Source organism: Oceanobacillus sp. FSL W7-1293 (genome assembly GCF_037969815.1).
GTDB lineage: Bacteria > Bacillota > Bacilli > Bacillales > Amphibacillaceae > Oceanobacillus > Oceanobacillus oncorhynchi.
In genome coordinates this window covers 2,641,860-2,699,530 of record NZ_CP150212.1, presented here as the reverse complement: position 1 = coordinate 2,699,530, position 57,671 = coordinate 2,641,860, and the positions used below count along the sequence as shown (strand labels likewise).

Sequence of the window (57,671 nt, the reverse complement as noted above, 5' to 3'; positions counted from 1 at the left end):
CAGAACGATGGAGATACAACGTTTGATTGGACGAGCACTACGTTCAGTTGTTGACCTTTCCAAAATCGGGGAACGGACCATCTGGATTGACTGTGATGTTATTCAAGCGGATGGCGGAACTAGAACAGCTTCCATCACTGGTGCTTATGTCGCTATGGCAATTGCACTTCATCAGCTCGTTGAAAAGAGAGTCCTGAAGGAGCTTCCTTTAACTGATTTCTTAGCTGCAATTTCAGTTGGCGTATTGCATGAGGGACATGAGGTACTTGATTTGAATTATCAGGAAGACAGCACAGCGGATGTCGATATGAATATTGTAATGACTGGTAAAGGGGAATTTGTAGAACTACAGGGAACTGGAGAAGAAGCTACATTTAGTCCAAAGCAATTACAAGCGATGCTCGGCTTAGGTGAACAAGGTATTCATGAATTGATCAGCCAGCAGAAAGAAACGCTTGGCTCTATTGCAGATTTGGTTAACCAAGACTGATTTCATTGGGGGAGATACCATGAAGAAGATTATTATTGCAACAAAAAATAAAGGAAAAGTAAAAGAATTTAGAGATTTCTTTGCTCCTCATCACATTGAGGTTGTTTCCCTGCTTGATTTAGACGAGGACATTCCAGATATTGAAGAGACAGGGGAGAGCTTTGTAGAAAATGCAGCTATCAAAGCGGAGCAAATTTCTAATCGTTTCCAAAAGACGGTGCTGGCTGATGATTCAGGGCTGGTTATTGACAGTTTAGAAGGAAGACCTGGAGTGTATTCCGCCCGTTATGCCGGCGAGCCGACAGATGATCAAGCGAATATCGATAAGGTTCTGGAGGAAATGAAGGAAATTCCTGAAGAGGAACGCGGAGCTCGCTTTGTCTGTGTCTTAGCAATTGCTCAGCCTGGTCAGGAGCCGTTGTTTGTAACTGGGTATTGTGAAGGTCATATTCAAACGGAACAGAGTGGAGAAAATGGTTTCGGCTACGATCCTATTTTTGTACCGGAGGGCTATGAAAAAACAATGGCAGAGCTGGATCCGGCTGAAAAAAATCAAATCAGCCACCGGAAGATAGCGATGAATCAGTTGGAACAAAATATACATTTGCTCTAAGCAATGAAGAGGAGGAGTATAATGACAAGCGTACTGATTACAAGTGACAGTCACGGGTTGACGAAAGAACTGGAAGAAATGACGGAAAAGCATGCTGCAGATTTATACATCCATTGCGGTGATTCAGAGCTGGATTTTGATGCTGCAGAGTTGAGCGCTTTTTATAAAGTTGGAGGAAATTGTGATTTTGATTCGCTTTACCCAGAACAAGAAGTGTTAGATTTAAATGGTCTTCGTTTCTTTATAACGCATGGACATCTTCACCAAGTGAAAGGAAGCTTGACCAATCTATCCTATGCAGCAGAAGAGCATGCTGCGAATGTCGTATGCTTTGGTCATACCCATATTGCCGGTGCCCAAAAAATGGGGAACCAATTATTTATCAATCCAGGGAGTATTCGCATGCCTAGAAATCGTGTGGAAAAAACATACGCTGTTTTAAGCTGGGAGAAGACAGATGAAGTGCAGGTAGACTTCTACACTTTAAAAGATGGAAAAATAGAAGATATGAGCTATCGTACTTCTTTGTAAAACGAAACTTCACACAGTGAGAATGTTATGGACGATAATAAGATAAAAGCAGTTCATATTTTTCTGAAAAGAGAATGTGAACTGTTTTTATTGCTTTCACTAGAGAATTTTTAAGCTGTTTTTTCCTTGTGTACCTAGTGTTTTCGCCATTTTTATGAAACCGGGAAATAAAAATTAAAAATCTGTTGACAAAAACTTCTATCCCACATATAATATTACTTGTCCGTTAAAAACGGTGCACATCATTTCATACATAAAACACGGTAATTGCGGGTGTAGTTTAATGGTAAAACCTCAGCCTTCCAAGCTGATGACGAGGGTTCGATTCCCTTCACCCGCTCCAATTTGTCCCAGTAGCTCAGCAGGATAGAGCAACAGCCTTCTAAGCTGTGGGTCGCAGGTTCGAATCCTGCCTGGGACGTAAACAGATCAAACGCTCAAAACCTCGGTTAATAAGGTTTTGAGCGTTTTTGATTTCTAGAAAAAGATAATGGGCTCTATACTAAAAACTGGGCTTGCAGGGATGTGAATAAATTCAGTTAAGAAAGAAACTAGCTGACGTTATTTTTCGGGTGCAGCAGCTTACATCTATATCACGTACGATTTATGAGCATAGATTTTGATGAAGTGCCTAAAATGAATTTAACTATCTTTTGCAAATTAATGTAGACCCGCTGCTTTTTTAAGGGTAACATGATAAAGAGACAGCAAGATTAAACCTGCTGCAGATATAATCCGAAAAAAATAGTTTAAATAATGCAGGATAGGGTATAACAGATTTGAAGAAAAATTTTTGGGAATCCAGAATAGAGGTGAACAAATGAAAGACAGTGCCAAGGTGATATTATTTCCGAATACGAAAAAACAATTGGAAGAAGAAGGTTTGCATGCATTAAAGGAAAAAAGGTACAAAGAGGCATTAGATAAATTAAACAGTCTGATTGCATATCATGAAGGAAGTCATGAAATATATATTGGTAAATTAATGTGTTTGATGGAATTAGGTAATTATAAGGATGCAGAGCAGCTCAGTGAAGAACTGCTGGCTAGAAAAGATGCACATTATTATCATTACTTCCATATTTATTTAACCATTCTTTTTCAAACAAGCCAGTATCAGCATTTGATGGATTTGTTAGAAATAGAATTTGAGCATAATATGATTCCTGACATGCTTCAAGAGCCTTTTCAGCAGTTGTATGAAATGAGCGGCAATATGAAGATTGGAATCGATGAAGACAATGCCGTCAGTTTCATGAAAGAACTTAAGAAAGCTGTAAGGGATGATGATTATCTGAAGCAATGGAATATCATTGATAACCTCCGGCGGATACAGGCAAATCCGGAGGAAGAAAATATCAGACTGCTTGAAAACCCTCAAGTGCATCCTGTTATTAAAACTGCTTTATTAGAATGGTTCAAAGAAACAGGCGTAGAAAGATCTGTCTACATACATAAATTTGAGGCAATGATGGTTACTCAGCCGACGGAATTGATCCAGATATCTGAAGAGAAAAGCTACATATCTATAACGGAAGAATTAGAAAAAAGGGCAGAAGCCAATCCATCTCTATTAAATTTGATTGAGCAGCTTGTATATCGTTACTTTTATGTGACTTATCCATTTACACCGAAAGAGAGTGATATGTTTTCTTTTGCAGAAGCCGTCTATATTCTTGGAAATGACTATTTACAGCTGGATGTGCAGCTGGACGAATTGAATGAAACTGCCCAATCATGGATAGAGTCTATAAAAATTTGTAACTCGCTTTATTTAAGTATCATTGAAGAGTAGGTAGTAAAATGCTTGAAACACAAAAGATATGTGTTATAATGAGGTGGTTGTAAATCAGGAAAAATGATTGATCAAATGAATAATGAAATGCAATGATAGATTTGATTTTGGAGGGAATAATAATGACAACAAAATGGGAAAAACAAGAAGGTAATAAAGGAGTATTAACGTTTGAAGTATCTGTTGAAGACTTTGATCAAGCGTTAGACCAAGCGTTCAAAAAGGTATCGAAGGATGTTCAGATTCCTGGTTTCCGTAAAGGGAAAATTCCACGCAGTATTTTTGAAAAACGCTTTGGCGTAGAATCTCTATATCAAGACGCAGTAGATATTGTACTTCCTAGTGCTTATTCTAAAGCAGTTGATGAAGCTGAGATTTTCCCAATTGCACAGCCTTCTATTGACATTGATCAGATTGAAAAAGGACAACCGCTTGTTTTCACTGCGGAAGTAGAAGTGAAACCAGAGGTGAAACTTGGCGAATATAAAGGTCTAGAAGTGGAAGAAAAATCTGTAGAAGTAACTGATGAAGATGTAGAACAAGAAATCGAAAATCTTCGTGAACGCCAAGCAGAATTGGTTGTAAAAGAAGATAGCGAAATCGAAGACGGCGATACTGCTGTTATTGATTTTGAAGGATTCAAAGATGGCGTTGCTTTTGAAGGCGGTCAAGGTGAAAATCATTCACTGGAAATTGGTTCCGGACAATTTATCCCTGGCTTTGAAGAACAATTGATTGGTAAAAAAGCTGGTGATGAAACAGAGGTAGAAATCACTTTCCCTGAAGAATACCATGCGGAAGATTTAGCTGGTCAGGATGCGGTCTTTAAAGTGAAAATTCATGAAGTAAAAGCAAAAGAATTACCAGAACTGGATGATGAATTTGCAAAAGATGTTGATGAAGAAGTAGAAACACTTGATGAATTGAAAGCAAAAAAACGCGAAGAACTGGAAACAAACAAAAAACAACAAGCTGAAAATGAACAGCGTGAAGAATTACTTCAACAAGCTTCAGATAATATCGAGGTAGAGGTTCCAGAAGCAATGGTAGACACAGAAGTAAACCAGATGGTTCGCGAATTTGAACAACAGCTTCAAATGCAAGGCATGACATTAGAAATGTACAGCCAATTCTCAGGGCAAGATGAGAATGCTTTGAAAGAACAAATGCGTGAAGATGCTGAAAAACGTGTCAAAACCAACTTGACGTTAGAAGCAATTGCTGAAGCTGAAAATCTTGAAGCTACAGAAGAGGATATCGATGCAGAGCTTGAAAAAATGGGCTCTATGTACGGTGTTGAGAAAGAACAGCTTCTACAAATGCTTGGCGGTTCAACAGAAACATTAGAAAATGATTTAAAAATGCGTGCTGCAATTGAGTTCTTAGCTGAAAACAGCAAAACAAAATAATTTTTATGAACAAGTGAAAAAAGAGGATAAATAAGACAAGGTGCGCCGAGAGACGTGCCTTGTCTTTCCTGTTAATTAGGACAGTGTCGAATAAACGAAGATTTTGTCAAAAGCGGTATTTGTTCCAGGATATAAAGTATACTATACAGATGGAATTGCAAATAGTTGACATTTAAAAGAATTGATTCATACTGTATAGACACACTTATCATAGGATTATCTTTAGAAAATATAAAAAGTATATTGTTTTGTATTTCTATTTGTATCTGATATGATGAATTATAAAGCTGACTGCTAATCCGACAAGGCACATGTAGGAGTGAATGAAAATGGTGAATTTAGAAGCCGGGATGGGACAATCAAATTGCTCTTTTTGTGGGAAGAACGAAAAAGAAGTTCAGAAATTAGTAGCTGGCCCTGGCGTTTATATATGTAACGAATGTGTTAGGAAAGTCTCAGAGATTGTTGAGGAAGGCGGCGAAAAGTAATGTTTAAATTTAATGAAGAAAAAGGACAATTGAAATGTTCTTTTTGTGGCAAAGGCCAAGAACAAGTACGAAAGCTGGTAGCTGGTCCCGGTGTTTATATATGTGACGAATGTATTGAATTATGCACGGAAATCGTTGAAGAAGAGCTTGGCACCGAGGAAGGCATGGAAATGAATGAGATTCCAAAGCCAAAAGAAATTTGTGATACACTTGATGATTACGTGATTGGTCAAGATAAAGCCAAAAGAAATCTTTCTGTAGCAGTATATAACCACTACAAACGTGTTAATTCTGGCATGCATAACGGGGATGTAGAAATCTCTAAAAGTAATATTGCCATGATTGGACCTACAGGAAGCGGTAAAACACTCTTAGCTCAAACATTAGCAAGGATTATTAATGTACCATTTGCAATGGCTGATGCAACATCATTAACAGAAGCAGGATATGTAGGAGAGGATGTAGAAAATATTCTTCTCAAACTGATCCAAGCTGCAGATTATGATGTAGAAAAAGCAGAAAAAGGAATCATTTATATTGATGAGATTGACAAAGTGGCAAGAAAATCTGAAAATCCATCAATTACAAGAGATGTTTCTGGAGAAGGCGTACAGCAGGCACTTCTAAAAATCTTGGAAGGAACAGTAGCAAGCGTACCTCCTCAAGGCGGAAGAAAGCATCCGCATCAAGAATTTATTCAAATCGATACAACCAATATTTTATTTATTGTCGGCGGTGCATTTGACGGTATTGATCAAGTAATCAAGCGCCGTATTGGTAAAAAAGTAATTGGTTTTGGTGCGAATGAAGAGCAGGAAGAATTGGATACAGCCCAATTGCTGTCTAAAGTTCTTCCGGAAGATTTATTACGCTATGGTTTAATCCCAGAATTTATCGGACGTATTCCGGTAATCGGCAGTCTTACTCCGCTGGATGAAGATGCCCTGATTGAAATTTTGACTAAACCAAAGAATGCACTTGTTAAACAGTATCAAAAACTGTTTGAAATTGATAATGTCGAGCTTGAATTTGAACAGGATGCGCTTATCGAAATTGCTAAGAAAGCTATTGAACGGAAGACTGGTGCACGCGGACTTCGTTCTATCATAGAAGGAATCATTGTAGATGTTATGTTCGACCTTCCTTCTAGAGAAGACGTAGAAAAATGCATCATTACAAAGGACACTGTTATCCAGGAAGATGGAAGTCCAAAACTTGTTTTCCAGGATGGTACCGTTCAAGAAGGAAATGAGAAATTACCAAAGGAAAGTGCATAAGCATAAACGGGTGAGGAATGCAGATTCTGGTCAGAATCTGCATTCTTCCTCTTTTCTGCTGGTATAGGACATGCTTTCAGGAAAATCTTCTTTTATCACGATGCCCGATTGGTGAAACTCCTGCTGAATAAACGTTTTGTTTTATAAAATGATTATAATAATCATAGATACCTGTATACTTGTTTATAATAAAAGAAGGTATGATGGTGTTTACATTTTGTTGATTTTTTTTTACACTTAGAAAGAGCCTTACAGAGAAAATACATAAAAAATGAAAATAGGGGGTGAATGTATGACAGCAAACTATTTAAAAATGCCGCTGCTGCCTCTGCGGGGGTTGATTGTGTTTCCGTCGATGGTATTACACCTTGATGTAGGAAGGGATAAGTCTATTGCTTCTTTGGAACAAGCTATGTTAGCTGATCAATACATATTTTTAGCTTCACAGAAAAAAATGAATTCAGATGACCCGAGTTCTGCTGACATCTACAATATTGGAACCGTTGCAAAAATCAAACAGATTACGAAGCTGCCGAATGGAACACAACGAGTACTTGTAGAAGGGTTCTATCGGGCGGAGGTTATTCGTTATCTGGAAGAAGAAGAAAATTTTATTGTAGAGGCAGAAGAAAAAGAGGAGATTGTTGGAGACAGCTATGAAACTGAAGCTTTAATGCGTACGCTGCTTGAACAATTCCAACAGTACATAAAGGTTTCACGTAAATTAACGGATGAAACATTTGAAACCGTTGGCGATATTGATCATCCGGGCCGCTTAGCGGATATGATTACCTCACATCTTTCTTTAAAGCTGGATGATAAGCAGGAGATATTAGAATGCTTTGATGTCACGGAAAGAATACATAAGCTTCTGGATATTATTGCGGATGAGCGGAAGATTTTATCTATTGAAAAGAAAATCGGTCAAAAGATTAAAACTTCCATGGAAAAAACTCAAAAAGAATATTATTTAAGAGAGCAGTTAAAAGTGATACAAAAAGAATTGGGAGACCGTGACGGCAGAACTGGCGAATTGGAGCAGCTCAGAACAAAAATTGAACAGTCTGATATGCCTGAAAGAATTACCAACGTTGCGATGAAGGAATTGGGACGTTACGAAAAGGTCCCGCAGTCATCTGCTGAAAGCTCTGTCATCCGAAATTATATTGAGTGGCTTGTTTCGCTGCCATGGCAAACAAAAACAGAAGATAATATTCAAATGAAGAAAGCTGAAAAAGTGTTAAATGCAGATCACTATGGACTAGAAAAGGTGAAGGAACGCATTTTAGAATACTTAGCTGTTCAAAAGCTTACTAATACGATAAAGGGACCGATTTTATGTCTGGTCGGACCACCTGGAGTCGGGAAGACCTCTCTAGCGAAGTCAATTGCCAACGCAATTGACCGGAATTTTGTCCGTATTTCTTTAGGCGGTATTCGGGATGAAGCGGAAATTCGCGGTCATCGCCGAACTTATATCGGCGCCATGCCGGGAAGAATTATGCAAGGAATGCGGCGGGCCGAAACGGTTAATCCGGTATTTTTATTAGATGAAATTGAGAAAATGTCTAATGATTTTCGGGGCGATCCTTCTTCAGCTATGCTGGAGGTACTGGATCCAGAACAAAATCATAACTTTAGTGATCATTACATTGAAGAGACCTATGATTTATCTAATGTCTTGTTTATTGCTACCGCAAATAACATCAACAGTATTCCAGAGCCGTTATTGGACCGGATGGAATTAATCTCTATCCCGGGTTATACAGAGGTTGAAAAGCTGCATATCGCGAAACGTCACCTTATACCAAAACAAATTAAAGAAAATGGACTGACTAAAAGTAAAATACAAATTCGTGAGTCTTCCATCATGAAATTAATCCGAACATATACGAGGGAGGCCGGTGTCCGCGGTTTGGAAAGACAAATTGCGACGCTTTGCCGGAAAGCGGCTAAAGAGCTTGTCTCTGATGAAAGCAAGGACAGGATTATTATTACTGACCGCATTGTAGAAGAATATCTGGGCAAGCCGGCATACCGATATGGATTGATTGAAGAGGAAAATCAGGTTGGGGCGGCAACAGGCCTTGCATATACAACAGCTGGCGGAGATATTTTATCGATAGAGGTAACGCATTATCCGGGGAAAGGGAGCTTAAAGCTGACTGGTAAGCTTGGCGGCGTTATGCAGGAATCGGCGCAAGCGGCGTTCAGCTATGTGCGTTCCCGTACAGAACAGTTGAATATAGAACCCGATTTTTATGAAAAGTACGATATTCATATCCATGTTCCTGCCGGCGCAACACCTAAAGACGGTCCGTCAGCCGGAATTACCATTGCAACAGCCCTCGTATCTTCTTTGACAGGGCGTCCTATCAAAAGAGAAGTAGGAATGACCGGTGAAATTACACTTCGCGGGCGTGTCTTGCCTATTGGCGGATTAAAAGAAAAAGCATTAAGTGCACATCGCGCCGGATTGACAACGATTATTCTTCCGGAGGATAATGAAAAAGATATAGAAGACATTCCAGAAAGTGTCCGTGAGGGGCTTCAGTTTATCCCGGTGAAGCATTTAGATGAAGTCTTAGAAATCGCGTTGGTAAAGGAGGATGAACCTAATGAAAGTTAATCAAGCAGAAATTGTAATCAGTGCTGTCAGTGAGAAGCAATATCCGCAGGAGCAATATCCTGAGTTTGCGCTGGCTGGCCGTTCAAATGTCGGGAAATCTTCCTTAATCAACAAGCTGATTAACCGGAAAAACTTAGCAAGAACTTCTTCCAAGCCGGGAAAAACGCAAACGTTAAATTTCTATCTGATTAATGAATCCCTTTATTTTGTCGATGTTCCGGGTTATGGATACGCACAGGTATCTAAGAAGGAGCGGGCAAAATGGGGCGGCATGATGGAAGAGTATTTTAAAAATAGAGAACCGCTTCGGGCTGTTATTTTAATTACTGATTTACGTCATGAACCGACGACGGATGATGTTCAGATGTATGATTATTTGAAGTTTTTTGAGCTTCCGGTCATCGTGATCGGAACAAAGCTGGATAAAATCCCCAAAACAAAGAAGGACAAGCATATTAAACGATCTAAGAAGGTTTTAGAAATAGATCCAGATGATATTTTTATTCCATTTTCCGCAGAAACCGGCGAAGGCAAAGATGCGGTCTGGGGAGCGATAAAATCTTTCATCGCGGAGGAGCGTCCGTAAAACTTCCGCCTTAGTGACGTTTTGTTATAAGTGAAGATAAAATAAGGATACAGCCAGGAAATTTAATTCCTGACTGTATCCTTATTTGCGTTTGAGCATAAACATACCTAAGAGAATAAGCAGAACTGGCCAAAAACGTTCTAAGAGCGAAACAATCGGCTCAAGCCAGCTGGTGTATATAGAAAGCTGTTCCGAAAAAAGAAATAGCAAGCCTAACAAAATAGAGAAAAGGCCTAAGAAAAATCCTTTTTTTGTTTTGGTATAACGGATAATAAAGGCAAGTCCTATAATAATGAAATAAACAGACCAATCATCTATCCAAAAAGAATAATGCTTTACCCCGTGAAGATGAATGCCGATTCCAAAAAGTAAGGTACCTATAAATAAATTTTGGTACGTTTTTGTTGTATAGCTATGAATAATAATGCCAATTCCAATTACAATCAGGAAAGATTGCCATGAATATAGGTCAACAAAAAATGGAATTCGGAGCTCCCGCAGTAAAAGAAAAATACCGATTCCAATACATAGATAAGCCAGCAGTGAATGCTTTCTTTTCATCGAAATTCCTCCCAAATGTCTCTGTTTTAATACTGTAGATGATTATACTGGATGTAACAGACAGTCTCTTAAAAAGCAAGTACATCCTTTAAAAAAGTGAGTTCCTTGCTATAATGGGTCAGTTATGTTACATTACAGTCGGAATAAGTTGTTGCAGCGGTCGTTTTTATTTAGCTGGAATGAATCATTTTATCATACATATCCTTATGTTACGTACAAATTGTTTCAGATTCTGTTCACATTTTAGCACGAAAAGCATTTCATGACATGTTATAATGATTATTAGATAATAATCATAAAAAGTTTTGAATCATTTAATCATAATGGGGGTAGTACGGTGCATATTTTAAAGGTTGGGTTTAATTACAAAACAACCCCTGTAGAAATTAGGGAAAAGTTTACGTTTAATGAAGAAAAATTGTCAGAAGCAATGATTGCATTGAAGGAACAGAAGAGTATTCTGGAAGATGTGATTGTTTCAACATGTAATCGGACGGAAGTATACGCAGTTGTTGATCAGCTTCATACTGGCAGATACTATATTAAACAATTTTTAGCAGATTGGTTTGGAGAAGAGAAAGAAACCTTTTCGACATACTTGCAGATTACGGAGGACGATGGTGCAATGGAGCATCTGTTTCGCGTGACAACCGGACTCGATTCCATGGTTCTTGGCGAAACACAGATTCTTGGCCAGCTGAAACAAGCTTTTTCAAAAGGACAACTGGCAAATACAACAGGTACCATTTTTAATGAACTGTTCAAACAAGCTATTACATTCGGGAAACGGATGCATAAAGAGACAGGGATCGGTGAACATGCTGTCTCCATCAGCTATGCAGCTGTGGAATTAGCAAAAGAAAAGTTTGGAGATTTGAGTAATAAGCATGTAGCTATTTTAGGCGCCGGCAAAATGGGCGAATTGGCAGCGAAAAACATTCAAGGCGCTGGAGTAAAGGATATCACTGTCATTAACCGCACACAGGAGAAAGCAAAAATGATGGCAGAGAAATTTGAAGCTAAGGTTGCTGGGATGGATGAACTATCCGCTGTATTAGAAGAAGCGGATATTTTGATCAGCTCTACCGGTTCAGAATCTGTTGTCTTATCGAAAGAAGATATTGAAAAGGTGCAGAGTAAACGGCAGGATAAAGAATTATTCTTAGTAGATATTGCGGTTCCCCGGGATATCGATCCGGAAATTGCTGAAGTAAATCAGGTTGCTTTATTTGATATCGATCACCTGCAGCATATTGTAGATGAGCATCTGGAGTCACGAAAAGCAGCAGCAGAACAAATTGAAATATCCTTAGAGGAAGAAATTGTTCAATTCAAGGAATGGATGAAAACATTAGGAGTTATTCCGGTTATATCTGCTTTGAGACAAAAAGCGTTATCTATTCAAACGGAAACAATGAAAAGTATTGAACGGAAAATTCCAAGTCTGACGGATCGTGAGAAAAAAGTGCTTAATAAGCACACGAAAAGTATTATCAATCAGTTACTGAAAGAGCCGATTACGCAGGCGAAAGAATTGGCCGGCGCAGAGCAGGCAGATGAGGCATTGCAATTATTTATTGATATTTTTGGAATTGAGAATGAGGTAAGAGAAGAATTTGCGAAACAGTTGAAAAAGAATGATGCATTCACTAAATTTACGCAAGAGGAAGCCTCCTCATTCAAGGTTATTGAACGAGTAACCACTGCCTAAGCAGGATGGATTCACCCTGTTTACATCATTCACATCCAACCAGAAGGTCATTTCATTTACTTTCTGGTTGCTTTTTATTGTAGAAGAGGTTGTTCAAAAGTCACCAAATGATAAGCGGCGAACTCTGTAGTTGACGTGTGTTTTACGATGGGACTGGGACAGCGGTTACCAATGTTGTCAGGTTAATGAATTTTCTTAAATTCCATACAAATAACAATAAAACTATCTAGCGTAGTGTTTTTCCGTAGCGGTAGCACAAACCTGACAACATTGAGACCTGCGATTACTCGGTCTATTAAAACCGTTGCTGCGATTACTCGCCCCATCGAAAACCTTTGTGGACAACACAGAAGTCACCACATCCTGTGGAAGCCCGTTCGTAAAACACACGTCGCCTTGTTCTTCTTGCTTCTAGATTTGGCAACTTTTGAACACGTATTAGAATAAACCCGGAAAAGTCGAGGAGGAGACATCATGCGAAAAATAATTGTTGGTTCGAGAAAAAGTAATTTAGCAATGACACAAACGAAATGGGTTATTGATCAGCTGAAAAAAGCTGGTGTAGAAAATGAATTTGAGATAAAAAAGATTGTTACAAAAGGAGATCAAATCCTTGATGTAACTTTATCAAAAGTTGGCGGAAAAGGTCTTTTTGTAAAAGAAATTGAAAAAGCAATGTTTGACAAGGAGATTGACTTTGCTGTTCACAGCATGAAGGATATGCCTTCTTCTCTTCCTGAAGGACTGGAGATTTCCTCTATTCCGGACAGAGAAGACCATCGCGATGCCTATATTGCGAAAAATAATATTAAATTAGCAGACCTTAAAGAAGGCTCGATTGTCGGCACAAGCAGCTTACGCAGAGGGGCACAAATTCTTGCTGCCAGACCGGATTTAGAGATTAAATGGATTCGAGGTAATGTGGAAACACGAATTCGAAAACTAAATGAAGAAGACTACGATGCAATTATTTTGGCTGTATCCGGATTAAAGCGAGTCGGTTTAAGTGAGGATCTGATTACAGAATACCTGGATCCGGAAATCTGTGTACCTGCTGTAGGACAGGGTTCTCTTGCAATTGAAAGCCGTGCAGAGGATACAGAATTAAAAGAAATCGTCCGAAAGATTCATAATGAATATACCGCCAAAACGGTACTGGCGGAACGTACTTTTCTGCATTTATTGGAGGGAGGCTGTCAAGTTCCTATTGGCGGCTATGCTTATTTAGATGGCGAAGAAATTGTATTAACTGCTTTAGTAGGTACGCCCGATGGACAAACGATTTTGAAGGAAGTTGTCCGCGGTAACGACTCTGTACAAGTTGGTAAGCAGGCAGCAGAAATATTAATGAATCAGGGAGCTAAAGATATCGTTGACCGTGTCAAAGAGGAGATGGAATAATCATGGGTAAGCCGCTTCACGGGGAGCGCATATTGATTACGAGAGAAGAGACAAAAGCTGCTGAAATGGCGGGGAAAGTCACAAAGCTGGGTGGAAGTCCGGTCATCGTCCCAATGATTAAAATAAATTTTCTAAAACAGTTTGAAGATACTTCTGTACTGGAACGTCTCTCGGATTTCAGCTGGGTATTTATAACAAGTGCCAACGGGGTGGAGGGTTTTTTTCAGCTGCTCCGTAAACAGCAGATAAAACTGCCACAAGAATTGAAGATAGGAATCGTCGGGAAGAAAACAGAAGAAGTATTGCATCGATATGGTTATACTGCTTCTTTTGTTCCAGAAACCTTTGATGCCCAGGCTATGGCAGAAGCGTTTATTTCTTTTTACACATTGAATAAGCCAGTGCTGCTGATACGGGGAAATTTATCAAGGCCGACGCTTCCAGAAAAACTGAAAGAAGCACAGATTGCTTATGAGACTTTGGAAGTATATGAGACAACGTATTGTATGGAATCCAAACAAAAGTTGAATCAAGTGCTTTCCGCCGTGGATTATATCACGTTTACAAGTCCATCAACAGCAGAAGCGTTTGTGCAATTGGCAGAATATATACCAAAAAATGCAACATATATTTGTATCGGTAATACGACGGAAGAAAAGGCGAGGGAATTAGGAATTTCTGATGTATATACGTCAACGCCTTATACCGCAGATGCGATGTTGAATTTAATTTCAACGATTGCAAATGAAAGGAAGATAAATCATGAGTGAATTTACATTTGACAGACATCGGCGTTTGCGTTCATCTGTTTCGATGCGCGCACTCGTTCAAGAAACACACCTAAGGGCAACGGATTTTATTTATCCGATATTTGTTATTGAAGGAGAAGACATCCGAAATGAGGTTTCTTCCATGCCGGGAGTTTTCCAGGTTTCTTTTGATCATTTATTGAAGGAAGTGGAGGAAGCATATCAATTAGGAATTCGTTCACTTATTTTGTTTGGTGTGGTAGAAGAAAAGGACGAAATCGGCTCTGAGGCTTTTCATGATCATGGAATTATTCAGGAAGCCACAAGAATCGTGAAACAAGCGTATCCAGAAATGCTTGTAGTCGCAGATACCTGTTTATGCGAATACACGTCGCATGGACATTGTGGCGTAATTGAAAATGGAGATGTAGCCAATGATGCTTCTCTGGAGCTGTTAGCTAAAACAGCTGTATCTCAGGCAAAGGCAGGTGCCGATATTATTGCTCCTTCCAATATGATGGACGGATTCGTAACCGTCATCCGCCATGCTTTGGATGAAGCCGGTTTTCATCATATTCCGATTATGTCCTATGCGGTGAAATATGCTTCCGCTTATTACGGACCTTTCCGTGATGCAGCAGACAGTACACCTCAATTTGGAGACAGGAAAACATATCAGATGAACCCTGCTAACCGTTTAGAGGCAATCCGTGAAGCGAAATCGGATATTAAAGAAGGCGCTGATTTCTTAATTGTAAAACCAAGCCTGTCTTATATGGATATTATGCGTGAGGTGAAAGACAATTTTGACGTGCCCGTCGTTGCGTATAACGTGAGCGGGGAGTATTCCATGATTAAAGCAGCTGCTTTAAATGGCTGGATTGATGAGAAAAAATTAGTGACAGAAACCCTGCTATCAATGAAACGTGCAGGCGCAGACTTAATTATTACCTATTTTGCAAAAGATGTGGCAAAATGGTTGCAAGAAGATAAATAAGGGAGGAAGAGCATGGTAAACACAAGGTCAGTAGATGCTTATAAAGAAGCGGTTGATTTAATGCCCGGCGGAGTGAATTCTCCGGTACGTGCATTTAAATCAGTGGGATTGGATCCGATTTTTATGGAAGAAGGAAAAGGCTCTAAAATTACCGATATTGATGGCAACACGTATATTGACTACGTATTAAGCTGGGGTCCGTTGATTTTAGGACATGCTGATGAGCGTGTAACGGAAAGCTTAAAGGAAGTTGTTGAAAAAGGGACAAGCTTTGGAGCGCCTTCATTGTTAGAAAATCAGCTTGCAAAGCTTGTTATCGATCGTGTCCCATCCATTGAAATGGTGCGAATGGTCAATTCCGGAACAGAAGCAACGATGAGTGCAATTCGTCTGGCGCGCGGCTACACCAACCGGGATTTGATTATTAAATTTGAAGGAAGCTATCACGGTCACGGGGACTCCCTGCTGATTAAGGCAGGTTCCGGTGTCGCAACACTTGGTCTTCCAGACAGCCCTGGAGTACCAGAGAATATCGCGAAGAATACAATCACTGTTCCTTATAATGATGTCGATAGTCTGAAGCTTGCTTTTGAGCATTATGGTGACAAAATTGCAGCGGTGATTATGGAGCCTGTATGTGGAAATATGGGAGTCGTTCCTCCAAAAGAAGGTTTCTTACAAGCTGTTCGCGACATTACGGAGCAAAATGGCTCACTTCTTATCTTTGATGAGGTAATGTCTGGTTTCCGTGTCGGCTACTACAGCGCGCAGGGACATTTTGATGTTACTCCGGATTTGACTTGTCTTGGTAAAGTTATTGGCGGCGGTCTGCCTGTCGGCGCGTACGGCGGAAAACGTGAAATTATTGAGCAGATTGCACCGACTGGTCCGATTTATCAAGCCGGTACATTATCCGGTAACCCCTTAGCTATGACAGCGGGCTATGAATCGTTAGCGTCCTTGTCAGAAGCGTCCTATGAAGAAATTAATAAAAAAGTGGACCGTCTTACAGAAGGATTCCGCCAGGCGGCAGATAAATATGATATACCGCTTCATATTAATCGTGCCGGTTCAATGGTCGGTGTATTCTTCACAGATCAGGAAGTTGTCGATTTTGAAACGGCGCAATCCTCTAATTTAGACTACTTTGCGCAATATTACCGTGCGATGATTGAAGAAGGCGTATTTTTGCCGCCATCTCAATTTGAAGGATTATTCTTATCTACTGCACATACAGATGAGGATATTGAAAAGACAATTGCAGCAGTGCATACTGCTTTTTCTAAGATTGAAAAGTAATTATAAAAAGATTAGTAAAAGAGAAATCCAAGTGGGTTTCTCTTTTTTTAGGAATAAGAGGGAAGTCGACTCCTGCGGGAAAAGCAACAGGTAGACCTGAGCAGGAAGTAGTTTTCTTACCGTGCGGCTAAGCCGTTGCCCGCGGAAAGCGACTTCCCGGGACTGCGATTACTCGCTCCATCGAAAACCGTCGTAGCGGACATCTGCTCGGCAAGAATACCAGTATTTTAAAGACCAAGTGATTTTCTTGGTTTTTCTTACTGACAGGATATTACTTTCACAAAATTTCAGGCGGGGTGATCATACAATGATGCTGTTTCAAAATAATAAGCTAACCGTTCGTAAATTAGCAAAAGAGGATAATTATTTACTGGCAAAGTGGCTTTCTGATCCGGCAGTTCTTCAATTTTACGATGGGAGAGATAATCCATTTGATTTAGAAAAAGTGAATGAAAAATTTTATCCGCTTCAAGACAATGTAGTCCGATGTATCATAGCTTTTGATAGTTTGAAAATCGGTTACATTCAATATTATCTATTAAATATAAATACGAGAAAAAAATACGGTTATTTAAATGATAAAGATGTTATTTATGGAATGGACCAATTTATAGGAGAAACGCAATACTGGGATAGAGGTATTGGCAGCCTCCTGATCAAGTCAATGGTTGCTTATTTAATTAACAAGAAACGCATAAATAAAGTCGTCATGGATCCTCAAGCCTGGAATAAAAGAGCGATTCGCTGTTACGAGAAAAGTGGTTTTAAGAAAATAAAATTACTTCCTTGCCATGAACTGCATGAGGGGGAATATCGGGATTGCTGGTTAATGGAATACCGGGAAACAGAGTGATTTTTTGAAGGGCATTTAACATAAACGATACCCCGGCTTTTCTTGTTTGCTTTAAACCAATCTTCCTCCTTAGCATATTCCGCGGTTTCTTATCATATAAATGATAACGAATGATTCGCATCTGGACTGTTTGCGAGAGGAGGAATACATTTGTCAGTAGATTCTAATTCATTTATTTTTGAACTGGAAGAATCACTGTTTTTTGAAAAAGGACAGGAAGTAGAAGAACTCAGGGGAATTTCCATTGAACCAGAAATAACAATCGAATCATTAGATAACTATATTTCTATCCATGGCAATCTTGAGCTGCAGGGAGAATATCAAAAAGTAAATGGTGAAGAAGAAGGAGAAGAGATTTTTGACTTTGATCAAATTCAAGCTAAGCGTTATGTCGAAAGTATTAGAGAGGTAAATGGACTGTATGTATTCACCCATAAATTTCCTGTAGATATATCTGTGCCGCCTCATCGGGTGAATAAAATAGAAGATGTCACGGTGCAAATTGAATCCTTTGATTATGATTTATTAGGTGCAGATAGTTTAAAAATTACTGCTGCGGTTGAGATTCAAGGGATTTTACAGGATGAAGCATATCGTCCGTCAGAAGAAAATTGGGAAACAGCAGAAGCGGATCAAGAACAGGTAGGAGACACATTTTCCTTTGAAATAGAACTTCCGGAAGAAGCATTGACCCGCAATGAACAAACGATCTTGGAAGATCAGAAAAAATTAGAAGAACTGCTAGCGTCGGAAGAAGAAATAAAACCGGAAGTTGAGCCGATATTAGAAGAAAGCCCTTCGGAAGAAGCATTAATTCGTAATGAGCAAACGATATCGAAAGATCAGAAAAAAATGGAAGAACTATTAACATTGCAAGAAAGCCATTCAGAAGAGGAGCCAGAAGATGACCCGGATCGATGGAAAGTAAAGTCACAGCCTCTTTCTGAATATTTTGAGTCTCTTTCGAAAGGAAAGGCTTCAGAGGATGATTCAGAAGAAGAAGAGCAGATGGAAGAGGTATTAGAAGCTGAGGAAGATATGGAGATGACAGAGGAGAAACCAGGCTGGGATGTCGCTGATGAATCCGAGGTGATTGATTATATAGAAGATACCTTCTATCCAGATACACCCAGGGAGGAAGAAATACTGGTGGCTGAAGAAACGAAAAAAGAGGAGGAACGAACAGAAAGCGAATCGTTACTATCTCAGATTTTCCGTGAAGCAGACGAGGATCATTATGCCAAAATGCGTCTGTGCATTGTTCAGGAGAATGACACAATCGATACCATAGCAGAACGGTTTGCAATCAGCCCGCTGCAATTAATCAAGCATAACCAATTAGAAGAAGAATTGGAAGTAAATGAAGGACAGCTGCTTTATATTCCATCTAAACAATAAATAAAGACTCTGCACAAATAATGAATGAGATTATTTGTGCCGGAGTTTTACATAATCTATGTTTTTAATTATTTTATACAGGTTAATATTCAGATGTAATGCAGATTTGATATACACGAGCAATTCCGAGTTTACAAATAAGGGGTGACATGTAGTGAATATATGGAAGAAGGTCCTGGAAGCATATCATATCTATCCCGTCAGTATCGAAAAACAGACAGAGCGTGTTGTAAAAGTATTTGACGGTATGCAGGAATATGCTTTGAAGCGCAGTTTTTTAACAGAACAGACGATGGAGAATTGGCAGCATGTCTACCGTATTGCTCGTGAAAAAAATGTGACAGAGATTTTACCTGTGTATTTAACCCGGGACAATGCATTTTTTCATAAGGAGGAAAACTTTTACTATTATTTAACACCTTGGATTGACTCTCCGGAGGTCACAGATTCCGCGTATAACATTGAGCGAACAATGCAGACACTTGCACAGATTCATAAAAAGACAAGGCAGACCAGCCGTATTAAATCCGATCGTCTTAAAGAATCATTTCAAGGATTTTCGAGCTTTTGCAAGCAATCCTTAGATCAGCTCCATGTTCGTGTCACCGATTATGAAAGCCGAAAATATATGTCACCGTTTGAACTGCTTTATTGCACGCATTATAAGGGTGTTTGCCATGCTGTAGGGCTGCTGCAAGATAAACTGTATCAAATCTATGGAGAGGAAGAAACGGAGATTTTATGGTCTTCCAGCTTATGTCATCAACGAGTCGATGATACGCATTCAAAGGGAGGCTATTTAATTAATTGGGAATCAGGTGGTTTTGAACATCCGGCACGTGATTTATCCCATTATTTCCGAGGATTGACAGGCGCTTATAACCAGCCTGAAGAAACGATACAGCAAGCATTTACCGTCTATCAAAAAACAAATCATCTGACTGTAAAGGAAATGCATCTTGTTTCTGTCTATTTACTAAATCCATCATTCTATTTAAGTGTACTCAAGAATTATACAGACCGCCGCACAAAGAAATCGATGGTTAATCAGGTCAAAGAGCTGCAGCAGCAATTCCGCCGTTTAGAATTTGGGATGAATTGGGTGGAGTTTATACAAGAAACATATGAGTCCAAGGAAGAACAGCCAGACTAAATCCATTGCAGATAAAAAGCTACCACTAGACCAATTAGGAGTCCAAGTAATAAAATATCAAGTGTTGTTGGTATTAAAAGCGTCCGGATAAGCTGGAAAATCATAATTGGTGTACACACGGTTTCCGCAACAAAAATACATTTTCTAGCCCATGGCGGGAGCCGGTAACGATAGAAACGAGACATCTTTTTTCACCTCCTGTTTGTTTGATAAAGATAAACTTCAGAAATTTGATATATTATGTTATGTATAAATGCTCGAAAGGTGTGTCAATAATATAGATACACTTTTTTTTAATGAACCGGGAACAAGCCTATTTATCGGTAAATATATGAAAATCTAGTTGACGTTCTCAGAAGGAAACGATAAAATAAATGTTACGAAGAAAACATACGAACACGTGGAAGAGAAGTAGTAAAGAAAAAACGCTCTTAGAGAGGGAAATCCTGTGCTGAAAATTTCCTGGGAAGGTTGTTCTTGAAGTCGTCTCTGATGTAGAATCTTTGAAAAATGGAGTAGGAGATTCCGGTTGTCAGCCGATATTCATGACCATAAGTGTGCTTCAATCAGGCTGCAACAGCTTTTATTGATCAGCAAACAAAGGTGGTACCACGGAAATATACCTTTTCGTCCTTTATTTATAAGGATGAAAAGGTTTTTTTAGTTGAACGAATAAAGGAGGTTTTTTAACATGTCAGATAAACAAAATCAGCTTCCTCCTAAATATAATCCACAGGAAGTGGAAGCAGGAAGATATCAGTTTTGGTTAGATGGGAAGTTTTTTGAAGCAAAGGATGATCCGGAAAAAGAGCCGTATTCCATTGTGATTCCGCCGCCAAATGTAACAGGGCGATTGCATTTAGGGCATGCATGGGATACAACGATGCAGGATACCATCACACGTATGAAGCGTATGCAGGGCTATGATGTATTGTGGCTTCCTGGAATGGACCATGCGGGGATTGCTACCCAGGCAAAGGTAGAAGCAAAATTAAAAGAATTGGGAACAAACCGTTATGAGCTTGGACGGAAAAAGTTCCTAGAAAAATCCTGGGAGTGGAAAGAGGAATATGCAAGCTTTATTCGCTCGCAGTGGGAGAAGCTTGGACTTGGTTTAGACTATTCCCGGGAGCGTTTCACGTTAGACGAAGGTTTGTCTGAAGCTGTTCGGGAGGTATTTGTCCGTCTTTACGAAAAAGGATTGATTTACCGCGGAGAATATATTATTAACTGGGATCCCTCCACTAAAACAGCCCTTTCAGATATTGAGGTAATTTATGAAGAGATTCCAGGGAAGTTTTATCATATGCGCTATCCGATAAAGGATAGTGAGGAAACAATCGAGATTGCGACGACCCGACCGGAAACCATGCTCGGGGATACGGCCGTTGCGGTGCATCCAAAAGATGAACGCTATCAGCATTTAATCGGCAAGACGGTTATCCTGCCGATTGTAGGAAGAGAAATGCAAATAGTGGCGGATGATTATGTAGATATGGAGCTTGGTTCCGGAGCAGTAAAAATTACACCTGCTCATGATCCAAATGACTTTGAAATCGGGAACCGTCATGATCTAGAGCGTGTCCTTGTGATGAACGAAGATGGCACCATGAATGAAAATGCAGGAAAGTATCAGGGATTAGACCGTTTTGAATGCCGGAAGCAGCTGGTTAAGGACCTGCAAGAGCAGGGCGTGCTATTTGAAATCGAAGAACGTCCACATCAGGTTGGACATTCGGAGAGAAGCGGTGCAGTGGTTGAGCCTTACTTATCTACACAATGGTTTGTAAAAATGGAGCCATTGGCAGAATCAGCTTTGAAGATGCAGGATTCGGACGCGGAAAAAGTCAACTTTGTACCAGAGCGATTTGAAAAAACATATTTCAACTGGATGGATAATATCCGTGACTGGTGTATTTCCAGACAATTATGGTGGGGACACCGGATTCCGGCTTGGTACCATAAAGAAACAGGTGAAATTTATGTAGGCAAAGAAGCGCCAGAGGATGCTGAAAACTGGGAGCAGGATGAGGATGTATTGGATACATGGTTCTCCTCTGCCTTATGGCCGTTCTCTACCATGGGCTGGCCTAATGAAGAATCTGCTGATTTGAAACGTTATTTCCCTACCAATGTTTTGGTAACAGGCTATGATATTATTTTCTTCTGGGTATCCCGGATGATTTTCCAATCAAAGGAATTTATGAATGAACGTCCATTTGAGGATACATTGCTGCATGGTTTAATTCGTGATGCAGAAGGAAGAAAAATGAGTAAATCCCTGGGGAACGGGGTAGACCCGATGGATGTCATTGATAAATACGGTGCCGATTCACTGCGCTATTTCTTAATGACGGGTTCTACACCTGGTCAGGACCTGCGTTTCCATTGGGAGCGAATTGAGTCTACCTGGAATTTTGCCAATAAAGTATGGAATGCCTCCCGCTTTTCTCTTATGAATATGGAAGGGTTCCAGTATGAGGATATTGATTTAACAGGGGACTTAACGGTTGCAGACAGATGGATTTTATCTCGATTGAATGAAACAATTGACCATGTAACGAGAAATGCGGATAAATATGAATTTGGTGAAGCAGGAAGATATCTCTATAACTTTATTTGGGATGAATTCTGTGATTGGTATATTGAAATGGCAAAACTGACGTTATATGGCGAGGATGAAGCTAAGAAAAACACAACCCGTTCTGTTTTGGCTCATGTTTTAGACCAGACGATGCGCATGCTGCATCCGTTTATGCCGTTTATCACAGAGGAGATCTGGCAACAGCTTCCGCATGAAGGAGCATCTATTACAGTCAGCGAATGGCCAAAAGTAAATCTGGCATTTGATGATAAAAAAGCAGTTTCTGAAATGCAGCGCTTAGTCGCTATTATCAAATCTGTACGTAACAGCCGGGCTGAGGTAGATACACCGATGTCTAAGCAAATTGAGATGCTTATCTCCGCAGAAAATGAAGTACTTGTGCAGGAATTAGAAAAAAATCGGGAATATTTAGAGCGTTTCTGTAACCCGAGCTCTCTGCAAATTGCAGAAGATATTGCAGCTCCGGACAAGGCGATGACCTCTGTTGTGACAGGTGCAGAAATCTTTCTTCCTTTAGAAGGCCTGATTGACTTTGATAAAGAAATCGCACGTTTGGAAAACGAACTTGCTAAATGGAACAAAGAAGTAGAAAGAGTGCAGAAAAAGCTCTCTAACCAAGGCTTTATCAGCAAAGCACCAGAAGCATTAGTAGAAGAAGAAAAACAGAAAGAAAAAGATTATCTGGATAAACAGGCGAAAGTAAAAGCCCGTTTAGCAGAATTAAAACAATAATGAAAAATGCTATGAGACAAATTCTCATAGCATTTTTTCTTTTATATACGTTACATATTCTTCTAATATATTGATATCGCTGAGCTTGCTCAGCGTACGCGAACCGACGGCATCTTCAATTTCATTAAATATAAATTCTCCATTTTCCGTGAACATAAAATCAATACCGGCAAGCCCAAAATCATAAGCATTTATAATTGTTTGAACGATATTTTTTTCTGTTTCATTTAACGTATACAGAGATGCTGTTCCGCCAAGAGAGTAATTTGCGCGAAAATCATTTGAATTCTCACGCAAAACAGCTGCTATAATCCTTGTACCAATCACGAACACGCGTAAATCCTTGCCCGGCTGAATATGCTGGGAAGACTGTAACACATAATCTTCCGTTAAGCTTTGACGATATGCTTCCCATTCTTTTTGGCTATGAAGCATCGCAACCTGCTTTCCTCCTTTTCCATTAGCTGTTTTGGCAACAAAAGGAAAATCAAACGGCAAGGAGGGTGGATCCATTTTTCCGGGAAAAAAATAGGTTTCCGGAACAGGAATACCTAGTTGCTGGATAGCGAGATAGCCATATGCTTTATGATTAAATGTTTCTGAGATTATAGAGTGATTAAATACGGTAATTCCCATTAACTCTAATTGTTTATTGAGAAGAGGCTCCATTGTCCGGACGACTGCGAAATCTGCACAGATTTCTTCTCCATTTGCATAGATAACCTGTTTATTTTGGTCTATGCCAATCGATAGATCTTCCCTGACCAATAACGTGAGATGGATGGACTGCTTTTTAGCTTCATCTATAAACCAGTCGATATAGCTTTTATTTCTTATTGAATCTGCTTTCGTATATATGAGCCATCCATTCATCGGGAAAGCTCCTTTTTTATATAAGTTATCATATAATCAGCGGCGTTAACGCCCGTACACTCATATAGATTGCGGATATGTGCGTTCGCATTTATTTCACAAATCAGCAGTTCACTGTCTCGGCCAAATAATAAATCGACGCCGGCAAAATCAGCTCCAATAGCTTTTGCTGCTGCTACAGCCAGCTTTTCTGTATTCTCATTAAGGGGAAAGGGCAGCATTTTGCCTCCATTAGTTACGTTTGCCCGAAAATCTACGTCGTTTTGCCGTTCCACAGCAGTTATCGCTTTGTCACCAACTACCTGAACGCGGATATCCCGGCCTCTGCTTTCCTCTATATAACGCTGAAATACGAAGGGGCGCTCGCCAATATTCGAGATAATATTTGTTAAGCCCTGTTGGTTGTCGATTAAATGAACCTGTTCACCAAAGGAGCCATATGCTTCTTTCACAATCAGCGGAAAACCAAAATGATCGATTATTTCCTGGATATAGTCGGACGGCAGATCACCTGCATGATATTTTTTAGGAGCAATAATCGTTTCCGGAATAGGAAGCTGATTTCTCATGAGCATTTGATAAGTGTAGATTTTATCGTCGCTGATTTCGATAGCATGTGAACTATTAAAGACACGAACCCCCAGCTGCTCCAGCTGTCTTGCCAGATAAATATCCTTGTCGATAAAAAAAGCAAAATCAGGCAGTTTATTATGGTTTGGTATAGGTGACACCGTTCCATTTTTCGGGCATAATAAAGTTAAAACCGCATCGTTTTTTAAACAAATGGTTTTCATTTTTTGTTTTGCAGCGGCTTCTTCAATCATAGTTGCATAATCGAGAAATTTATCCGTTGCGATACTTCCATTAATAATAATCCAGCCAGTATAATTCAAAATCGTACATCCTTTCTGCTAGAGGGTAAAAATTTAGCTATTGGTCAATTTTCCCTGATAACCTTAGGGAAGTCACTGAGGAGATGAAGCGGCCACCTCCCTGTATACAAAAAGTTTTAGCTGTATGTAATATAGCAGGGAAAAGCACGGACGCTTATGCTGTGATAATTAGTATACGATGAAATAGACAAAGGAGGAAAGAAAGATGCGTACGAACATCCATGATTTTTTTGAAAAACGTCAGCAGCTTGGCGTACAGCCGGGGCTAGACCGGATAGAAGCATTATTAGAAGCTTTAGATCATCCGGAGAAGAAGTTTACTTCGGTCCACATTGCCGGTACAAACGGAAAAGGATCCACAGGAGCTTTTTTGCAGGCTGCTTTAAGAGCAAATCGTTATCGGATTGGAACCTTTACATCACCAAGTTTAAATGGTTTGACCGGATTTATTCTCTACAATGGGGAATTTATTTCAGAAGATGTATTCGCCGAACTATTTGAAGAAATAAATCCAATCATTGAACAAATGGATCAAGAAGGCAAGCCGCCAAGCCATTTTGAAATTATGACAGCAATGGCATTTTTATATTTCTCCAGAAATGTTGATATAGCTATTATTGAAGCTGGTATGGGCGGAAGAGACGATACTACCAATGTGATACAACCAGTTTTATCCATTATTACCACGGTTTCCAAGGACCATACTGCTTTTTTGGGAGATACACTTGTGGAAATCGCAGCGCATAAAGCTGGAATTATAAAACCTCATACTCCGATTATAACAGGGGTAGAAGGAGAGGCGCTCACTCCAATTGTTAATGAAGCAAATAAAAATAGAGCAGTATTATATCGTTTTGGGATGGACTTTACGATGGAAAATATTCAGATTGATGAATTTGAATGGAAAAACCTTGGCTCGCGTTATCGAGTAAAGCTTCGGACAATTGGGTTACATCAGCATCATAATGCTTCCGTAGCGATACAGGCGTTAAAAGTGTTAAAAAATCGATTCGGTCATCTGGATATGCACACGTCCATCGAAGCAATTCAAAAAGTGACCATCGCCGGCAGAATGGAAAAGATTCATGATAATCCGTTTATTCTAGTAGATGGTGCTCATAACGAAGCAGGAGTAAGAGCTTTTATTAAAACTGTGAGAGCTATTTATCCAAGAAGAAAAGTACATGTACTGTTTGCAGCTTTTAAAGATAAAGATATAGAAGAAATGCAACGTCTGCTGGCAGATGTCTTTCCAAACTTATATATAACATCGTTTGACCATCCCCGGGCAGCTGCCTTAACCGATTATCCGCTGCAAGATAAGGGAGAACAGGTCGAGGACTGGCAGGCATGGATGAAAGAAAAAATAAAAACGTCAATGGCACCGATCCTGATAACAGGTTCCTTTCATTTTGTTGATTATATCCGTTCTTTTGTGAAGACACTTGAAGCGTCTGAATAGGGAGGGGTTATCAAGAAAATTGTAGAACGATTATAATAGATAGCGTCATGATTCGCCTTACTTTTTACAAGGGCTGTGCTAGAGTAAAACAAAACTGGCACTGGAGGGCTGGATGAATGACAAAACATAAACTGCATAGAATAAAAGATACGAAAGGTACTTGGACATACAAAGTCCACACATCCTCCAAAGAAGATAGTGCAGAAAGAGCATCGGCAGCAACGCTGGAGAACGAACCGGAAGAAACAGACATCACCACGCTGACAGCTGTCAAAAGCACGAATAAGGGGAAATTAAAAAGAAATTCGGTATGGAAAACAATCCTGATTAGTGGAGGTAGTGCTGTGCTTGTCGGCACCTTGATTGGTTTTTTTATTTTCCGGATGTTTCTGCAGGTTGATACACCGACAAGTGCTGAAAATCCATCCCAAACAACCCCAGCGGTAACGCCGGCAGAAAAGGAAGAAGCCAGTCCAGATGTTATTGCTGTTACACTCGCTTCGTTAGAAACCTATATCCTTCAAGCAGGTGTTTTTTCAGAACAAGAAAATGCTGACCCATTAATCGCCAGCTTGACGAATTTAAATATTCCATCTGTATTTTTTGACAGGGATGGAGAGTTTTATCTAATGGCAGGAGTTGCATCATCAGAGGATGCTGCACAGGCTCTTGCTGCATCCCTTTCCGATAATCAGGCAGAGCTTTATGTGAAGGCATGGGGAACGCAGACAAAGGAAATAGAAATGACCGAAGCAGAAAGTGAATGGATCACAGCGTTTCAAACTTTTTTTGAGGAGCAGCTCCAGCAGACAGAGTCCAATCAGCCGATTGCTGAGGAAGAGATAGCTGCTCTAGTGGACAAGGCTCCTGCAGAGACTGTGGCGATTGATGAATTATTAAGCAGCTTAACCGAAATGCAAGGAGAGCCTTCTTCTTATCAATTGTTGACCTGGATGAAAATCTATGACGAATTATAGGGAGCAGATGTTGAAAAACCATTAGAAAGCTGGCATATCAATCCAGCTTTCTAATGGTTTTTCTTAATGAACTGGTAATTTTATATAAAATTTATTTTTACAATAGTAATAAGTTAACAAAACAGCCGTTTCTTATTGGAAAACAGCAATTATAGTGAGATAAATTATATTGGAAACGGATATTTGCCAGGTTGTCGGAAAAGAACGGTATCGCTATGATGTAAAGTGAAACTTTCTTCAGCGGTTTTTTTACCTCTGCCGAAGAAGGGAAAAGGCTAAGTTCGCGACGTCATCGGACGGAGACTGCGATAAATAAACGAAAGGCGGGATACCCGTGGGAAAACCAATTTTTATACGAGATTTGCCGACAGAAGACAGACCGAGAGAGCGCTTGCTAAAATATGGGGCAGATAAATTGAGCAACCAGGAAATACTTTCTATTTTAATCGGCAGCGGTTCTAAAAATGAACCGGTTCAATTACTTGCAGACCGTATTTTGATGCATTTTGAAGGGATAAAGCTGCTGCGAGATGCCACTGTGGAAGAATTGACAGCGATTAAAGGGATTGGAACGGCAAAAAGTTTAAATATACTGGCTGCCATTGAGCTTGGAAAGCGAATCAGCAGCTATAAGCCGGTAGATGCCTATGTAATCCGCTCTCCAGAAGACGGCGCGAATTACGTTATGGAAGAGATGCGTAATTTATCGCAGGAGCATTTTGTAGCGCTTTTTCTAAATACTAAAAATCAAATCATTCACCGGCAGACTATCTTTATCGGTTCGTTAAATGCTTCTATCGTCCACCCCCGTGAGCTGTTCCGAGAAGCTGTAAAACGGTCAGCTGCCTCCATACTAGTTTGCCATAATCACCCCTCCGGAGATCCAACCCCCTCACAGGAAGATATTCTTGTTACAAAGCGTCTTGTCGAATCTGGAGATATCATCGGAATAAAGGTTATTGATCATTTAGTTATTGGGAATGAGTGTTTTGTTTCATTAAAACAAAAAGGATACTTATAAATACTATCTATTTTAGCGTTTTTTTCGTATAATTATATTTGGAATTAATTTTCAGCGCCATTTTTCGGAAAATATAAAAGTGGCGCTTCTTAGAATTGTAGAAAGTGTCACTTCATTCTGCGGGGCGTTTTTTTAATCCCTGCAAAAGAAGCTTTATTGCGAAAGGAATACATTCTATAGTGCTGATATAAAACGAAATTGCCTTCCGGGGCAGTTTTACGGTTGGTTATCCATAATAGAGGAACAGCTAAAAATTAATACGTGATGTAAGGACGGAAAGGATGAAATTTATGGGGATATTTAATTTTTCACAGGATTTAGGAATTGATTTAGGAACAGCAAATACATTGGTTTATGTAAAAGGTAAAGGAGTTATTGTCCGGGAGCCTTCTGTTGTAGCTAAAAATTTGGAGACTGGCGCCGTCGAGGCCGTTGGAAGTGATGCAAGAATGATGATCGGACGTACACCCGGAAATATTTCCGTTGTCCGACCGATGAAGGACGGGGTAATTGCAGATTACGATACCACTTCCATCATGATGAATTACTATATGAAAAAAGCAATGAAGAAACGTTCTCTTTTTGCCAAGAAGCCTAATGTGATGATCTGTGTTCCATCTGGGATTACCATGGTGGAGGAAAGGGCAGTTATTGATGCTACCAAGCAGGCCGGTGCGAAAGAAGCCTATCCGATCGCAGAGCCGTTTGCTGCGGCAATTGGAGCAGGCTTGCCAGTCTGGGAGCCGACAGGAAGTATGATTGTTGATATTGGCGGAGGAACAACGGAAATTGCTGTTATTTCTTTGGGAGGAATTGTAACGAGCAGCTCCATTCGAATTGCAGGAGATGATATGGATGAAGCGATTATCTCTTACATAAGAAAAAAATATAACCTAATGATTGGAGAAAGATCTGCTGAATCGATTAAAATGGATATAGCAGCAGCGAAAAAAGGCATTGTTGGAGAAGAACGGGATATTAGAGGGCGTGATTTGTTGACGGGATTGCCAAAAACAATTACAGTTACATCGGAAGAAATTTCTGGAGCTTTGGATGATAATATTGATGCAATTGTCAATGCTGTCAAAACAACATTGGAAAAAACGCCGCCAGAATTATCTGCTGATATCATGGATAGAGGAATCGTCTTATCTGGAGGCGGTGCTCTGTTAGAAAATCTGGATAAAGTCATTAGTGATGAAACGAAAATTCCTGTATTTGTTACAGATGAACCATTGGAAAGCGTGGCAATTGGAACTGGAAAATCACTTGATTACATCGAACAATTCCGTTCAGCTCCGAGTGTGTCTTCACGCGCGTTAAATTAATAAGTAGGTGTTTGTATGAATTTTTTTCGAAGCAAGAAATTATTTATAATCCTTATTGGATTTATTGTACTAGTGGTGTTAATAGGATATTCTCTAAACAATCGAGGACATTTAAACGTTGGCGAAAAGATTGTCAGTGATGCTGTAGGGTGGGTGCAAAATGTAGCACAGGCCCCAGTAACGTTTGTCACTGATATTGCTTCCAATATCAGTGATTTCAAGACAACATATGAAGAAAATCAAGTATTAAGGGAGCAGCTGTCTCAACAAAAAAGTGTAGCGTATGATTTGCAAAATCTGGAAGAAGAAAATGAAGAACTGCGTTCCATAATTGATATGACGGAAACAGCACGGGATTATGAACCAATCTATGCAACAGTGATTGCCCGTTCGCCGGAGCAATGGGTGAATCAGGTAACCATTAATCGCGGAGAGAATGATGGGGTACAGGAAAATATGGTTGTGCGTACAGCTGAAGGAATGATTGGAAAAGTGCTTCATACATCAGGGGGCACGGCCACTGTACAATTACTGACAGGTTTTGACGAGTTTAACCGTGTTTCTGCAACTGTATTAAGAGAAGATGACAGTGATATTTTTGGAATGATAGAAGGATTCGACGAAGAGTCAGAGATGCTTTTATTCCGGATTATTGAAGAATCGGATACAGATATTGAGGAAGGAGATACCGTGTATTCCTCAGAACTTGGCGGAGAGTTTCCGGCAGGTATAACCATTGGTGAAGTAAGTGAAGTGGTTGCTGACCAATATGGATTAACCAGAATCGCAATGGTTGAACCGGCAGCGGATTTATTTGATATTCGTAATGTCATTGTTGTGAATCGTTCTATTGATCAGCCGGAAGAGGATGAAGCAGAAGGGGATGACGAGTCTTGACTAGACGTGTGATATTCCCTTTGATTCTATTCATCGTCATGGTACTCAGCGGCGTGGCTTTAGAGCTTTTACCTCACCAGTTATTAATGGGTACATATATGATTGTGCCGCACTGGCTGTTTATTATGCTCATTTACATTGCCATATTCTACGACCGTAATGATACTTATTATGCTGTTTTATATGCACTTATTTTTGGATTGCTTTTTGATATTGTGTATACAGGTATTTTGGGTGTTTATATGTTTTCTTATGCACTGGTAATTTACATTGTCCGCGGTTTAAAGAAAATGCTGCAAGGTAACTTTTATGTGCTGTTAATCCTTTCTGCTTTTGGAATAGCTCTGGCTGATGTAAGTGTCTATACGGTTTTCACTGTGATTGGGTTAGCAGATATGCCGATAGAAGTATACTTATTGAATCGATTAGTGCCTACCATTCTTTTGAATCTTTTATTCCTGGTATTAATCTACCCGCTAATAATAAAACCAATGCGGAAATGGGGAAGAGAATTAACCTGATCTGACCGTTTGAAATAAATCTGTTCAAACGTATATTTATGAAAGAGCGGCGGACTCTGCTCAGTCAGTAATCTGCGTTTATGCTGACTGTAGAAAAAAGAGGTGAATAAATCGTGCAAGAAACCAAACCGACCATCACGATCAAAGGGACAAGAGATGGTTTGATTTTATTTATAGATGAAAATTCTTCTTTTGAAGAAATTGTCCAAGATTTAATCAAAAAGCTTGATGAAAGCAGCCCGAAAAAAGAGGAGCCTGTAGTTTCTGTAAAAGTAAAATTAGGACACCGTTATTTAACCGAGGAACAGCGCAATCAATTAAAGGAAATTATTGAAGAGAAGAATCGTTTCCAGATTGAAGCAATGGAATCCGAAGTTATACCGATCAAAGATGCAAAAACTTGGCTGGATCAGAGTAAATTAAAAGTAGTTAACCAGATTGTCCGATCTGGACAAGTTCTTGAAACAGAAGGCGATTTGCTGCTGATTGGTGATGTGAACCCTGGAGGCAGAGTAAGAGCCAGAGGAAACATCTATATCATGGGGAACTTATTAGGAATTGCACATGCTGGCACAGAAGGGGACCAAGAGGCTTTTATAGCTGCTTCTTATATGAAACCGGCACAGCTTCGAATTGCAGAATATATCAGTCGGGCACCTGATTATGAAGCAGATGGAGTATACATGGAATGCGGAATCATTGATCCGGATCAGAACAAGATTGTAATTGATTCTATCAAAATACTTTCTAAACAGAGAAAGGTGATTAGCGCATTTGAGAGGAGAATGAATAATGGGTGAAGCGATTGTAATTACATCCGGGAAAGGTGGAGTTGGTAAAACAACGACAACTGCAAATATTGGGACATCTTTAGCTTTAATGGACAAAAAAGTTTGTTTAATTGATACAGATATCGGCCTTCGTAATCTCGATGTAATTATGGGGCTGGAAAATCGGATTATTTATGATATTGTTGACGTTATTCAAGGACGCTGCAAGCTGCAGCAGGCTTTAATCAAAGATAAGCGTTTTGATTACCTTTCTTTACTTCCTGCCGCACAGACAAGCGATAAGTCCTCTGTCACCACAGAGGGAATGAAAGAGATCGTGACAGAATTAAAGCAAGAATACGATTATATCATTATTGATTGTCCGGCAGGGATTGAACAAGGTTTTCAAAACGCCATTGCCGGAGCGGACAGAGCGATTGTAGTCACAACACCTGAAAATTCCAGTGTACGCGATGCGGATCGGATTATCGGATTGATTGAAAAAGAGGATATGATTGAACCGCCGAGACTCGTCATTAATCGGATCCGTAATCATATGATGCAGAATGGCGATATGCTCGATGTGGACGATATTGTTCAACTGTTAGCAATTGATCTAATCGGGATTGTAGCGGATAGTGAAGAAATGATTAAAGCTTCTAATAAAGGAGAACCCATTGCGCTGCATCCAAATTTTAAATCCTCTATCAGCTATCGTAACATAGCCAGAAGGATTTTAGGCGAAACCGTTCCGCTGCAGTCGCTTGAGGAAGAAAAGAGTTTTATGCAAAAGGTAAAAGCATTCTTTAAAATATAATAATCTTATAAATAAGACATCCGCTGCGGCAATACCGTGGCGGATGTCTTATTTATTCAGTAGCCAGTAAAAGCCTCCCCAATCGTTTTTCGATAAGGCCTCTCATTAAAATAGAAATCCAAGCATTCATTATCCTCTACAGAAATACGTTCTCTATCAGGATATTCGATATAAATAGTATGTTTTTTTTCACGATGAAACCGGGCTAATACATCTAAAAAGCTATCTTGAGGAGATGCATAAATCGGTTGGATAGCACGTACAAAATGTCCGCTCTCATATCTCTTTAAAAGAAAACGGATAAACACATAAAAGCGATATTTCCATTCTTTTCGATTTTCATGTATTAAAAAGAGCCAAATAAGAAAACTGCTCAGTGTAAATGGAAAGAAAAGAAGCTGAGCGATAATAATCAGGGCGCAAATTACTAAAGAGCTGATGATAGTTACATAATATGCCTTTTTAAAGGTTAAGAAAGTAGTTAAAGCTAAGAAAACAAGTTTTCCGCCATCCAGCGGCCAAACAGGCAGCAAGTTAAATAAGAGAATGATTGTATTATAATAAAGAATTAATCCGTAGTAATAGTCTGGTATCATTCCAAAGGAAAATGCGCTATAAAGGAAGCCGTATATGAAAACTTGTACCATCGGACCTGCCAGTATAACGATTACTTCTTCACGGACGGGGCGAGTCCCGTGTTCATCTGTCTTCATGACGCCGCCGAAAGCCCAGAGAATGATAGCGGAAATTCGCCATTTAAAAGAAGAAGCAGCAACATAGTGCCCTAATTCGTGAAGAAAAACAATGCTGAATATAATAGCAAGTTCAGTAAAAGAACCTGTTAAAAAGGAAATTACAAAGAATATCCAAAGAATCGGATGTAGATGAATAAGCTGTACGGAATTTTTAAGGCTGTTGATCAACCAGAATCACCTGCTCAGGATCAATATATTGGTTTTCTTGCTCAATTGCGAAAAAAACAGATGAACTTTCGCTTTCCATTTCCATTCCTGAGGTTCCCAGAACTTGCCCATTGGCAATATGCTGATATAAATGAACCTCGATGGAATCTAAAAAGCCATATTGTGTCGTGGTTCCATCTGCATGCTGAATTTTGACCGTTTTTTCTGTGGAACGGTCGTTGCCGGCAAACACAACGATACCTTCTTGGACAGCTGCTACATTTTCTTCTCCCTCCGGTTCAATATAGATGCCTTGCCCATTTTCATGGAAATGCTCTGAAATGATGCCGTTGACTGGAAGATATCCTGCATCGTTGGTTACTTCTTCTGTAACTGTACTCGGCCTGAATGACAGGGGAGCACCAAATGCATCAGAATACCATGCATTTACTTTTGCAAAAGGAAATTGATTCGTTAAAGTGGAAGTAAGCCACTCTTTGGGCTGTTGCATAAATGGCCTGTCTATTTCTGTAACGAACGCGGTCCCCAGAAACAGTGAAACGGACAAAAGAGCCTTCACAGCAATGCTGGTAATACGGGAATTGTTCTCAGGACTTGCTGAATTTGTATGGCTGGCGGATATAGAAGGATAAAAACCATGAGACTCTTCCATTTCCGGTAACGCGTTACTTTGCAGATAATCTTCTTGCTGGCTCCGGTTTGTTCGGTTTAATCCTTTTGCTTTTTGACGCATTTCAATGGCTTTGCGAATTCTTTTTAAGTTTTTATCCATACATCTCACATTCCTTTATAGCGTGGTGTGATTCATTATATGTTGAACAAGCTGTATATATGAGTAAATGGCAGAAAGATAAATGACAGACTGTGAAGGCAGGAGATGATTGATATTTATCCCTTTATCAATGGATATATCGCAGTGTATAAAGGTAAGGTTCTTGCAGAAAGAAGCATTATTTTATATAATATGAAAGACATTCCGTCTAAAGGAACGAATATAAAGGTATTTTTTAAAAAAGGTTGACAATGAAACCTGTAAAATGATAAGATTTATCTGTTATGCAAAGTAGCACCCGTGCTACAACCGCGCAGAACAGGTTTTAAAACTGCTGTCGGCAGTACCTGAATGGCGAGTCTGAGTTTAAAGAGGAGGTGCATATAAATGTACGCAATTATTGAAACTGGTGGTAAGCAAGTTAAAGTAACTGAGGGACAAGAAATTTATGTAGAGAAAGTTACTGGTGAAGTGAATGACACGGTAACTTTTGAGAAAGTCCTATTCGTCGGCGGAGACGATGTGAAGGTTGGTGCTCCATATGTGGATGGCGCATCTGTAACAGCTAAGGTTGAAAAACATGGCCGTCAAAAGAAAATTGACGTTGTGAAGTTCAAGCCTAAAAAAAACTATCATCGTAAACAAGGTCATCGTCAACCATATACGAAACTTGTAATCGATAAAATCAGCTTATAAGGTTCTGTTGTTCATAATGATTCAGGTAACGTTTTTTCAATCTGACAATCGGGTTACAGCATTTAAACTTACTGGACATGCAGAGAGCGGTCCTTATGGGTATGATCTTGTCTGTGCAGGAGTTTCAGCTGTAACATTTGGTGCTGTGAATGCAATTATGAAGCTATGTGAGACAGACCTCGATATTGATCAGGGAGCTGACGGCGGTTATCTTGCTGTAAAGCTTCCAACGAATATAAGCTCTGAAAAACTTGAAAAAATACAGTGGCTGGTAAAAGGGATGATTGTCTCTTTAGAAACCATTGAAGAAAGTTATGAGGAGCATATTGAACTGAAATTTTCATAAGGAGGTGCATTTTCATGTTACGTCTTGATTTACAATTTTTCGCATCTAAAAAAGGTGTAGGTAGCTCAAAAAACGGTCGTGATTCAGAATCAAAACGACTTGGATCTAAACGTGCTGATGGACAGTTTGTAACTGGCGGTTCTATCCTTTATCGTCAACGCGGCACAAAAATTTATCCAGGTGAGAATGTTGGCCGCGGCGGGGATGACACGCTTTTTGCTAAAATCGATGGTGTTGTGAGATTCGAACGCTTCGGTAGAAATCGTAAAAAAGTTAGTGTTTATCCTGTAGCTAAAGAAGCATAATGCTCGGATAACAGTATAGTTAAGAAACGAACAAGACAGGCTGTCGAGATAATCTCTCGACAGCCTTCTTTGATTTCTAAAGTATAGCCGGATTCTGCTGTTTACGACTTTTGATTTCCTCTGATTTCTGCTATACTCAATTTTAATGAGGTGAAGGAATGGACGAAAAGGAGACAGTTGGTTTAATCCAGAAGTATCGACATGATCTAATGAACCGATTACAAATTGTTTCCGGTTATTTGAGTATGGGAAAAGCAGATAAAGCAAAAAAGAATTTAGATGATGTAATCAAGTTTTATGAAGAGGAACGAAAACTGATGCGGTTGAATGCAGATGCATTTATGATCTGGGTATTGCGATTTCAGGATAACTACCCTTCTTTTGCATTAACCTATCGTATAGATTTGCTGGAATCAATGGAAAAATCCATTGACGGGCAGAAGCTTCTCTCTGCTTGTGAAGCATTATTAGCTGTTTTATCAGAGGCTGCAGAAGCGTTCCAGATGCACGAACTCTTTCTCCATATGAAAGAAAAAGAAACTCATTGGGAAATCGGGATGAACATAAATGATGTCGTACTTGAGAAAATAAATGTGAATGGCGTAGAAAAACAATATGGGATTTCTATGACAAATGAAAAAGAACAAACAAGCTTTAATTGGAAAATAGCAAAGGAAGAAAGAGGTGAATAGCCATGTTTGTCGATCAGGTAAGTGTCTATGTGAAAGCCGGAGACGGTGGTAATGGACTTGTTGCATACCGCAGGGAGAAATATGTTCCCAAAGGCGGTCCTGCAGGTGGAGACGGCGGTAATGGAGCGGATATCGTCTTTAAGGTAGATGAAGGTTTAAATACGTTAATGGACTTTCGTTACAATCGTCATTTTAAAGGTAAACGCGGTGAAAACGGAATGAGTAAAACCCAGCACGGTAAAAATGCTGCTGCTTATGTGATTCCAGTACCACCCGGAACGACTGTAATCGATGAAGATACAGAAGAAGTAATAGCCGATTTAACAACTCACGAGCAAGAGGCTGTTATCGCAAAAGCGGGGCGCGGAGGAAGAGGTAACACAAGGTTTGCCAGTCCGCGTAATCCAGCTCCCGATATGGCAGAAAACGGTGAACCGGGGCAGGAGCGTAATATTAAAGTAGAGCTGAAGCTGATTGCTGATGTGGGGCTGGTCGGTTTTCCAAGTGTCGGCAAGTCAACATTATTGTCTGTCGTCAGTGCGGCTAAGCCAAAGGTTGCTGCTTATCATTTTACAACGATTGCTCCTAACCTGGGTGTTGTGGACACAGGAGACCAGCGCAGCTTTGTGATGGCCGATTTACCCGGTTTAATAGAGGGCGCCTCCCAAGGTGTCGGATTAGGCCATCAATTCCTGCGCCATGTGGAACGTACAAGAGTTATTGTACATGTGATTGATATGGCGGGGACAGAAGGTCGCGACCCTTATGAAGACTATATTAAGATTAATGAAGAGCTTGCGGCGTATGATAAGAAGCTTTTAACAAGACCGCAAATCATCGCTGCCAATAAAATGGACATGCCGGGTTCAGAAGAGAATTTAGCAGGGTTCAAAGAAAACCTCGGAGAAGAAGTTCCGATATATAAAATTTCAGCTGTTACAAAGGATGGCCTGAGGGATTTATTATTTGCAGTGGCAGATAAGCTGGAAGAGATTCCAAAATATGAGCCAGAGATAGAACAGGCGGACGAAACGGTTGTTTATCGTTATCAGAAGGAAGAGGATCCTTTCCATATCACAAGAGATCCGGATGGTGCATACGTACTCTATGGACATCGAATCGAAACATTATTTAAAATGACTGATTTCCAACATGATGAAGCTGTTCAGCGTTTTTCCCGCCAATTAAGAGGAATGGGTGTAGATAAAGCGCTTCGTGAGCGCGGAGCACAAGACGGTGATACGGTTCGGTTGTTAGATTATGAATTTGATTTTATTGAATAGATTTTAATTTTCAGTTCCAAGCTCCAAAAACGAAGAGATAACACATGAGCCCCGGCGGAAAAACTTAGCAGCCGGCAAGCCTGCAGGTGGAGACAGACCAAAGTTCAAAGTTGAACCGCACCAAATGAATTGGGGGCTCAAATCTCGACGTTGTTTAACAGGTGCTTTGCATTTTTCTATTTAGGAGGAAATGAAGTTGACGAGTATTGGTTATTTAGGTCCCAAAGGAACATTTACAAAATTAGCAGTAGATGCAACGTTTAACGGAGAACATAAAGAAGCTTTCAAAACAATCCCTGAATGTATCGATGCCGTAGATAAAGGAGAAATCGATATTGGAGTTGTTCCGTTAGAAAACGCCATTGAAGGAACTGTACAATTGACGGTGGATTATTTGATCCATCAAGTGCGGATACCCGTAGCGGGAGAAATCGTTGTCCCGATTCAACAGCATTTATTGGTACGCAGTGATATAGTTCAAAAAGAATCCGATATAGAAGAGGTACATTCGCACAGTCATGCTATCGCTCAGTGCCATCAATATTTGCATCAGAATTTACATAATGCCAAAATTGCTTTTACCTCCTCAACGGGGAAAGCGGCTGAAATCGTAAGTGATTCTGATCAGCCCATTGCAGCTATCGGAAATCGTGCAGCGGCATCAGAGTATGGCTTGGAAATAATGAAAGAAAACATTCATGATTATCCAAATAACCATACCCGATTCCTGATCCTTTCCCACCAGCCGGAGAAAGTTAAAATCAAAAGCGAAGCCAAGGGTGATAAAACAACGCTTTTAATTACGCTGCCAAGTGACCAGGCAGGAGCACTGCATCAAATTCTTTCTGCCTTTGCTTGGCGTAAATTGAACTTATCTAAGATTGAGTCCAGACCTACGAAAACAGGATTAGGCAATTATTTCTTTATTATTGATGTGGATCAAGCTTATGACGATGTGCTGCTTCCAGGGGTCAAAGCTGAGCTGGAAGCACTAGGATGCCAGGTTACGATCCTGGGGTCATATTCCGTTTACGATATCTTATAAGATAAAGATATGATACTATTTGCAGTTTACAAGCGAGGATAGCAGTAATATAATGATACAAATAAAAATGCGTTATATTCTACAAGCAGCGTAATTGCGAAAGAACGAAAAAAGTGCTGAGGCATTATGCCCAGCACTTTTTTCGTTCTTATATCCCTTTTGTATCGTCTTTTTGTTTTTCCCTGTACGTTTCTAATTTTTTTTCATATTCCTCAGGCGAAGTTTCCAGATATGTTTTCACCCGCTGTTTGTTCGGTGTTATCGTTAACCCTAGGAATTTTCTTTCTTCATTAGCAATTTTGAAGAAGGATATAACCAGCAATATGACTACAATACTAAATGGCAATGCAGCTGTTATCGCAGCTGATTGCAATGCGTCGAGACCAGTTTCTCCTCCCGCTAATAAAAGGATAAATGCGATAGCTGATAGGGAGACTCCCCAAACAACCTTCACTCTGCCAGCAGGAGTTAAAGAACCAAATGACGTTTGCATCCCTAAAACGAAAGTTGCTGAGTCAGCTGAAGTTATAAAGAATATAGCTACAAGCAGAACTGCAACGATAGATAAAATGGTGCCAAGCGGCATTTCATTGAAAATCCCGAACAATTGGGTCTCCGGAGGCATATCAAAAATATGCGGCGCACTTTGGCCAATAGAAATACCTGTAACACCAAATACACTGAACCATAAAATCCCTATTACTGTAGGTACAAGCAGTACGGCTAAAATAAACTCGCGGACTGTACGCCCTTTAGAAACACGTGCGATAAAGATTCCTACAAACGGGCTCCAGCTCATCCACCAGCCCCAGTAATAAATCGTCCACTGAGACATCCATTCACTTTTCTGTTCATTAAGCGGCGCAACGTCTAAAGCGTTGAATAAAAAGTTTTGTAAGTACGCACCGGTTCCGCTCGTCATCATATTTAAGATTAGAATGGTTGGCCCTACAATCATTATGATAAGAAATAGAATCCCGGCTAATACCATATTTACATTACTTAAATATTGGATTCCTTTACTTAAACCGCTCCACGCGCTGATTAAGAACAGTACTGTTACCACAGCTATAATAATTGCTTGTACAAATATGTTATTAGGTACGCCGAATAAGTAGTTTAAACCGCCATTGATCTGCAAAGCACCTACACCAAGTGAGACGGCAACACCGATTACGGTTGCAAAAACAGCAAGAACGTCCACCACAGTGCCCAAAGGCCCGTCGACACGATCGTGGAATATTGGGCGTAATGCTTTGGATAAGAGTCCAACTTCTCCTCTTCTAAATTGAGAATATGCGAGTGCCAGTGCTACGACGCCGTATATCGCCCATGCATGGAAACCATAGTGTAAGAAAGTAGAGCGCATCGATTCAAGCATCGCTTCGTTCGTCTCTGGATCCGCTGTTGGCGGAGCAAGATAATGCGAAACAGGCTCCGACGCACCGTAGAACACTAATCCAATTCCCATTCCGGCACTAAATAACATAGCAAGCCAAGAAACGGTATTGAATTCTGGTTTATCTTTTGGTTTTCCTAACTTTAATGTTCCAATTGGACTGAAAATCAGAAAAATACAAAAGAAAACAAGGATGGTTGTAAGAATCATGTAGTACCAGCCAAAGTATTCTGTAATCCAACCTGATAAATTACCTGCAATGTTTCCAAATCCTTCTGGAAATACTGCTCCAAGTATTACTAAAATGCCAATGACAATAGAGGCATAAAGAAAAACATTAGACATTTTTCTTTTTGATGAGATTTTACTCATAATTTGCTCCTTCCCGTATTTAAAACAATCCTAAATACAAATTTGAATATTGTATTTATTAGACTTTCATATCCTAACAAGGAACCGCAATAAAATCAACTGCTGACCGGATGAAAACAACGGGAAACCCTTCCTGTACTGCAGTAAGAACAATTTTTCAATTTTATTAAGCTTCTTGTATTAAAATACACTCTTATATCTATATACCTCTATAAAAAAAAAAGAAAACATTTTAAATCAAAAAGAACATCCTTTATAATAATCAGCCAGTTATTTGAATATTGAAAAGCAAAGTGATTTATATGACATTGCTGCTTTTGAATGTTCTGTTTAAAAGGATAACCTGTCAAAAATTATAATGAGCTAAGAAAAAATGCTGAGACATTACCTTCTCAACACTTTTTCATATCATGCAATAGATGTTCAAATGCATTTGGAAGTTCTTACCCAAAAGGTCCTTATCTTGATGCGTCATTTTTTACATTTACTTATATTCCTTTTGTATCGTCTTTTTGATTTTCCCGGTATGTTTCTAATTTCTTGTCGTATTCCTCTGGCGAAGTTTCCAGATACGTCTGCATTCTTTTTCTGTTAGGTGTTATGGATAAACCTAAAAATTTCCTTTCCTCATTAGCAATTTTAAAGAAGGATATAACCAGCAATATAACAACGATGCTGAATGGTAAGGCGGCAGTTATTGCGGCCGACTGCAACGCATCGAGGCCGTTTTCTCCGCCGGCTAAAAGAAGGATATATCCAATGGCTGACAAGGAAGCTCCCCAAATAATTTTAATCTTTCTATCCGGAGTTAAAGAGCCAAACGATGTTTGCATCCCTAAAACGAATGTTGCTGAATCTGCAGACGTTATAAAGAATATGGTTACGAGCAGAATTGCAACAATGGATAAAATGGTGCTCAGCGGCATTTCATTGAAAACTGCAAATAATTGCGTTTCCGGGCCCATATCAAAGATTTGCGGTGCACTTTGTGCAATCGAAATACTTGTAACGCCAAATACGCTGAACCATAAAATACTGATGATTGTAGGGACAAGCATTACAGCCAAAACAAATTCACGAATCGACCGTCCTCTGGAAACACGTGCAATGAAGATACCGACAAACGGGCTCCAGCTCATCCACCATCCCCAATAATAAAGCGTCCAGTCAGCCATCCAATCACTCTTTTGCTGATTTAACGGCGCAACATCTAAAGAGTTATATAGAAGATTTTGCAAATAGGAGCCTGCTCCGCTTGTCATCATATTTAAGATTAAAATGGTCGGTCCAACAATTAATATGGTAAGAAATAATATGCCGGCCAGCACCATGTTTGCATTACTCAAATATTGAAGCCCTTTATTTATTCCGCTCCAGGCACTGATTAGAAAAAGCACTGTCACAATAGCTATAATGATTCCCTGGACGAGGGAGTTATTAGGTATATCGAAAAGGTAGTTTAACCCGCCATTGATTTGCAAAGCCCCGACACCAAGTGATACGGCGACACCAACCACAGTTGCAAAAACGGCCAATACATCTACGACAGTGCCTAATGGCCCGTCGACACGATCATGGAATAATGGGCGTAATGCTTTGGATAGAAGTCCGACTTCTCCTTTTCTAAATTGTGAATATGCAAGAGAGAGTGCAACCACCCCGTATATAGCCCAGGCATGAAATCCATAATGTAAAAATGTTGAGCGAACCGATTCAAGCATGGCAGCGTTGGTCTGTGGATCCGCTGTAGGCGGGGCAATATAATGTGAGATTGGCTCAGATGCACCATAGAACACTAATCCAATTCCCATTCCGGCACTAAATAACATTGCCAGCCAGGAGATAGTACGAAATTCTGGTTTATCTTTTGGCTTTCCTAATTTTAAAGTTCCAATAGGACTGAAAATAAGAAATAAACAAAAGAAAACAAGGACAGCAGTTAGAATCATGTAATACCAGCCGAAGTAGCTCGTAATCCAGGATGATAAGTTACCGGAAATTTGTCCAAATTGATCTGGAAATACTGCTCCAAGTATCACTAAAATGCCGACAATAATAGAGGCATAAATAAAAACACCAGATATTTTCCTTTTTTTAGAGGATTTGCTCATAATTTTCTCCTTCCCGTATTTAAAATGTACATACAATGATTTTTATTATATTTTTGGACTTCCGTAACCTAAAACAGACATAACGAATAGGGCTAGCCATAGACTAAACCCCGGCATCCGCTATAACATTTATGAACGTTATGAGAGCAGGGAAATCCAGCAGAAAAATGGCGATTCTCTTTTTTATTCAGCGTGGGTTCAGGCTTTCGGAAAGAGTACTGTTTTTTCAAGCTTATCGTCCGGTAGTATATTTACCCATCGTTTCTCCACCTTAAATTTTGATGAAGAAATTCAATTAGGTTTAAAAGCAGGGGACACCTGACGCAAGAAATTATATTTAAATTACGCTTTCCCTGATTAGTATGTACAAATTAGATTTAAACATTTATGGATGCCGACACTATTTTGACAGGTCACCTTTTTGAGGGACTGGAAAGAAAACCATGGTTTTTCTTAATCCGAACGAAACGAAATACTGAAAGTTTGAAAATTAATAAGCATGTAATCCTCCCTGTGCAACTTTTTTCTTTTTCATGCATATGCTGATATAGAGCATTAGCCCATTTCAATGATGAAAGGGAAAGGAGTTCGTAATTTTGAAAATACACATTGTGCAGCTTGGAGATACGTTGTGGAAATTGGCAGAGAAGTATAATGCTTCTTTTGAAGAATTAAAAAAGGTAAATTCACATTTGGCAGACCCGGAAAAATTGATGCCTGGAATGAAAATAAAAATACCCGGATCAAAAAAAGCAGTACAAAAAAGTACAACTAAAAACGAACAGATGACACCAAAATCCAAGGCAGATAAGACTTCTAAGAAGGAACAAATGACGCCGGTTGCTAATAACGAAGAGACAAAAACATCCAAGAAAGAACAAAAAAAACCAGTGCAAAAAGAAGAGCAGAAAAAAGCAGAACATCCTTACAAGCAAAAAACTCCGACACCAATTGCTGTATTAAAAGAGGATGATCAAAAAGAAAAGAAAAAAGAACAATTTGAAGCAGTGATGCCCAAAATGCCTCAAATGCCACAGGCGCCTGCTATGCCTATTTTAGAAAAGGAAATGAAAACAGAAAAGAAACCATACAAAATGCCAGAGCCGCCGAAGCCAAAAGAACATAAGCAAGAAAAAACCGCACCTGCCAAAGAACAACAGCCAGCCAGTATGGCAGAACCGCAAACACAACAGACTGAACAGCAGCAACCTGCATTTGATTTTGAGACATATCAGCAGCCAGCAGCAATGCCGTGTGAACCAATGCCCTTTATTCCGCAGATGATGCCAGTATTTTATATGCCTTGTCCGCCGATGCACCCGCCGGTACATCCGTATCACCCGTATCCTGTTCATCCGGGAATGCAGCAAGGATTTCCTATGATGCCGCCGACGGGAGACTGCGGCTGTGGAGGGCAGCAACCACTACCGCCGATGCAAGGCAGCTTTGCCCCGATTCCGGCCGGTTTTAATGAATCGCAGTTTGAAGCAGCTCCTCAGCAGTTTCAAGGAATGATGCCTTATCAGCAGCCGTCCGTAAATGAAGCAAGTCAGCAGCCACCGATGCCTGAATCTTATCAGTCAGTAACGAACCGTACATTGCATTCTAATCAACAGACCGATAATGATAAGCCGTTGTCACCTAATAAAGCCAATCATCTGCCAACATCAGCATCATTTATGGAGAATCCGGGGCAGAGTTCAATTTTTACTGAAAATCGACATTATTTCCAGCCTCATCAGACACCGTTATCTAATTCACATGGAAATACATTCTATCCAAAGCCGCCATTCTATCCGGAACAGCCTGATGATAAACATGATTCCAGCTCATAAAAGTTATTATAAAAAAGGGGTAAAAAATCCTTCCTTATCCATACTACAGTATGAGGGAGGATTTTATTATGTTTAAAATACAATATATGTTTTATGCAGTGTTCATCGCTATATTATTAACAGGCTGTGCAGATACTACTACTACAGAAAGAGATGCAGGTAAAGATGAACAAGCGAATGAGGACCAATTCGTTCAGCCAATTCATTATGAGGGTACCAGGAATCAGAAAGTGTCAGAAAAGGATGCTGAAAAACAAACGGATGCTCCGTCATTAGACACTTTTGACAGAGATGAATCTGCTGCATTTCAAAAAATGATCAGTGAGAACGTTGACGTAGAAGACGTCCAAGTTGTAACAGCGAATGACCGTATCGTTGTTGCTGTTCAAATGAAAAAAGGTACAAATCAGCGTGATTTTGAAGAAATAAGCGAGGAAATCGAACAAATTCTGGATACAGATAAGCAGCTATTTATTTATAATAATGTAGCAAAATGGGAGCGGGTCAAAGATTTTTATGCACGGGATGAAGCGAATCAAATGGGAGAAGATATGGAACGTGTGTTTGAAAATCTGTTCGAGTAGCTAAGGAAAAAAGACGGTTTTCCTTTTCTGATGGGACTTTTTTTGATATAGTAAAAAAAGAGTTTCGAGAGAGGAGTATGTCTAATGGCTGGACATTCCAAATGGAAAAATATACAGAAGAGAAAAAATGCACAGGATGCAAAAAAAGGTAAAATTTTTATGAGGCATGCGAAAGATATCTATCTTGCTGCGAAAAGCGGCGGCGGAGATATGGATACCAATGCTGCTTTAAGAACAGCTGTTGATAAAGCGAAGGCTGACAATATGCCTAATGATAATATAGAGAGAAATATAAAAAAAGCAACAGGTACGCTGGATGGCGCCACTTATGAGGAAATCACCTATGAAGGTTATGGTCCAGGCGGTGTTGCGGTTATTGTAAATGTCTTAACAGATAATAAAAACCGTACTGCAGCAGAAATCAGACATGCTTTTAAAAAGAATGGCGGAAATCTCGGGGAAAATGGAAGTGTATCTTTTATGTTTGATCGTAAAGGCTACATTGTCGTTGAAAATGAAGACGGCTCTATTGATGAAGATACGATGACTTTAGATGCACTGGAAGCGGGCGCAGAGGATGTCAGCGTAGAGGATGGAGCTTATGAGATCTTCACAAGCCCGGAGGATTACCAGGGAGTTGTCTCTTATTTAGAAGAGCAGTCTTACAAGTTAGCTGATGCAGAAGTCACTTTCATCCCGCAAAATTATAATTCTTTATCTCCGGAAGATGAAGATAAGATGATGAAGTTAGTGGATGCACTGGAAGAAAGTGAAGATGTCCAGGATGTTCATCATAATCTGGAGACGAATGAATAAACTTCTATTTATCATAAATAGAAGTTTATTCATTGATTCAGTGTAAAGGGGAAGTTCAAAAAGTCCAATAAAAATCACACGGCGGGATAAGGAACTTCTACTAAAAATGCCCACGTCGTGCTAGTGTCGGCGTTGCAACAACTCTTTCTGATGGGGTGAGTAATCGTAACCCCAGGACGTTTGCGGCTTTAGCCGACTTGGTCCTATTTATGGGTTTTTTTGAACATGTACTTAAAATAAAGGGAGCTCAATATGATTGCATATATAAAAGGAAAGCTTATGACGATAAAAGATAATGCTGTTATTGTGGATGTACATGGGATTGGGTATGAGCTGATTTGTCCCAATCCTTATGTTTTTGAACCGGAAATGAATCAGCAAGTCCAAATACATACGCATCATCATGTCAGAGAGGATGCACAAATCCTATTCGGCTTTCGGAATACGGATGAGAAATATTTATTCACGAAGCTTATTTCTGTGTCAGGCATTGGTCCTAAAGGAGCTTTGGCAATTTTAGCCGGTGTGAATATTCAAGGGTTTATTGCAGCAGTGGAAAATGAAGATGAAAAATTTTTAACAACCTTTCCCGGGGTCGGAAAAAAAACAGCCCGCCAGATTATTTTAGACTTAAAAGGGAAGCTGGTTCATGATTTTGCAATAGAGAATAATGCGGAGCAGACTTCTGGGGAAACAGCAGGATCCGGGGAGCGCGAAATTGTTTCTGAAGCACTGGACGCGCTAAAATCATTAGGCTTTACCACAAGTGAATTGAAAAAAATTACGCCGCAGTTGAAATCAGATACGTCACTTGCAAATACAGACGAGGTTATTCGCAAAGCATTTAGTCTGCTGGCAAAATAATAGAAAGGAGGGTTCCTCTTGGATGAACGTATGATTGACGGGAACTTGCATGATGAGGATGTATCGATAGAGCAAAGTTTAAGGCCGTTGCAATTAGAGGATTACATTGGTCAGCCCAAGGTAAAGGAAAATTTAAGTATATTTATCCAAGCTGCTAAGATGCGCGAAGAACCGCTTGATCATGTATTGCTGTTCGGTCCGCCGGGATTAGGTAAAACAACACTGGCTTCTATTATTGCTAATGAGATGGGTGTACAATTCAGATCTACTTCCGGTCCGGCAATAGAGAGAGCAGGAGATTTAGCGGCGATTCTTTCTTCATTGGAGCCTGGAGATGTATTATTTATTGATGAAGTGCATCGTCTTCCAAGGTCTGTGGAAGAAGTGCTCTATCCGGCTATGGAAGACTTTTTTATTGATATTGTAATCGGCAGCGGACCAAGTGCGCGCAGTGTCCGGATTGATTTGCCGCCTTTTACACTGGTGGGGGCAACAACACGGTCGGGGCTCTTGAGTGCGCCGCTGCGTGACCGCTTTGGCGTACTCAGCCGCCTGGAATATTATGATGTAGCAGATTTGCGTCAAATTGTCATGCGTACAGCCGATATATTCCATATGACGATTTCAGAGGATGCTGCTGTAGAGATAGCCCGCAGATCTAGAGGAACGCCGCGTATCGCAAACCGATTATTGAAAAGAGTGCGCGATATTTCCCAGGTAAAAGGGGAAACAGAGATTAGCTTTGAAACAACCAGACAAGCGTTAAAAATGCTGCAGGTCGATGACGCTGGTTTGGATCATATCGATCATAAGCTGTTGAAAGAAATTATAGAAGGATTTAACGGCGGACCAGTCGGCTTAGATACTATTGCAGCAACGATTGGTGAAGAATCGCAGACGATTGAAGAAGTATATGAACCTTTTCTGCTGCAATTAGGTTTTATCCAGCGCACACCCAGAGGCAGGAAAGTGACACCCAAAGCCTATGAACATTTTGGAATACCAATGATAAATGGGGAAGAGTAATGGGAAAGCTTTTTATTATTGCAGGGGTTGTACTGATTGTCATTGGCTTGCTTTGGACCTTTATTGGGAGACTTCCGGGTGATTTTACGTTCCAAAAAGGAAATATGACCTTTCATTTTCCGTTAATGACTTCTATTCTTGTTAGTGTCATATTAACGCTGATTTTATTTATCATCAGCAGATTTAGATAAAGTTTTAATGATAAGAGGAAAGTAAGGGATGGACATGAATATAGAAGATTTTGATTTTGATCTGCCTGAGGAGTTGATTGCGCAGATGCCATTAAAGGATCGGACTGCGTCCAGGCTTTGTGTCTTGGATAAACAGACAGGTCAAATACAGCATCAGCATTTTTCAGATATAATAAACTACCTTCATGCTGGCGATTGCCTTGTTTTAAATGATACGAAGGTGCTGCCTGCCCGCCTGTATGGTGTAAAGGAGGATACCGGTGCGAAGCTGGAGGTCCTTTTACTGCATCAGGAAGAAGGCGACAGCTGGGAAGTATTAGTAAAGCCAGCGAAGAAAGTAAAAAAAGGGACAGTCATTGATTTTGGAGACGGGCTGTTAAAAACTGTTTGCACAGGTACAAAAGAACATGGCGGACGTACAGTCGAATTTTCTTACCAGGGTATTTTTTATGAAATATTAGATGAGCTTGGTGAAATGCCTTTACCGCCGTATATTAAGGAACAGCTTTCTGAAAAGGACCGTTATCAGACGGTTTATGCAAAAGAAAAAGGATCTGCCGCTGCGCCGACTGCCGGTCTTCATTTTACCGATGCGTTATTACAGCAGATAAAGGAGAAAGGTGTCCAGATTATTTTTATTACGCTTCATGTTGGTTTAGGTACGTTTCGTCCGGTAAGTGTAGACTCTGTAGAAGAGCACACGATGCATAGTGAATTTTACCGCATGTCAAGGGAAGCGGCTGAAGCTTTGAATAATGCCAAAGCAGAGGGCAGAAGAATTATTTCAGTAGGAACCACCTCCACCCGGACGCTGGAGACAATTGCCCGGGATAATCACGGTTCCTTTACAGAAACAAGCGGCTGGACTGATATTTTTATCTATCCGCCATATCAATATCAGGCAATTGATGGATTAATTACAAATTTTCATCTTCCTAAATCAACACTTATCATGCTTGTAAGTGCTCTGGCCGGGAAAGATGAAGTACTTCATGCATATCATGAGGCTGTGAAAGAACGTTATCGTTTCTTCAGTTTTGGAGATGCGATGCTAATTATCTAGCCTAACGAGGTATAAATACGTTATGATATGTTTAGGCTGAAGAAAAGGGAAGATAAATGATGATACCGATAACGTATGAATTAATTAAAACAGATAAACAGACAGGAGCGAGGCTTGGACGTGTCCATACGCCACATGGCTCGTTTGATACACCAACCTTTATGCCGGTAGGTACGCTGGCAACAGTAAAAACAATGAGCCCGGAAGAGTTACATTCGATGCAGGCAAATATTATCTTATCGAATACCTATCATTTGTGGCTGCGCCCCGGAGAGGATATTATTGAAGAGGCTGGCGGCCTGCATAAGTTTATGAACTGGGATAAAGCCATTTTGACAGATTCAGGCGGCTTCCAGGTGTTCAGCTTAAGCGATATGCGTCAAATTGAGGAGAAAGGCGTTCACTTCCGAAATCATTTAAATGGAGAGAAGCTGTTTCTTTCACCTGAAAAAGCAATGCATATTCAAAATGCATTAGGATCAGATATTATGATGGCATTTGATGAATGTCCTCCGTACCCGGCGACCTATGATTATATGAAGTCATCTGTTGAACGGACCTCCCGGTGGGCAGAGCGCTGTCTGGAGGCGCATAAGCGTCCGGAGACCCAGGGTCTTTTTGGTATCGTTCAGGGCGGAGAATATGAAGAATTACGAAAACAAAGCGCTCAAGATTTAATTTCTCTTGATTTTCCCGGCTATGCGATTGGCGGATTATCCGTTGGAGAGCCAAAAGATGTGATGAATCATGTCTTGGAATTCACTACACCCCTATTGCCGGCGAATAAGCCAAGATATTTAATGGGAGTCGGTTCCCCGGATGCACTGATTGATGGTGCGATTCGCGGCGTAGATATGTTTGACTGTGTTCTGCCGACCCGGATTGCCAGAAATGGAACCTGTATGACTTCAAACGGCCGATTAGTAGTTCGGAATGCAAAATATGCGCGTGATTTTTCACCGATAGATGAGCATTGCGACTGTCACGTTTGTAAGAATTATACAAGAGCTTACATCCGACATTTAATAAAATGTAACGAAACATTCGGATTCCGACTTACGACTTATCATAACCTGCATTTTCTGTTAAACTTAATGGAGCAAGTCCGAACTGCTATAAAAGATGATCGACTTGGCGATTTCAAAGAGGAATTCTTTGAACAATATGGATTGAATCAAGAGAATCCAAAGAACTTTTAGGAAGGAGTTGGAACATATGGAAATGGTTACACCTATTTTATGGATCGTACTTATGTTTGCTATTTTTTATTTCTTACTTATTCGTCCGCAGCAAAAGCGTCAGAAGCAAGTAAGAGAAATGCAAGATAGCCTGCAAAAAGGTAATGAAATCATAACAATCGGCGGATTACATGCGAAAATCCATGCGATTGATGAAGGCACCATTGTGTTAATTACTGAAGAAGGTACAAAATTAACATATGACCGTTCAGCAATCAGAGAAGTAAAACAAGACGCATAATCCATGAAAAAAGCTAATGAGTAACATTCATTAGCTTTTTTTTATGGATTACTATCGTTTACAAATCAATTTTCTTCTGCCGGGCTTGAAAAATTAACTCCGATAATTCCGCCTAATATGGCTGCAATCAGATAAAACCCGTGATACATCGCTTGTGTCAATGTAAAACCCTGCTGGTAGCCGAGAAATTGCACCAGAAAAACAAATCCGGTAAATCCTAAACCAATCATCACCCCTAAAAGCCAGCCCTTTGCTTTTCCTTTTAAACCAGTAATTATTCCGCAGGTGAACAAAATAACCAGACCAATGACAAAGGTTGCCCATGATAAAGTTGATTCTGTCATGTCCACGAATTTTAATAACAAGCCCAATGCAAAGCTCGTGAGAAAAAGTAAAACGAATAATATAATCCAACCGTAGAGTAAGGATGTCCATTGAATTTTTACCATTGATTCATCTCCTCTGAGTTTGTCCCTTAATTAAATTTATGCCCGGACATTTTATTTAGAAGAAATATTTATAGGGAAATGACAGATAAATTCTCTAAATTTATTTCTTTTTAGAGAAAAACGGCAGCTGTCTTAATTCTTCTTTTCGAATAAATCGTAATAGAATCAGCAATATCATATAAATTAAAGCAATAATGATGAGCAGCAGGGTAAACGAGATTAAAGTTGTATCGGCTGCATAGAATTGGTTTTTTATATAGAATGTCAGCAGGAAAGTAGTTCCGCATAAAATAATCATGCGGATAATCTCCTTCCAGGCTGGAAAATAATTGATTTCCTTTTTTAATACCATAATATGAAGAAAAGTAACGAGAACAACATTCGCACAGATAGCGATTGCTGCTCCTTTGATTCCTAAATTGGAACTGGTTGCCAGCAGTATCATCGCTCCAAATTTTAAAATGACCCCAATCAATGAGTTCCACATTGCCGGGCGGGCTAAATCAAGTGCTTGCAGTGCTGCCTGCAATGGGGCTTGAATATATAAAAATAAGAAAAAAGGTGCCATAATAATCAACAACGGGGCAGCGGAATCCGAACGATACATAAGGTTTAACAGATCAGCAGCGAATAAAGTCATTACAATGGTAGCTAATGCCCCTGAAGCAAAGGAAATTCGGATGGATTGGTGAATACGGCTATGAATCAGTTCCTTTTGGTTCTTGGCTGCAGCTTCCGAAATAGAAGGAACAAGTGCTATTGACAGGGAGCTTGTTATAAAAGTCGGTAAAAATAATAAAGGCATGGTATAACCCATTAATTCTCCGTATTGTTTCGTTGCAACAGCTGTAGTTATTCCAGCCAGTGCAAGAGATTGGACAATAATGATTGGGTCGAGAAAATTAGAAATCGAACCAATCATTCTGTTCCCCAGGGTAGGCATGGAAATAGATAATAGTTCTTTCGCGGTTTCTTTTCCGGATAAAACTGTTTCTGTAAAGTGTTTGCGTATTTTCAGTTTTCTTTTTTGACGAAATTTTCGAATCATGTATAAGAGAGAAGCGAATTCACCAATAATAATACTGAACATAGCGCCTGCCGCTGCATATTCCACGCCGTAAGGTAAAAGGATATATATGAATATACCAACGAAGGCAATCCGTACAACTTGTTCAAGCACTTGTGCGATACTTTGCGGCTTCATATTCTGTTTTCCCTGGAAATATCCCCTTAATACTGCGGAGACAGCAGCTATAGGGATAATCGGACTAATCACCACTAAAGGAAGCAGTACACGTTTGTCCGTGAATAAGGTATCCGATAATATAGGTGCTGCAAGAATCAATATGACAGTAAACAGGATACTTGCACTTAAGGTTATCGCAAGGGAGACGGCAACGATTTGTTTTATTTTTTTCAAATCATTTTGAGCATCTGCTTCGGCTACACGCTTGGAAATAGCCACAGGAAGACCAAATTGCGTCAGCGTCATCACCAGAAATAAGGTAGGCAAAGCCATCATATAAAGACCGACACCTTCTTCACCCATAAAGCGTGCGACGACCATTCGGTTAATGAAACCCATAAAACGGGTCAGCATCCCGGCGATAATTAGAATCAATGCTCCTTGGATAAAGGATTGTTTTGTCATTTGTGTTGCCCCGCCTTCTCAAAAAAATAAATTTGATATACAATGATATATATGCTGTATAATGGACAAACCATGACAGTTGAATAAAAAAGTCGTACAATAAGAGAGTACTTCATGGAGATTAACGAGGATGCTTAAGAAGAAATGGTGGGATGAAATGGACAGCCGACATGTAGACGCATGGAAAGAAATGATTTATCCGGCACTGAAAAGCAAACAAGAAGAATTAGAAATGCTAGGTTATGAACAAGCGACTCCGGAAGGCGTGTGGAAGTGTCTTTGTGTAAAAATCTGGAACGGCGAACCGGAAAAAAAGTTACATGAAATCGTTCAAGATATTTTTCATTTGAAATCATCGATTTATTTAAGCTATTTAACGATTCAATCCTATGAAAATGATGATTTAGCCGCTTCAATCGAAGCACTTATAGGCAATTCACCAGATACGGGGAAATAATACTCGTTTGAACACGTATTAAATGGTTGATATATGAAGGAGGAAGTGCAAACGATGAAAAAAAGAGGCAGAATCGTTGCCTTTTTTCTTGTCATCGCAATTTTGGCAGGAGTAATTGGAACAACGTTTAGTAATCTGGCAAGCAATGTGAACCTTGGCTTGGATCTGCAGGGAGGCTTTGAGGTTTTATATGAAGTAGAGCCTGTTGAAGATGGCCAGGAGATTTCAAATAGTTTACTGGAAGGGACGGTCCAGACGCTGAATGACCGGGTGAACCGTCTGGGAATAAGTGAAGCGGTTATCGATATAGAAGGAGATGACCGGATTCGGGTACAGCTTGCAGGTGTTGAGAATCAAGCTGAAGCAAGAGAATTACTGTCAACATCCGCGCAATTGTCTTTCAGGGATGTTGATGATGAAGAATACCTTGATGGATCTGATATTGTAGAAGGAAGCGCCAGTCAGGATTATAATCCGAATACCAATGCGCCGATTGTTACCTTGCAATTACAGGATGCAGCTAAGTTCGGTGAAGTAACCGAAGAAATTAGCCAAATGACAGATAACCGTTTAGTTATCTGGATGGATTACCAGGAAGGCGAGGATTCTTTTGAGGAAGAAGTTACGAAAGAAGACCCTAAATTTGTCTCTGCGCCGGCAGTAAGTCAGGCGATTCATTCTAATGATGTTATGATTGAAGGCGATTTTACGGTGGAATCTGCGCAGCAAATGGCAGATATCATTAATTCTGGTTCACTGGATGTACATATGAATGAAATTTTCTCTACATCTGTAGGTGCACAATTTGGTGAACAGGCGTTAAATGAAACAATTATCGCGGGTCTGATCGGGATTGCTTTAATCGTTCTTTATCTCTGTGTAGTTTATCGCTTCAGCGGGATTATTGCTTCCATTAATTTGGCTGTATATGTATTCTTAGTCGTCTTGATTTTTGAATTGCTGAATGGCGTATTGACATTGCCAGGGATAGCAGCCTTAATTCTGGGAGTAGGAATGGCCGTCGATGCGAATGTTATTACGTTTGAACGTATTAAAGAAGAATTGCGCGTCGGCAAATCGGTGAAAGCAGCCTTTCAATCTGGAAATAAAAATTCCTTTATAACGATCTTAGATGCAAACTTAACTACCTTAATTGCAGCTGGCGTGTTATTTATATTTGGGACAAGTTCTGTGAAAGGTTTTGCGACGATGTTGATTATCAGTATATTAATCAGCTTTATCACTGCGGTATTTGGCACAAGAGCTCTCCTTTCATTATGGGTCCAAAGCGGCTTTTTAAGAAAAAGAAAAGCTTGGCTCGGTGTGAATAAGAATCAAATCAAGGATATTGCAGAAGGAGAAGAACTGAAGCCGACTATTTTTGGAAAGCAGGTTAATTTTACAAATCATCGCAAGAAATTCTTTACTGTTACGTTACTGTTAATTGTTATTGGGGCTGTGCTCATTGGCCTCTTTAGAATCAATCCGGGTGTTGACTTTACAAGCGGTACGCGAATAGAAGTTGTAGCCGATCAGAGCTTAACGGAAGAAGAAATAGAATCAGAATTTGCAACGCTTGGTTATGAAATAAGCTCTGTCAATTTATCTGGTGAAAATAATGAAATTGGGGTTGTTCGTTTTGACACGGTCCTTGATGAAGGAGAAGTGGATAATGTACAGCAGCATTTCTTAGATATTTACGATCATGAGCCTGGCGTGAGTGTGGTATCGCCAATTGTCGGGCAAGAGCTTGTAAAAAATGCGATTTATGCTGTAGCCATCGCATCATTATTTATTGTTGCCTACATTGCGATTCGTTTTGAATTCTTCTTTGGCGTTACAGCAGTAATTGCTCTCTTGCATGATGTTTTCTTTATGTTAGTGGCTTTCAGTGTAACGCAAATAGAATTTGATGTGACTATTGTAGCGGCAATTCTAACGATAATTGGTTATTCTCTGAATAATACACTCGTTATTTTCGACCGGATCAGGGAAAACATTCGTCATGAGAAAAGAGTCAAATCCTTTAAAAAGTTAGCAGAAATTGTGAATAAGAGTATTGTTCAATCGTTTACGCGAACAATGAATACTTCAATCACAACCATTATTGCTGTAGTTGCTTTCTTAGTGCTTGGAGCATCATCTATATGGGCCTTTGCTTTTGCACTCTTAATTGGATTGATTGCCGGAACATACTCTTCTCTATACCTTGCTTCACAGCTTTGGTTAGTATGTAGAGGCAGAAAAGTAAAAGATAAGCCGGTAGACTTTAGAAAGAAAGAACGGGTAGAAGGACCGCAAGTATAAATATATTAAGAAAAGCTTATTGTTTCAATTGGAAAATATAAAAAGAGTGCTTTCAACATGGTAATGTCTGCGGGTGGGCTTCCCCCTGCCCGAACATTACTATTCAAAACAATGGAAAGCTCTCTTTTTTATTAAGATGCTTAAAATAATATCCAACCGGGTAATGAATAGATAGTAAATATTTTATTGGAGGAAGTTTTATGAATGCACAAGTTTATGTCATACTCGCAATTATATTTGTAATTATTATTGCCGTTTTTGCTGTAATCAATGTGGACCCTGTTGCAGTGAACTATTTATTTTGGACACAGGAGTCTCCTTTAATCCTGGTTATTCTTTTTTCTGTATTAATGGGAGGATTGATTACTGCAGCAGTAGGAGCTATCAGACTATACAGAGCACATCACGAGGTCAAAAAACTGCGCACAGAAAATGAGCGTCTTAAAAAGCGCATGGCAGCACATGGAATGACGGATGAGCTGGATAATGAAAATGGCAGAAGCGATAAAAAAGATTACCAAGAATCCCGAAAAGAAATGCGTGTGGAAAGAAGAAATGCGAAAAGAACAGATAAAGAATAATCTGTTTAATCAATTTAATTCATAATAAGAGAAATCTATTTGATGCCCCTGGCTTACTTTAGTATAATAACTAGGTCAGGGGTGAATTTATGCTATCAAGTAAAGCAAATTGGAAATATATAGATAATCCTCCTGCAGAGGAGAGAGAGTCGCTCGACATTGCAATGTCACCTATTGTAAAAGATTTATTTTTACAAAGAGGAATTACGACAACAGAAGAAGCAAAACAATTTATGCAGCCCGATCTCAATCATTTGATTGATCCATTTTGTTTAAACGGTATGGATAAAGCCGTAAAACGGATCAAAGAAGCAGCAGATAATAACGAAAAAATAGTTGTATACGGAGATTATGATGCAGATGGAGTAAGTTCTACAGTTGTTTTGCTGCATGCATTGAATAAAATTGGTGCAGTTTATGAATATTATATCCCGAATCGGTTTACAGAAGGATATGGCCCCAATGAAGCTGCCTTCAGGCAGCTTCATCAAGCTGGATTCGGATTAATTATAACGGTCGATACCGGGATTGCTTCGATTCATGAAGCTGAAGTAGCAAAGGAGCTCGGGTTGGATTTAATCATTACGGACCACCATGAGCCCCAAGCGGAGATACCGGATTGTTATACCATTATTCATCCGAAGCTGTCTGAAGCGTACCCGTTTAAAGAATTGGCAGGTGTTGGTGTTTCATTAAAATTAGCACATGCTCTTCTCGGAGAACTGCCTGTAGAGGTGCTTCCTTATGCAGCGATAGGCACGATAGCTGACCTGGTCCCGCTGGTGTCTGAAAATCGAATTTTAGCTGCATTTGGTCTAAAAGAATTGCAACGCACAAATTATGTTGGTTTGAAAGCACTAAAACAAGTATGTCAGCTGGAAGAAGGGCTTACCGAAGAAGATATTGGCTTTCGCATCGGACCGCGTATAAATGCTGTAGGAAGACTGGGTGATGCTGATCTGGCTGTTGATCTCCTGCTGGAAGAGGATGCGGAAATCGCTTTGGAAATGGCGAATGAACTAAATCACATAAATGAACAGCGTAAGAAAATTGTTCAGGATATTGTAGATGAAGCAATGGACATGGTTCAAACAGATAAGCGGATTATTATTGTAGCTAAAGAAGGCTGGAATGAGGGCGTATTAGGGATAGTTGCTTCAAAATTAGTTCAAAAATATGATCGGCCCGCGATTGTGCTTGCGGTAAAGCCGGAACAGGGAATTGTAAAAGGTTCAGCCAGAAGTATCCCTGCATTTGATTTATTCGAGGGCTGTATGACAGTCAGAGATTTGTTCACACACTTTGGCGGACATGCCCAAGCAGCGGGGATGACATTGCCTGCTGAAAATTTAGAGCCGTTAGAAACTGCTTTAAATAAGCTGCTTTTTGAAAATTTATCAGAAGAAGATTTTAAGCAGGAATTATATATTAATGCTATATTAGATATGGAAGATATCAATGTTTCTCTTATCGAGGAGATAGGGAAGCTTTCTCCGTTTGGCATGGGCAACTCAAAGCCGTTATTTGAGATAAATGAGATACCAAAGGAAGTCCGTCAAATCGGAAGCAGAAAGAATCATTTGAAAAT

At 39.8% G+C, this 57,671-nt stretch carries 54 protein-coding genes, 2 tRNA genes, 1 pseudogene and 2 other annotated features (2 of these 59 cut by a window edge); of the genes and pseudogenes, 47 read left to right on the top strand and 10 right to left on the bottom strand.

From position 1 onward, the window contains the following. From rph to yihA, 11 genes and pseudogenes are all read left to right on the top strand, one after another. Positions 1-490: the 3' portion of a ribonuclease PH gene (gene rph, locus MKY65_RS13275; protein ID WP_339177527.1), read on the top strand. It extends 257 nt beyond the left edge of the window; 490 of the gene's 747 nt are visible here — the last part of the coding sequence; its start codon lies off the left edge, out of view; it ends in the stop codon at positions 488-490. 19 nt (positions 491-509) lie between these two features. Beyond that, the gene (locus MKY65_RS13270) at positions 510-1,103 is read left to right on the top strand and encodes an XTP/dITP diphosphatase (RefSeq protein WP_339177526.1); all 594 of its coding nucleotides are present in this window, start codon (positions 510-512) and stop codon (positions 1,101-1,103) included. A 21-nt stretch (positions 1,104-1,124) separates the two neighbouring features. Then, complete coding sequence (locus MKY65_RS13265; RefSeq protein ID WP_339177524.1) at positions 1,125-1,634, top strand: metallophosphoesterase; 510 nt, start codon at positions 1,125-1,127, stop codon at positions 1,632-1,634. A 269-nt stretch (positions 1,635-1,903) separates the two neighbouring features. Continuing rightward, positions 1,904-1,977 (top strand) — tRNA-Gly (locus tag MKY65_RS13260). Between the two features lie 4 nt (positions 1,978-1,981). Beyond that, positions 1,982-2,055, top strand: a tRNA-Arg gene (locus tag MKY65_RS13255). Positions 2,056-2,454: 399 nt separating this feature from the next. After that, a complete protein-coding gene (locus MKY65_RS13250) occupies positions 2,455-3,429 on the top strand; it encodes a tetratricopeptide repeat protein (RefSeq protein ID WP_339177523.1) in 975 nt (324 codons plus the stop codon). Between the two features lie 122 nt (positions 3,430-3,551). Then, on the top strand, positions 3,552-4,838 hold the full coding sequence (tig, locus tag MKY65_RS13245; RefSeq protein ID WP_339177520.1) for a trigger factor: 1,287 nt from the start codon (positions 3,552-3,554) through the stop codon (positions 4,836-4,838). 329 nt (positions 4,839-5,167) lie between these two features. Beyond that, positions 5,168-5,311, top strand: a pseudogene (locus tag MKY65_RS13240) (ClpX C4-type zinc finger protein); the annotation flags it as partial. A 14-nt stretch (positions 5,312-5,325) separates the two neighbouring features. Continuing rightward, positions 5,326-6,603 carry an ATP-dependent protease ATP-binding subunit ClpX gene (gene clpX / locus MKY65_RS13235; protein ID WP_042534419.1) on the top strand — a complete coding sequence of 426 codons (1,278 nt, stop codon included), beginning with the start codon at positions 5,326-5,328 and terminating at the stop codon, positions 6,601-6,603. 292 nt (positions 6,604-6,895) lie between these two features. Continuing rightward, on the top strand, positions 6,896-9,232 hold the full coding sequence (gene lon, locus MKY65_RS13230) for an endopeptidase La (RefSeq protein ID WP_339177517.1): 2,337 nt from the start codon (positions 6,896-6,898) through the stop codon (positions 9,230-9,232). Then, a complete protein-coding gene (gene yihA, locus MKY65_RS13225; RefSeq protein WP_042534417.1) occupies positions 9,222-9,818 on the top strand; it encodes a ribosome biogenesis GTP-binding protein YihA/YsxC in 597 nt (198 codons plus the stop codon). The genes lon and yihA overlap by 11 nt, the downstream gene beginning before the upstream one ends. 81 nt (positions 9,819-9,899) lie before the next feature. Here yihA and MKY65_RS13220 read toward each other — a convergent pair whose 3' ends face one another. Beyond that, positions 9,900-10,379 carry a hypothetical protein gene (locus MKY65_RS13220; protein ID WP_193062335.1) on the bottom strand — a complete coding sequence of 160 codons (480 nt, stop codon included), beginning with the start codon at positions 10,377-10,379 and terminating at the stop codon, positions 9,900-9,902. 337 nt (positions 10,380-10,716) lie between these two features. Between MKY65_RS13220 and hemA the strand changes: the two genes are divergently transcribed. From hemA to ysxE, 8 genes are all read left to right on the top strand, one after another. After that, entirely contained in the window at positions 10,717-12,090 is a 1,374-nt protein-coding gene (gene hemA / locus MKY65_RS13215; protein WP_339177515.1) for a glutamyl-tRNA reductase, read from the top strand. Positions 12,091-12,564: 474 nt separating this feature from the next. Then, positions 12,565-13,491, top strand: coding sequence for a hydroxymethylbilane synthase (gene hemC / locus MKY65_RS13210; protein ID WP_193062331.1), 927 nt, complete (start codon positions 12,565-12,567; stop codon positions 13,489-13,491). Between the two features lie 2 nt (positions 13,492-13,493). Continuing rightward, the gene (locus MKY65_RS13205) at positions 13,494-14,261 is read left to right on the top strand and encodes a uroporphyrinogen-III synthase (protein WP_339177514.1); all 768 of its coding nucleotides are present in this window, start codon (positions 13,494-13,496) and stop codon (positions 14,259-14,261) included. Continuing rightward, entirely contained in the window at positions 14,254-15,237 is a 984-nt protein-coding gene (gene hemB / locus MKY65_RS13200) for a porphobilinogen synthase (protein WP_042534412.1), read from the top strand. Before MKY65_RS13205 ends, hemB begins: the two co-directional genes overlap by 8 nt. A 12-nt stretch (positions 15,238-15,249) precedes the next feature. Then, positions 15,250-16,536, top strand: a complete 1,287-nt coding sequence (gene hemL / locus MKY65_RS13195; RefSeq protein ID WP_339177511.1) for a glutamate-1-semialdehyde 2,1-aminomutase — start codon at positions 15,250-15,252, stop codon at positions 16,534-16,536. 307 nt (positions 16,537-16,843) lie between these two features. Further along, entirely contained in the window at positions 16,844-17,389 is a 546-nt protein-coding gene (locus MKY65_RS13190) for a GNAT family N-acetyltransferase (protein ID WP_339177510.1), read from the top strand. Between the two features lie 150 nt (positions 17,390-17,539). Further along, positions 17,540-18,787: a stage VI sporulation protein D gene (gene spoVID, locus MKY65_RS13185; RefSeq protein ID WP_339177508.1), complete on the top strand. Its 1,248-nt coding sequence runs from the start codon at positions 17,540-17,542 to the stop codon at positions 18,785-18,787. A 154-nt stretch (positions 18,788-18,941) separates the two neighbouring features. After that, positions 18,942-19,940: a spore coat protein YsxE gene (ysxE, locus tag MKY65_RS13180; protein ID WP_193062323.1), complete on the top strand. Its 999-nt coding sequence runs from the start codon at positions 18,942-18,944 to the stop codon at positions 19,938-19,940. Here the strand turns inward: ysxE and MKY65_RS13175 are convergent. Further along, complete coding sequence (locus MKY65_RS13175) at positions 19,937-20,125, bottom strand: hypothetical protein (RefSeq protein ID WP_193062321.1); 189 nt, start codon at positions 20,123-20,125, stop codon at positions 19,937-19,939. The two genes, ysxE and MKY65_RS13175, sit on opposite strands and share 4 nt — an antisense overlap. A gap of 207 nt (positions 20,126-20,332) precedes the next feature. Then, positions 20,333-20,578: a binding site (T-box leader), on the top strand. 53 nt (positions 20,579-20,631) lie between these two features. Here MKY65_RS13175 and MKY65_RS13170 point away from each other — a divergent pair. Continuing rightward, the gene (locus tag MKY65_RS13170; protein ID WP_339177505.1) at positions 20,632-23,277 is read left to right on the top strand and encodes a valine--tRNA ligase; all 2,646 of its coding nucleotides are present in this window, start codon (positions 20,632-20,634) and stop codon (positions 23,275-23,277) included. Positions 23,278-23,301: 24 nt separating this feature from the next. On the opposite strand, the gene MKY65_RS13165 is transcribed toward MKY65_RS13170, so the two are convergent. Continuing rightward, on the bottom strand, positions 23,302-24,150 hold the full coding sequence (locus MKY65_RS13165) for a hypothetical protein (RefSeq protein WP_339177503.1): 849 nt from the start codon (positions 24,148-24,150) through the stop codon (positions 23,302-23,304). After that, on the bottom strand, positions 24,147-25,043 hold the full coding sequence (locus MKY65_RS13160; RefSeq protein WP_339177502.1) for a RimK family alpha-L-glutamate ligase: 897 nt from the start codon (positions 25,041-25,043) through the stop codon (positions 24,147-24,149). The genes MKY65_RS13165 and MKY65_RS13160 overlap by 4 nt, the downstream gene beginning before the upstream one ends. Positions 25,044-25,248: 205 nt before the next feature. On the opposite strand from MKY65_RS13160, the gene MKY65_RS13155 reads away from it, so the two are divergent. The 8 genes from MKY65_RS13155 to minD all read left to right on the top strand — a co-directional run bounded on the left by MKY65_RS13155 (position 25,249) and on the right by minD (position 32,836). Next, positions 25,249-26,505 (top strand): folylpolyglutamate synthase/dihydrofolate synthase family protein, encoded by a 1,257-nt coding sequence (locus tag MKY65_RS13155; protein ID WP_339177501.1) that lies wholly within the window; start codon positions 25,249-25,251, stop codon positions 26,503-26,505. A 116-nt stretch (positions 26,506-26,621) separates the two neighbouring features. Beyond that, entirely contained in the window at positions 26,622-27,482 is an 861-nt protein-coding gene (locus tag MKY65_RS13150) for an SPOR domain-containing protein (protein ID WP_339177500.1), read from the top strand. Between the two features lie 334 nt (positions 27,483-27,816). Further along, entirely contained in the window at positions 27,817-28,503 is a 687-nt protein-coding gene (gene radC / locus MKY65_RS13145) for a DNA repair protein RadC (protein WP_339177498.1), read from the top strand. Positions 28,504-28,793: 290 nt separating this feature from the next. Further along, positions 28,794-29,831, top strand: a complete 1,038-nt coding sequence (locus tag MKY65_RS13140) for a rod shape-determining protein (RefSeq protein ID WP_339177496.1) — start codon at positions 28,794-28,796, stop codon at positions 29,829-29,831. 15 nt (positions 29,832-29,846) lie between these two features. After that, on the top strand, positions 29,847-30,728 hold the full coding sequence (gene mreC / locus MKY65_RS13135; RefSeq protein WP_339177495.1) for a rod shape-determining protein MreC: 882 nt from the start codon (positions 29,847-29,849) through the stop codon (positions 30,726-30,728). Continuing rightward, the gene (gene mreD, locus MKY65_RS13130; RefSeq protein WP_339177494.1) at positions 30,725-31,249 is read left to right on the top strand and encodes a rod shape-determining protein MreD; all 525 of its coding nucleotides are present in this window, start codon (positions 30,725-30,727) and stop codon (positions 31,247-31,249) included. Before mreC ends, mreD begins: the two co-directional genes overlap by 4 nt. Before the next feature lie 113 nt (positions 31,250-31,362). Continuing rightward, on the top strand, positions 31,363-32,049 hold the full coding sequence (gene minC / locus MKY65_RS13125; RefSeq protein ID WP_339177493.1) for a septum site-determining protein MinC: 687 nt from the start codon (positions 31,363-31,365) through the stop codon (positions 32,047-32,049). Further along, on the top strand, positions 32,042-32,836 hold the full coding sequence (gene minD / locus MKY65_RS13120; protein ID WP_042534389.1) for a septum site-determining protein MinD: 795 nt from the start codon (positions 32,042-32,044) through the stop codon (positions 32,834-32,836). The genes minC and minD overlap by 8 nt, the downstream gene beginning before the upstream one ends. A gap of 56 nt (positions 32,837-32,892) precedes the next feature. Here minD and MKY65_RS13115 read toward each other — a convergent pair whose 3' ends face one another. Together MKY65_RS13115 and MKY65_RS13110 are read right to left on the bottom strand one after the other, a co-directional pair. Beyond that, positions 32,893-33,759: a M50 family metallopeptidase gene (locus MKY65_RS13115; protein ID WP_339177488.1), complete on the bottom strand. Its 867-nt coding sequence runs from the start codon at positions 33,757-33,759 to the stop codon at positions 32,893-32,895. Further along, positions 33,743-34,531 carry a M23 family metallopeptidase gene (locus MKY65_RS13110; RefSeq protein ID WP_193062311.1) on the bottom strand — a complete coding sequence of 263 codons (789 nt, stop codon included), beginning with the start codon at positions 34,529-34,531 and terminating at the stop codon, positions 33,743-33,745. Before MKY65_RS13110 ends, MKY65_RS13115 begins: the two co-directional genes overlap by 17 nt. A gap of 297 nt (positions 34,532-34,828) precedes the next feature. After that, positions 34,829-34,903 (top strand) — a sequence feature (ribosomal protein L21 leader region). 15 nt (positions 34,904-34,918) lie between these two features. Here MKY65_RS13110 and rplU point away from each other — a divergent pair. From rplU to pheA, 6 genes are all read left to right on the top strand, one after another. Further along, positions 34,919-35,227, top strand: coding sequence for a 50S ribosomal protein L21 (rplU, locus tag MKY65_RS13105; RefSeq protein WP_042534385.1), 309 nt, complete (start codon positions 34,919-34,921; stop codon positions 35,225-35,227). Between the two features lie 16 nt (positions 35,228-35,243). After that, positions 35,244-35,573 carry a ribosomal-processing cysteine protease Prp gene (locus tag MKY65_RS13100; protein WP_339177484.1) on the top strand — a complete coding sequence of 110 codons (330 nt, stop codon included), beginning with the start codon at positions 35,244-35,246 and terminating at the stop codon, positions 35,571-35,573. Between the two features lie 14 nt (positions 35,574-35,587). Next, the gene (gene rpmA, locus MKY65_RS13095; RefSeq protein WP_339177482.1) at positions 35,588-35,878 is read left to right on the top strand and encodes a 50S ribosomal protein L27; all 291 of its coding nucleotides are present in this window, start codon (positions 35,588-35,590) and stop codon (positions 35,876-35,878) included. A gap of 158 nt (positions 35,879-36,036) precedes the next feature. Beyond that, positions 36,037-36,570 (top strand): Spo0B domain-containing protein, encoded by a 534-nt coding sequence (locus MKY65_RS13090; RefSeq protein ID WP_193062306.1) that lies wholly within the window; start codon positions 36,037-36,039, stop codon positions 36,568-36,570. Positions 36,571-36,572: 2 nt separating this feature from the next. After that, on the top strand, positions 36,573-37,853 hold the full coding sequence (gene obgE / locus MKY65_RS13085; protein WP_339177480.1) for a GTPase ObgE: 1,281 nt from the start codon (positions 36,573-36,575) through the stop codon (positions 37,851-37,853). 190 nt (positions 37,854-38,043) lie between these two features. Next, entirely contained in the window at positions 38,044-38,898 is an 855-nt protein-coding gene (pheA, locus tag MKY65_RS13080) for a prephenate dehydratase (protein ID WP_339177478.1), read from the top strand. 148 nt (positions 38,899-39,046) lie between these two features. On the opposite strand, the gene MKY65_RS13075 is transcribed toward pheA, so the two are convergent. Further along, positions 39,047-40,669 (bottom strand): BCCT family transporter, encoded by a 1,623-nt coding sequence (locus tag MKY65_RS13075; RefSeq protein ID WP_339177475.1) that lies wholly within the window; start codon positions 40,667-40,669, stop codon positions 39,047-39,049. Positions 40,670-41,157: 488 nt separating this feature from the next. Continuing rightward, positions 41,158-42,780: a BCCT family transporter gene (locus tag MKY65_RS13070; RefSeq protein WP_339177474.1), complete on the bottom strand. Its 1,623-nt coding sequence runs from the start codon at positions 42,778-42,780 to the stop codon at positions 41,158-41,160. A gap of 596 nt (positions 42,781-43,376) precedes the next feature. Between MKY65_RS13070 and safA the strand changes: the two genes are divergently transcribed. The 9 genes from safA (at position 43,377) to yajC (ending at position 50,638) form a co-directional block, all read left to right on the top strand. After that, positions 43,377-44,615 (top strand): SafA/ExsA family spore coat assembly protein, encoded by a 1,239-nt coding sequence (gene safA, locus MKY65_RS13065; RefSeq protein WP_339177472.1) that lies wholly within the window; start codon positions 43,377-43,379, stop codon positions 44,613-44,615. Between the two features lie 68 nt (positions 44,616-44,683). Continuing rightward, positions 44,684-45,199, top strand: a complete 516-nt coding sequence (locus MKY65_RS13060) for a YhcN/YlaJ family sporulation lipoprotein (RefSeq protein WP_339177469.1) — start codon at positions 44,684-44,686, stop codon at positions 45,197-45,199. 84 nt (positions 45,200-45,283) lie between these two features. Beyond that, entirely contained in the window at positions 45,284-46,015 is a 732-nt protein-coding gene (locus MKY65_RS13055) for a YebC/PmpR family DNA-binding transcriptional regulator (RefSeq protein WP_339177466.1), read from the top strand. Positions 46,016-46,267: 252 nt separating this feature from the next. Further along, on the top strand, positions 46,268-46,879 hold the full coding sequence (ruvA, locus tag MKY65_RS13050) for a Holliday junction branch migration protein RuvA (RefSeq protein WP_339177464.1): 612 nt from the start codon (positions 46,268-46,270) through the stop codon (positions 46,877-46,879). 18 nt (positions 46,880-46,897) lie between these two features. Further along, positions 46,898-47,905, top strand: coding sequence for a Holliday junction branch migration DNA helicase RuvB (ruvB, locus tag MKY65_RS13045; RefSeq protein ID WP_339177463.1), 1,008 nt, complete (start codon positions 46,898-46,900; stop codon positions 47,903-47,905). Then, positions 47,905-48,096: a DUF2905 domain-containing protein gene (locus MKY65_RS13040; protein ID WP_339177461.1), complete on the top strand. Its 192-nt coding sequence runs from the start codon at positions 47,905-47,907 to the stop codon at positions 48,094-48,096. Before ruvB ends, MKY65_RS13040 begins: the two co-directional genes overlap by 1 nt. Before the next feature lie 28 nt (positions 48,097-48,124). After that, positions 48,125-49,159, top strand: a complete 1,035-nt coding sequence (gene queA, locus MKY65_RS13035) for a tRNA preQ1(34) S-adenosylmethionine ribosyltransferase-isomerase QueA (protein ID WP_339177459.1) — start codon at positions 48,125-48,127, stop codon at positions 49,157-49,159. A 59-nt stretch (positions 49,160-49,218) separates the two neighbouring features. Beyond that, complete coding sequence (gene tgt, locus MKY65_RS13030) at positions 49,219-50,358, top strand: tRNA guanosine(34) transglycosylase Tgt (RefSeq protein ID WP_339185241.1); 1,140 nt, start codon at positions 49,219-49,221, stop codon at positions 50,356-50,358. 16 nt (positions 50,359-50,374) lie between these two features. Next, on the top strand, positions 50,375-50,638 hold the full coding sequence (yajC, locus tag MKY65_RS13025) for a preprotein translocase subunit YajC (protein ID WP_339177458.1): 264 nt from the start codon (positions 50,375-50,377) through the stop codon (positions 50,636-50,638). A 65-nt stretch (positions 50,639-50,703) separates the two neighbouring features. Here the strand turns inward: yajC and MKY65_RS13020 are convergent, their stop codons facing one another. Further along, on the bottom strand, positions 50,704-51,087 hold the full coding sequence (locus MKY65_RS13020; protein ID WP_339177455.1) for a TIGR04086 family membrane protein: 384 nt from the start codon (positions 51,085-51,087) through the stop codon (positions 50,704-50,706). Positions 51,088-51,187: 100 nt separating this feature from the next. After that, positions 51,188-52,738 carry a stage V sporulation protein B gene (gene spoVB, locus MKY65_RS13015; RefSeq protein WP_339177454.1) on the bottom strand — a complete coding sequence of 517 codons (1,551 nt, stop codon included), beginning with the start codon at positions 52,736-52,738 and terminating at the stop codon, positions 51,188-51,190. A gap of 130 nt (positions 52,739-52,868) precedes the next feature. Here spoVB and MKY65_RS13010 point away from each other — a divergent pair, with 130 nt between their 5' ends. The 4 genes from MKY65_RS13010 to recJ form a co-directional block, all read left to right on the top strand. Beyond that, complete coding sequence (locus MKY65_RS13010; RefSeq protein ID WP_339177453.1) at positions 52,869-53,195, top strand: post-transcriptional regulator; 327 nt, start codon at positions 52,869-52,871, stop codon at positions 53,193-53,195. Between the two features lie 54 nt (positions 53,196-53,249). Further along, positions 53,250-55,502, top strand: coding sequence for a protein translocase subunit SecDF (gene secDF / locus MKY65_RS13005; RefSeq protein WP_339177450.1), 2,253 nt, complete (start codon positions 53,250-53,252; stop codon positions 55,500-55,502). Between the two features lie 200 nt (positions 55,503-55,702). Continuing rightward, positions 55,703-56,083, top strand: a complete 381-nt coding sequence (locus MKY65_RS13000) for a lipopolysaccharide assembly protein LapA domain-containing protein (RefSeq protein WP_339177447.1) — start codon at positions 55,703-55,705, stop codon at positions 56,081-56,083. 89 nt (positions 56,084-56,172) lie between these two features. Further along, positions 56,173-57,671 carry the 5' portion of a single-stranded-DNA-specific exonuclease RecJ gene (gene recJ / locus MKY65_RS12995; protein ID WP_339177445.1) on the top strand. The gene runs 811 nt beyond the window's last position, so the window shows 1,499 of its 2,310 coding nt (coding positions 1-1,499); it begins with the start codon at positions 56,173-56,175; the stop codon falls past the right edge of the window.

Excerpts from the sequence above, each read along its gene's own strand:
- mreC (WP_339177495.1), top strand. The coding sequence starts at position 29,847 with ATGAATTTTTTTCGAAGCAAGAAATTATTTATAATCCTTATTGGATTT.
- ruvA (WP_339177464.1), top strand. The coding sequence starts at position 46,268 with ATGATTGCATATATAAAAGGAAAGCTTATGACGATAAAAGATAATGCT.
- MKY65_RS13175 (WP_193062321.1), bottom strand. The coding sequence starts at position 20,125 with ATGTCTCGTTTCTATCGTTACCGGCTCCCGCCATGGGCTAGAAAATGT.
- MKY65_RS13090 (WP_193062306.1), top strand. The coding sequence starts at position 36,037 with ATGGACGAAAAGGAGACAGTTGGTTTAATCCAGAAGTATCGACATGAT.
- rpmA (WP_339177482.1), top strand. The coding sequence starts at position 35,588 with ATGTTACGTCTTGATTTACAATTTTTCGCATCTAAAAAAGGTGTAGGT.
- MKY65_RS13165 (WP_339177503.1), bottom strand. The coding sequence starts at position 24,150 with ATGAATGGATGGCTCATATATACGAAAGCAGATTCAATAAGAAATAAA.
- MKY65_RS13070 (WP_339177474.1), bottom strand. The coding sequence starts at position 42,780 with ATGAGCAAATCCTCTAAAAAAAGGAAAATATCTGGTGTTTTTATTTAT.
- obgE (WP_339177480.1), top strand. The coding sequence starts at position 36,573 with ATGTTTGTCGATCAGGTAAGTGTCTATGTGAAAGCCGGAGACGGTGGT.
- MKY65_RS13010 (WP_339177453.1), top strand. The coding sequence starts at position 52,869 with ATGCTTAAGAAGAAATGGTGGGATGAAATGGACAGCCGACATGTAGAC.
- MKY65_RS13055 (WP_339177466.1), top strand. The coding sequence starts at position 45,284 with ATGGCTGGACATTCCAAATGGAAAAATATACAGAAGAGAAAAAATGCA.
- MKY65_RS13075 (WP_339177475.1), bottom strand. The coding sequence starts at position 40,669 with ATGAGTAAAATCTCATCAAAAAGAAAAATGTCTAATGTTTTTCTTTAT.
- MKY65_RS13100 (WP_339177484.1), top strand. The coding sequence starts at position 35,244 with ATGATTCAGGTAACGTTTTTTCAATCTGACAATCGGGTTACAGCATTT.
- queA (WP_339177459.1), top strand. The coding sequence starts at position 48,125 with ATGGACATGAATATAGAAGATTTTGATTTTGATCTGCCTGAGGAGTTG.
- MKY65_RS13060 (WP_339177469.1), top strand. The coding sequence starts at position 44,684 with ATGTTTAAAATACAATATATGTTTTATGCAGTGTTCATCGCTATATTA.
- tgt (WP_339185241.1), top strand. The coding sequence starts at position 49,219 with ATGATACCGATAACGTATGAATTAATTAAAACAGATAAACAGACAGGA.
- MKY65_RS13270 (WP_339177526.1), top strand. The coding sequence starts at position 510 with ATGAAGAAGATTATTATTGCAACAAAAAATAAAGGAAAAGTAAAAGAA.
- MKY65_RS13155 (WP_339177501.1), top strand. The coding sequence starts at position 25,249 with ATGCGTACGAACATCCATGATTTTTTTGAAAAACGTCAGCAGCTTGGC.
- MKY65_RS13205 (WP_339177514.1), top strand. The coding sequence starts at position 13,494 with ATGGGTAAGCCGCTTCACGGGGAGCGCATATTGATTACGAGAGAAGAG.
- spoVB (WP_339177454.1), bottom strand. The coding sequence starts at position 52,738 with ATGACAAAACAATCCTTTATCCAAGGAGCATTGATTCTAATTATCGCC.
- lon (WP_339177517.1), top strand. The coding sequence starts at position 6,896 with ATGACAGCAAACTATTTAAAAATGCCGCTGCTGCCTCTGCGGGGGTTG.
- MKY65_RS13000 (WP_339177447.1), top strand. The coding sequence starts at position 55,703 with ATGAATGCACAAGTTTATGTCATACTCGCAATTATATTTGTAATTATT.
- MKY65_RS13040 (WP_339177461.1), top strand. The coding sequence starts at position 47,905 with ATGGGAAAGCTTTTTATTATTGCAGGGGTTGTACTGATTGTCATTGGC.
- rplU (WP_042534385.1), top strand. The coding sequence starts at position 34,919 with ATGTACGCAATTATTGAAACTGGTGGTAAGCAAGTTAAAGTAACTGAG.
- MKY65_RS13265 (WP_339177524.1), top strand. The coding sequence starts at position 1,125 with ATGACAAGCGTACTGATTACAAGTGACAGTCACGGGTTGACGAAAGAA.
- MKY65_RS13150 (WP_339177500.1), top strand. The coding sequence starts at position 26,622 with ATGACAAAACATAAACTGCATAGAATAAAAGATACGAAAGGTACTTGG.
- minD (WP_042534389.1), top strand. The coding sequence starts at position 32,042 with ATGGGTGAAGCGATTGTAATTACATCCGGGAAAGGTGGAGTTGGTAAA.
- secDF (WP_339177450.1), top strand. The coding sequence starts at position 53,250 with ATGAAAAAAAGAGGCAGAATCGTTGCCTTTTTTCTTGTCATCGCAATT.
- hemB (WP_042534412.1), top strand. The coding sequence starts at position 14,254 with ATGAGTGAATTTACATTTGACAGACATCGGCGTTTGCGTTCATCTGTT.
- hemL (WP_339177511.1), top strand. The coding sequence starts at position 15,250 with ATGGTAAACACAAGGTCAGTAGATGCTTATAAAGAAGCGGTTGATTTA.
- MKY65_RS13140 (WP_339177496.1), top strand. The coding sequence starts at position 28,794 with ATGGGGATATTTAATTTTTCACAGGATTTAGGAATTGATTTAGGAACA.
- MKY65_RS13250 (WP_339177523.1), top strand. The coding sequence starts at position 2,455 with ATGAAAGACAGTGCCAAGGTGATATTATTTCCGAATACGAAAAAACAA.
- MKY65_RS13020 (WP_339177455.1), bottom strand. The coding sequence starts at position 51,087 with ATGGTAAAAATTCAATGGACATCCTTACTCTACGGTTGGATTATATTA.
- MKY65_RS13110 (WP_193062311.1), bottom strand. The coding sequence starts at position 34,531 with ATGGATAAAAACTTAAAAAGAATTCGCAAAGCCATTGAAATGCGTCAA.
- hemC (WP_193062331.1), top strand. The coding sequence starts at position 12,565 with ATGCGAAAAATAATTGTTGGTTCGAGAAAAAGTAATTTAGCAATGACA.
- clpX (WP_042534419.1), top strand. The coding sequence starts at position 5,326 with ATGTTTAAATTTAATGAAGAAAAAGGACAATTGAAATGTTCTTTTTGT.
- MKY65_RS13170 (WP_339177505.1), top strand. The coding sequence starts at position 20,632 with ATGTCAGATAAACAAAATCAGCTTCCTCCTAAATATAATCCACAGGAA.
- tig (WP_339177520.1), top strand. The coding sequence starts at position 3,552 with ATGACAACAAAATGGGAAAAACAAGAAGGTAATAAAGGAGTATTAACG.
- yihA (WP_042534417.1), top strand. The coding sequence starts at position 9,222 with ATGAAAGTTAATCAAGCAGAAATTGTAATCAGTGCTGTCAGTGAGAAG.
- pheA (WP_339177478.1), top strand. The coding sequence starts at position 38,044 with ATGAAGTTGACGAGTATTGGTTATTTAGGTCCCAAAGGAACATTTACA.
- MKY65_RS13190 (WP_339177510.1), top strand. The coding sequence starts at position 16,844 with ATGATGCTGTTTCAAAATAATAAGCTAACCGTTCGTAAATTAGCAAAA.
- MKY65_RS13220 (WP_193062335.1), bottom strand. The coding sequence starts at position 10,379 with ATGAAAAGAAAGCATTCACTGCTGGCTTATCTATGTATTGGAATCGGT.
- yajC (WP_339177458.1), top strand. The coding sequence starts at position 50,375 with ATGGAAATGGTTACACCTATTTTATGGATCGTACTTATGTTTGCTATT.